General features: G+C 33.0%; 57 protein-coding genes and 1 tRNA gene (1 of these 58 only partly in view). 28 read left to right on the forward strand and 30 right to left on the reverse strand.

The genetic code is table 11. The features are described 5' to 3' along the window. Positions 1-75: 75 nt before the first annotated feature. The 3 genes from LG45_RS05315 to LG45_RS05325 all read right to left on the reverse strand — a co-directional run bounded on the left by LG45_RS05315 (position 76) and on the right by LG45_RS05325 (position 2,777). Positions 76-1,329: an aspartate kinase gene (locus LG45_RS05315; RefSeq protein WP_035125064.1), complete on the reverse strand. Its 1,254-nt coding sequence runs from the start codon at positions 1,327-1,329 to the stop codon at positions 76-78. Between the two features lie 26 nt (positions 1,330-1,355). Next, positions 1,356-1,829, reverse strand: a complete 474-nt coding sequence (locus LG45_RS05320; protein ID WP_035125077.1) for a GNAT family N-acetyltransferase — start codon at positions 1,827-1,829, stop codon at positions 1,356-1,358. 90 nt (positions 1,830-1,919) lie between these two features. Beyond that, on the reverse strand, positions 1,920-2,777 hold the full coding sequence (locus LG45_RS05325) for a M48 family metalloprotease (protein WP_035125079.1): 858 nt from the start codon (positions 2,775-2,777) through the stop codon (positions 1,920-1,922). Between the two features lie 122 nt (positions 2,778-2,899). On the opposite strand from LG45_RS05325, the gene fbp reads away from it, so the two are divergent. After that, positions 2,900-3,907 (forward strand): class 1 fructose-bisphosphatase, encoded by a 1,008-nt coding sequence (fbp, locus tag LG45_RS05330; protein WP_035125082.1) that lies wholly within the window; start codon positions 2,900-2,902, stop codon positions 3,905-3,907. Between the two features lie 52 nt (positions 3,908-3,959). Here fbp and LG45_RS05335 read toward each other — a convergent pair whose 3' ends face one another. Beyond that, positions 3,960-4,391 carry a tellurite resistance TerB family protein gene (locus LG45_RS05335; RefSeq protein WP_035125085.1) on the reverse strand — a complete coding sequence of 144 codons (432 nt, stop codon included), beginning with the start codon at positions 4,389-4,391 and terminating at the stop codon, positions 3,960-3,962. Positions 4,392-4,557: 166 nt separating this feature from the next. Here LG45_RS05335 and LG45_RS05340 point away from each other — a divergent pair, with 166 nt between their 5' ends. From LG45_RS05340 to LG45_RS05350, 3 genes are all read left to right on the forward strand, one after another. Further along, the gene (locus LG45_RS05340) at positions 4,558-5,151 is read left to right on the forward strand and encodes a HupE/UreJ family protein (protein ID WP_035125088.1); all 594 of its coding nucleotides are present in this window, start codon (positions 4,558-4,560) and stop codon (positions 5,149-5,151) included. A gap of 236 nt (positions 5,152-5,387) precedes the next feature. Continuing rightward, a complete protein-coding gene (locus LG45_RS05345) occupies positions 5,388-5,816 on the forward strand; it encodes a deoxycytidylate deaminase (protein WP_035125090.1) in 429 nt (142 codons plus the stop codon). Positions 5,817-5,900: 84 nt separating this feature from the next. Next, positions 5,901-7,475, forward strand: coding sequence for a S41 family peptidase (locus LG45_RS05350; protein ID WP_035125093.1), 1,575 nt, complete (start codon positions 5,901-5,903; stop codon positions 7,473-7,475). A 2-nt stretch (positions 7,476-7,477) separates the two neighbouring features. Here LG45_RS05350 and LG45_RS05355 read toward each other — a convergent pair whose 3' ends face one another. Genes LG45_RS05355 through LG45_RS05365 form a run of 3 tightly spaced genes read right to left on the reverse strand, consistent with a single transcriptional unit; the run spans position 7,478 to position 8,905 of the window. Then, entirely contained in the window at positions 7,478-8,086 is a 609-nt protein-coding gene (locus LG45_RS05355; protein ID WP_035125096.1) for an FAD-dependent oxidoreductase, read from the reverse strand. A 3-nt stretch (positions 8,087-8,089) separates the two neighbouring features. Next, on the reverse strand, positions 8,090-8,290 hold the full coding sequence (locus tag LG45_RS05360; protein WP_035125099.1) for a hypothetical protein: 201 nt from the start codon (positions 8,288-8,290) through the stop codon (positions 8,090-8,092). 36 nt (positions 8,291-8,326) lie between these two features. Continuing rightward, positions 8,327-8,905, reverse strand: a complete 579-nt coding sequence (locus LG45_RS05365; RefSeq protein ID WP_035125102.1) for a MarC family protein — start codon at positions 8,903-8,905, stop codon at positions 8,327-8,329. 143 nt (positions 8,906-9,048) lie between these two features. Here LG45_RS05365 and LG45_RS05370 point away from each other — a divergent pair, with 143 nt between their 5' ends. Continuing rightward, the gene (locus tag LG45_RS05370) at positions 9,049-9,621 is read left to right on the forward strand and encodes a DUF3109 family protein (RefSeq protein ID WP_035125105.1); all 573 of its coding nucleotides are present in this window, start codon (positions 9,049-9,051) and stop codon (positions 9,619-9,621) included. Between the two features lies 1 nt (position 9,622). Here the strand turns inward: LG45_RS05370 and LG45_RS05375 are convergent, their stop codons facing one another. After that, a complete protein-coding gene (locus LG45_RS05375) occupies positions 9,623-9,871 on the reverse strand; it encodes a GIY-YIG nuclease family protein (RefSeq protein ID WP_035125108.1) in 249 nt (82 codons plus the stop codon). Between the two features lie 37 nt (positions 9,872-9,908). Next, positions 9,909-9,982: transfer RNA gene (locus LG45_RS05380), tRNA-Ala, on the reverse strand. Between the two features lie 181 nt (positions 9,983-10,163). Between LG45_RS05380 and LG45_RS05385 the strand changes: the two genes are divergently transcribed. Both LG45_RS05385 and LG45_RS05390 read left to right on the forward strand, forming a co-directional pair. Further along, positions 10,164-10,613, forward strand: a complete 450-nt coding sequence (locus LG45_RS05385) for a 6-pyruvoyl trahydropterin synthase family protein (protein WP_035125110.1) — start codon at positions 10,164-10,166, stop codon at positions 10,611-10,613. Between the two features lie 360 nt (positions 10,614-10,973). Continuing rightward, positions 10,974-11,723 carry a UDP-2,3-diacylglucosamine diphosphatase gene (locus tag LG45_RS05390; RefSeq protein ID WP_035125113.1) on the forward strand — a complete coding sequence of 250 codons (750 nt, stop codon included), beginning with the start codon at positions 10,974-10,976 and terminating at the stop codon, positions 11,721-11,723. Here LG45_RS05390 and LG45_RS05395 read toward each other — a convergent pair. The 6 genes from LG45_RS05395 to LG45_RS05420 all read right to left on the reverse strand — a co-directional run bounded on the left by LG45_RS05395 (position 11,720) and on the right by LG45_RS05420 (position 17,437). After that, complete coding sequence (locus LG45_RS05395; protein WP_035125116.1) at positions 11,720-12,988, reverse strand: MFS transporter; 1,269 nt, start codon at positions 12,986-12,988, stop codon at positions 11,720-11,722. The genes LG45_RS05390 and LG45_RS05395 overlap by 4 nt on opposite strands. 70 nt (positions 12,989-13,058) lie before the next feature. After that, positions 13,059-14,750: a single-stranded-DNA-specific exonuclease RecJ gene (gene recJ, locus LG45_RS05400; RefSeq protein ID WP_035125118.1), complete on the reverse strand. Its 1,692-nt coding sequence runs from the start codon at positions 14,748-14,750 to the stop codon at positions 13,059-13,061. A 138-nt stretch (positions 14,751-14,888) separates the two neighbouring features. Then, positions 14,889-15,347, reverse strand: a complete 459-nt coding sequence (locus LG45_RS05405; RefSeq protein ID WP_035125121.1) for a hypothetical protein — start codon at positions 15,345-15,347, stop codon at positions 14,889-14,891. A gap of 70 nt (positions 15,348-15,417) precedes the next feature. After that, on the reverse strand, positions 15,418-15,759 hold the full coding sequence (locus LG45_RS05410; protein WP_240471809.1) for a HopJ type III effector protein: 342 nt from the start codon (positions 15,757-15,759) through the stop codon (positions 15,418-15,420). Position 15,760: 1 nt separating this feature from the next. After that, entirely contained in the window at positions 15,761-16,465 is a 705-nt protein-coding gene (gene rsmI / locus LG45_RS05415; RefSeq protein ID WP_035125126.1) for a 16S rRNA (cytidine(1402)-2'-O)-methyltransferase, read from the reverse strand. Then, positions 16,466-17,437 (reverse strand): hypothetical protein, encoded by a 972-nt coding sequence (locus LG45_RS05420; RefSeq protein ID WP_035125129.1) that lies wholly within the window; start codon positions 17,435-17,437, stop codon positions 16,466-16,468. 101 nt (positions 17,438-17,538) lie between these two features. On the opposite strand from LG45_RS05420, the gene LG45_RS05425 reads away from it, so the two are divergent. From LG45_RS05425 to LG45_RS05455, 7 genes are all read left to right on the forward strand, one after another. Beyond that, positions 17,539-18,165 (forward strand): thymidine kinase, encoded by a 627-nt coding sequence (locus LG45_RS05425; RefSeq protein WP_035125132.1) that lies wholly within the window; start codon positions 17,539-17,541, stop codon positions 18,163-18,165. A 6-nt stretch (positions 18,166-18,171) separates the two neighbouring features. Beyond that, a complete protein-coding gene (locus LG45_RS05430; protein ID WP_035125135.1) occupies positions 18,172-20,616 on the forward strand; it encodes a bifunctional UDP-N-acetylmuramoyl-tripeptide:D-alanyl-D-alanine ligase/alanine racemase in 2,445 nt (814 codons plus the stop codon). A gap of 51 nt (positions 20,617-20,667) precedes the next feature. Continuing rightward, a complete protein-coding gene (locus LG45_RS05435) occupies positions 20,668-22,971 on the forward strand; it encodes a DUF7619 domain-containing protein (RefSeq protein WP_035125137.1) in 2,304 nt (767 codons plus the stop codon). Positions 22,972-23,080: 109 nt separating this feature from the next. Next, positions 23,081-23,458, forward strand: coding sequence for a large conductance mechanosensitive channel protein MscL (mscL, locus tag LG45_RS05440; protein ID WP_035125139.1), 378 nt, complete (start codon positions 23,081-23,083; stop codon positions 23,456-23,458). Between the two features lie 171 nt (positions 23,459-23,629). Continuing rightward, on the forward strand, positions 23,630-24,619 hold the full coding sequence (locus LG45_RS05445; protein ID WP_035125140.1) for an aspartate-semialdehyde dehydrogenase: 990 nt from the start codon (positions 23,630-23,632) through the stop codon (positions 24,617-24,619). Positions 24,620-24,711: 92 nt separating this feature from the next. Beyond that, a complete protein-coding gene (locus tag LG45_RS05450; protein ID WP_035125424.1) occupies positions 24,712-25,062 on the forward strand; it encodes a hypothetical protein in 351 nt (116 codons plus the stop codon). Positions 25,063-25,122: 60 nt separating this feature from the next. Beyond that, positions 25,123-27,330, forward strand: coding sequence for a TonB-dependent receptor (locus tag LG45_RS05455; RefSeq protein WP_035125142.1), 2,208 nt, complete (start codon positions 25,123-25,125; stop codon positions 27,328-27,330). Between the two features lie 48 nt (positions 27,331-27,378). Here LG45_RS05455 and LG45_RS05460 read toward each other — a convergent pair whose 3' ends face one another. After that, positions 27,379-28,182 carry a TIGR00266 family protein gene (locus LG45_RS05460; RefSeq protein ID WP_035125144.1) on the reverse strand — a complete coding sequence of 268 codons (804 nt, stop codon included), beginning with the start codon at positions 28,180-28,182 and terminating at the stop codon, positions 27,379-27,381. A gap of 177 nt (positions 28,183-28,359) precedes the next feature. Here LG45_RS05460 and LG45_RS05465 point away from each other — a divergent pair, with 177 nt between their 5' ends. Further along, positions 28,360-28,734 (forward strand): DoxX family membrane protein, encoded by a 375-nt coding sequence (locus tag LG45_RS05465; protein ID WP_035125145.1) that lies wholly within the window; start codon positions 28,360-28,362, stop codon positions 28,732-28,734. 30 nt (positions 28,735-28,764) lie between these two features. Here LG45_RS05465 and mtgA read toward each other — a convergent pair whose 3' ends face one another. Both mtgA and LG45_RS05475 read right to left on the reverse strand, forming a co-directional pair. Continuing rightward, on the reverse strand, positions 28,765-29,490 hold the full coding sequence (mtgA, locus tag LG45_RS05470) for a monofunctional biosynthetic peptidoglycan transglycosylase (RefSeq protein WP_035125147.1): 726 nt from the start codon (positions 29,488-29,490) through the stop codon (positions 28,765-28,767). After that, positions 29,491-30,603: an NAD(P)/FAD-dependent oxidoreductase gene (locus LG45_RS05475; RefSeq protein WP_035125148.1), complete on the reverse strand. Its 1,113-nt coding sequence runs from the start codon at positions 30,601-30,603 to the stop codon at positions 29,491-29,493. Between the two features lie 218 nt (positions 30,604-30,821). Here LG45_RS05475 and LG45_RS05480 point away from each other — a divergent pair, with 218 nt between their 5' ends. The 4 genes from LG45_RS05480 to LG45_RS05495 all read left to right on the forward strand — a co-directional run bounded on the left by LG45_RS05480 (position 30,822) and on the right by LG45_RS05495 (position 37,983). Continuing rightward, positions 30,822-34,019 (forward strand): reprolysin-like metallopeptidase, encoded by a 3,198-nt coding sequence (locus tag LG45_RS05480; RefSeq protein ID WP_035125150.1) that lies wholly within the window; start codon positions 30,822-30,824, stop codon positions 34,017-34,019. Positions 34,020-34,107: 88 nt separating this feature from the next. Continuing rightward, positions 34,108-36,021, forward strand: a complete 1,914-nt coding sequence (locus LG45_RS05485) for a S9 family peptidase (protein ID WP_035125152.1) — start codon at positions 34,108-34,110, stop codon at positions 36,019-36,021. A gap of 184 nt (positions 36,022-36,205) precedes the next feature. Next, complete coding sequence (locus tag LG45_RS05490; protein ID WP_035125154.1) at positions 36,206-37,450, forward strand: ATP-binding protein; 1,245 nt, start codon at positions 36,206-36,208, stop codon at positions 37,448-37,450. Then, positions 37,441-37,983: a hypothetical protein gene (locus tag LG45_RS05495; protein WP_052087501.1), complete on the forward strand. Its 543-nt coding sequence runs from the start codon at positions 37,441-37,443 to the stop codon at positions 37,981-37,983. The genes LG45_RS05490 and LG45_RS05495 overlap by 10 nt, the downstream gene beginning before the upstream one ends. A 383-nt stretch (positions 37,984-38,366) precedes the next feature. Here the strand turns inward: LG45_RS05495 and LG45_RS05500 are convergent, their stop codons facing one another. Continuing rightward, complete coding sequence (locus tag LG45_RS05500; RefSeq protein ID WP_035125156.1) at positions 38,367-39,389, reverse strand: LacI family DNA-binding transcriptional regulator; 1,023 nt, start codon at positions 39,387-39,389, stop codon at positions 38,367-38,369. A 348-nt stretch (positions 39,390-39,737) separates the two neighbouring features. Here LG45_RS05500 and rplM point away from each other — a divergent pair, with 348 nt between their 5' ends. The 4 genes from rplM (at position 39,738) to tsf (ending at position 42,551) form a co-directional block, all read left to right on the forward strand. Next, the gene (rplM, locus tag LG45_RS05505; RefSeq protein ID WP_035125158.1) at positions 39,738-40,193 is read left to right on the forward strand and encodes a 50S ribosomal protein L13; all 456 of its coding nucleotides are present in this window, start codon (positions 39,738-39,740) and stop codon (positions 40,191-40,193) included. Continuing rightward, on the forward strand, positions 40,193-40,579 hold the full coding sequence (gene rpsI / locus LG45_RS05510; RefSeq protein ID WP_035125159.1) for a 30S ribosomal protein S9: 387 nt from the start codon (positions 40,193-40,195) through the stop codon (positions 40,577-40,579). Before rplM ends, rpsI begins: the two co-directional genes overlap by 1 nt. Before the next feature lie 176 nt (positions 40,580-40,755). After that, the gene (gene rpsB / locus LG45_RS05515) at positions 40,756-41,583 is read left to right on the forward strand and encodes a 30S ribosomal protein S2 (protein ID WP_035125160.1); all 828 of its coding nucleotides are present in this window, start codon (positions 40,756-40,758) and stop codon (positions 41,581-41,583) included. A 143-nt stretch (positions 41,584-41,726) separates the two neighbouring features. Further along, on the forward strand, positions 41,727-42,551 hold the full coding sequence (gene tsf / locus LG45_RS05520) for a translation elongation factor Ts (protein WP_035125162.1): 825 nt from the start codon (positions 41,727-41,729) through the stop codon (positions 42,549-42,551). A 69-nt stretch (positions 42,552-42,620) separates the two neighbouring features. On the opposite strand, the gene LG45_RS05525 is transcribed toward tsf, so the two are convergent. After that, positions 42,621-44,168 (reverse strand): AsmA family protein, encoded by a 1,548-nt coding sequence (locus LG45_RS05525; protein ID WP_035125164.1) that lies wholly within the window; start codon positions 44,166-44,168, stop codon positions 42,621-42,623. A 143-nt stretch (positions 44,169-44,311) separates the two neighbouring features. Between LG45_RS05525 and LG45_RS05530 the strand changes: the two genes are divergently transcribed. The 3 genes from LG45_RS05530 to LG45_RS05540 all read left to right on the forward strand — a co-directional run bounded on the left by LG45_RS05530 (position 44,312) and on the right by LG45_RS05540 (position 46,299). Next, entirely contained in the window at positions 44,312-44,962 is a 651-nt protein-coding gene (locus LG45_RS05530) for a queuosine precursor transporter (RefSeq protein WP_035125166.1), read from the forward strand. After that, on the forward strand, positions 44,952-45,512 hold the full coding sequence (locus LG45_RS05535) for a DNA-3-methyladenine glycosylase I (RefSeq protein WP_035125167.1): 561 nt from the start codon (positions 44,952-44,954) through the stop codon (positions 45,510-45,512). The genes LG45_RS05530 and LG45_RS05535 overlap by 11 nt, the downstream gene beginning before the upstream one ends. Before the next feature lie 67 nt (positions 45,513-45,579). Next, entirely contained in the window at positions 45,580-46,299 is a 720-nt protein-coding gene (locus tag LG45_RS05540) for a YoaK family protein (protein ID WP_035125169.1), read from the forward strand. On the opposite strand, the gene aat is transcribed toward LG45_RS05540, so the two are convergent. The 3 genes from aat to LG45_RS05555 all read right to left on the reverse strand — a co-directional run bounded on the left by aat (position 46,300) and on the right by LG45_RS05555 (position 48,326). Next, positions 46,300-46,938 carry a leucyl/phenylalanyl-tRNA--protein transferase gene (aat, locus tag LG45_RS05545; RefSeq protein WP_035125171.1) on the reverse strand — a complete coding sequence of 213 codons (639 nt, stop codon included), beginning with the start codon at positions 46,936-46,938 and terminating at the stop codon, positions 46,300-46,302. Positions 46,939-47,059: 121 nt separating this feature from the next. Continuing rightward, a complete protein-coding gene (locus tag LG45_RS05550; RefSeq protein ID WP_035125173.1) occupies positions 47,060-47,437 on the reverse strand; it encodes a DUF3127 domain-containing protein in 378 nt (125 codons plus the stop codon). Positions 47,438-47,450: 13 nt separating this feature from the next. After that, positions 47,451-48,326: a flavin reductase family protein gene (locus tag LG45_RS05555; protein WP_035125174.1), complete on the reverse strand. Its 876-nt coding sequence runs from the start codon at positions 48,324-48,326 to the stop codon at positions 47,451-47,453. A gap of 187 nt (positions 48,327-48,513) precedes the next feature. Here LG45_RS05555 and LG45_RS05560 point away from each other — a divergent pair, with 187 nt between their 5' ends. Continuing rightward, positions 48,514-49,662: a sensor histidine kinase gene (locus LG45_RS05560; protein ID WP_035125176.1), complete on the forward strand. Its 1,149-nt coding sequence runs from the start codon at positions 48,514-48,516 to the stop codon at positions 49,660-49,662. Here LG45_RS05560 and LG45_RS05565 read toward each other — a convergent pair whose 3' ends face one another. From LG45_RS05565 to greA, 3 genes are all read right to left on the reverse strand, one after another. Then, positions 49,663-50,835, reverse strand: a complete 1,173-nt coding sequence (locus LG45_RS05565; protein ID WP_035125178.1) for a transglutaminase domain-containing protein — start codon at positions 50,833-50,835, stop codon at positions 49,663-49,665. It lies immediately after the preceding gene. A gap of 70 nt (positions 50,836-50,905) precedes the next feature. Beyond that, positions 50,906-51,295, reverse strand: coding sequence for an HIT family protein (locus tag LG45_RS05570; protein WP_035125180.1), 390 nt, complete (start codon positions 51,293-51,295; stop codon positions 50,906-50,908). Positions 51,296-51,357: 62 nt separating this feature from the next. Then, positions 51,358-51,834, reverse strand: coding sequence for a transcription elongation factor GreA (gene greA / locus LG45_RS05575; protein ID WP_035125183.1), 477 nt, complete (start codon positions 51,832-51,834; stop codon positions 51,358-51,360). A 238-nt stretch (positions 51,835-52,072) separates the two neighbouring features. Here greA and LG45_RS05580 point away from each other — a divergent pair, with 238 nt between their 5' ends. Further along, complete coding sequence (locus tag LG45_RS05580) at positions 52,073-52,501, forward strand: Rieske (2Fe-2S) protein (RefSeq protein WP_035125185.1); 429 nt, start codon at positions 52,073-52,075, stop codon at positions 52,499-52,501. A gap of 55 nt (positions 52,502-52,556) precedes the next feature. On the opposite strand, the gene LG45_RS05585 is transcribed toward LG45_RS05580, so the two are convergent. The 4 genes from LG45_RS05585 to pnuC all read right to left on the reverse strand — a co-directional run. Next, positions 52,557-54,734 carry a TonB-dependent receptor gene (locus tag LG45_RS05585; protein ID WP_035125187.1) on the reverse strand — a complete coding sequence of 726 codons (2,178 nt, stop codon included), beginning with the start codon at positions 54,732-54,734 and terminating at the stop codon, positions 52,557-52,559. Positions 54,735-54,988: 254 nt separating this feature from the next. Further along, positions 54,989-55,390, reverse strand: coding sequence for an alternative ribosome rescue aminoacyl-tRNA hydrolase ArfB (gene arfB, locus LG45_RS05590; RefSeq protein ID WP_035125188.1), 402 nt, complete (start codon positions 55,388-55,390; stop codon positions 54,989-54,991). Between the two features lie 55 nt (positions 55,391-55,445). Then, on the reverse strand, positions 55,446-57,554 hold the full coding sequence (locus LG45_RS05595; RefSeq protein WP_035125190.1) for a DUF4301 family protein: 2,109 nt from the start codon (positions 57,552-57,554) through the stop codon (positions 55,446-55,448). Beyond that, positions 57,518-57,671: the final stretch of a nicotinamide riboside transporter PnuC gene (gene pnuC, locus LG45_RS05600; protein ID WP_035125192.1), read on the reverse strand. The gene runs 467 nt beyond the window's last position; the window shows 154 of its 621 coding nt (coding positions 468-621); its start codon lies off the right edge, out of view; its stop codon occupies positions 57,518-57,520. Before pnuC ends, LG45_RS05595 begins: the two co-directional genes overlap by 37 nt.

Genomic DNA, 57,671 nt, shown 5'->3' on the forward strand with positions numbered 1-57,671 from the left:
CCAAGTTGTAGGTAATTTCGATGAGATTCCTTCGGAATGACAAAATTGCGGTAAGTTTTTAGATAGTACTAATTTTTACTCCTTAGTCACAATCTGCAATGTTTCTCTAGAAATTTGTTTCAACAATACTTCTTTGTCTTTCTCTACCATTTCTGATGCTTCTTTTGTGAAGTGGCGAATTGTGTAAAGCGATACATTTTCGTTGTAAGAAACTTTGAATTTCTTTGACAAAATGGTTTTTAATTCGTTAAAATTTCCAAATTTATCTTCGATACAAATAGAAAAACTAATGGCTGTATTTTGAATCAAACTTACTTTGATTTTGTATTTATGTAATAAACCAAAAATTTCACTGATGTTTTCTTCCATGATGAAAGAGAAATCAATTGCAGAAAGCGAAATCAACAATTGGTTTTTCTTGATAATAAAACAAGAAGTTTTTGGATCTAAATCTTCGCCTTTAGAAACCGAAGTTCCTGGTAACAAAGGATTAATAAAGGATTTTACAAAAAGCGGAATTTCTTTTTTCTGTAACGGTTGTAAGGTTTTTGGGTGAATTACAGTGGCGCCATAAAACGCTAATTCGATGGCTTCACGATATGAAATTTGATTTAGAAGAATCGCGTTTTCGAAATATCTTGGATCGGCATTCATCACTCCGGGAACGTCTTTCCAAATCGTTACGCTTTCGGCACTTAAACAATAGGCAAAAATTGCAGCAGTGTAATCCGAACCTTCGCGACCTAAAGTAGTTGTAAAATTATTTTCATCAGAGCCTAAAAATCCTTGAGTAATATTCAGTGTTTTTTTCTTAACTCCTTTTGAAATCAATTTCTGAGTTTGATCCCAATCGACATTTGCATCACGGTAAGTAGCATCGGTTTTGATGAAATTTCTAACGTCTAGCCAGTTGTTTTTTAAACCTTGGTGATTGAAATAATGACTCACAATTGTGGTAGAAACAATCTCTCCAAAACTAATTACTTGGTCGTAAACAAAGTTGTAATTGGGCGATTTATTACTACGTAAAAAATATTCTAAATCGGCGAAATGACTGTTCACGGCAAAGAATACATCATGCTCTTCATCGTCAAAAAGTTCTAATAAAATTTGGTTATGGTATTTTCGAACTTCTTGCAAGGATGCATGAAATTCGTTAGATTTGTCAAAGTAGTTCTTTATAACGATTTCTAAAGCATTCGTAGTTTTTCCCATTGCAGAAATCACTACCAATACATCTTCACTACCTACTTTTTGCAAAACGTCATACACATTTTTTACACCATCGGCATCTTTTACTGATGCGCCACCAAATTTAAAGATTTTCATTATTTGTTAGTATTAAGACTTTAGTATTAAGTATTCTCTACGAAATTATTAATTCCGTTTTCATCCATTTGAGCGACTAACCAATCATTTAGGATTTTTGCACCACTTTTTTCATAAAACTCAATTGCTGGAGTATTCCAGTCGAGTACATTCCATTCAATTCTTCTTACATTGTCACGTTTTCCTTGACGGATAATTTCGCTGTAAAGCGCAAAACCTGCACCAGAACCACGTTTGTCCTCTTGTACAATTAAATCTTCTAGGTGAATTGTTCTTCCTTTCCAGGTAGAATATCGGTAATAATAAAGTGCAGTACCAATAATTTGATTGTCAACTTCTGCTACAAATGTATGAAACAAAGGTGATTCTCCAAAACCGTCACGAAGTAAATCATCAACTGTTATTACAACTGCATTTGGTTCTTTTTCGAAAATTGCTAATTCTTTTATCAGATTTAAAACTGCAGGCATGTCGGTTGGTGTACCTTTTCTTATAATCATAGTATGTAAAGTATTGTCCAAAAATACAAATTCCAAATTCTAACTGCAACATTGGAATTTGGAATTTTTATTATCTGAATTTTAATAATTTTATTTTTTCTTTTTCACCACTTTTTTCTTCACAGGAGCTTTAGTTACAGCTTTATTGTTGATTATTTTTTGAACATAAGGTTTGTATAACCCATCTTTTACAGCTCTTTTTTTAGCATTTTCAGCTCTATCTTTTGGATCAGGATGCGAACTCATCATTTGTGTTAAAAAATCGGCTGAAGTTCCGCCACTTTGAGATGCTAAAAGCGCAAATGCCGATTCTACTGCATTCACATCATAACCATGTTTTTTCATAAAATTATACGAAAAAGTATCAGCTTCTGTTTCTTGTTTTCTGCTGTGTTTGCTATCTATCATCGCGCTTCCTAATTGACCTAATTGGCTGTCAGTAAGTTTAGCAACTTTATCAGATTGAGAAGAAACAGCTCCAATTAAAGCGTCTTTTCTTAAAGCAGCTTTCATGCCGTCTTTAGTATCTTCGTTAGCTACGTGACCAATTTCGTGACCAATTACGGCAAGCAATTGATTGTCGTCCATAATGTCCATTAAACCCGAGTAAACTCTAACACTTCCGTCCGCAGTTGCAAAGGCATTGATATCTTTAGTTAAATAAACTTTGTAGTTTAATGCCAATCCGTTTTCACTTGCGTGTTTACCAAAAATCCTATTTAAACGTAATGTATAACCGTCTTTTGCTCCAGCAACAACATTAGTAGAATCCATTTTTCTAACGGCTTCTTTTGATAATTTTGCCGCATCTTCATTAGAAAATGTAAAACTTGCCACGCCACTTTGTAATGCACCAAGTGCTTTTTCTCCTAAATTTATTTGTGCATTAGAAGTAGAAAATCCAATTATTGACAAACAAAACACTATAGATTTAAACTTTAATTTCATGATTTTAATATTAAATTTAGGGACAAAGATAATGCAACTTAAATTAAAAACTTGTAGTACAAAGTACTCATTTTTTAAGAAAAAATACGATATTTGCACAAATAACTACAACGATTTCGTTAATGGAAACACGCAATACTACTTTAGGTGAATTTATCATTGAAAACCAAAATGCCTTTCAATATTCTTCGGGTGAATTATCAAGAATTATTAACTCCATTCGACTTGCTGCAAAAGTTGTTAATTACAAAGTAAATAAAGCTGGACTAGTTGATATTGTTGGTGCTGCAGGAGAACAAAATATTCAAGGTGAAGACCAACAAAAGCTTGATGTCTATGCTAATGAAGTTTTTATTCAAACCTTGATTAATAGAGAAATTGTTTGCGGAATTGCATCGGAAGAAAACGATGAATTTATTACTGTTGCAGGTTCTGACGAAAATCATAATAATAAGTACGTTGTACTAATGGATCCGTTGGATGGTTCTTCTAATATTGATGTGAATGTTTCTGTAGGAACAATTTTCTCGGTTTTTAGACGTGTTACACCAATTGGAACTCCAGTTCAAAGCGAAGATTTTCTTCAAAAAGGAGTCAATCAAGTTGCTGCTGGTTATGTAATTTATGGAACATCAACTATGTTGGTTTATACAACTGGTCATGGTGTGAATGGTTTTACATTAAATCCAGCTATCGGAACTTTTTATCTTTCACATCCAAACATGCAATTTTCTAAGGATGGAAATATTTATTCTATAAACGAAGGAAATTATGTTCATTTTCCGCAAGGTGTAAAAGATTACATCAAATATTGCCAGTTGGAAGAAGGCGATCGTCCGTATACTTCAAGGTATATTGGAAGTTTAGTTTCTGACATTCATAGAAATATGATTAAAGGCGGAATTTATATTTATCCAACAAGTTCCAAGGCACCGAATGGTAAACTTAGACTTTTATACGAATGCAATCCGATGGCTTTTATTGCAGAACAAGCAGGAGGAAAGGCATCAGATGGATTTACCCGAATTATGGAAATCGAACCAACAGAATTACACCAACGCGTTCCGTTTTTCTGCGGAAGCTACAATATGGTAGAAAAAGCAGAAGAATTTATGAAAGCTGCCAAATAAAAAAAGTCCTGAGTAATATCAGGACTTTTCATTTTTATAGTAAAACATGAAATTATTTATTCATGTGCGTCATTTCGTAAACAAATGTGTCAGAATCTACATTCAACATCAATAAAGATAACGCTTTATCAACAATGAAAGGTACATTTCCTGGAGTAAATCCAAGTGCAAGAGCAAACTTTGTCAAAATTTCTTTTTGTTTTGGCCCAAGTATGTGATCTACATAAACCATTCTAGATAAATCATACAAACGCTCTAAACGTTGTGCATGTAAATAAGGTGGATTGATAGGATATTTTAAAGGATTTTCAAGAATTTCTTCATATTCAGCAGCCGAAATTTCTAATCGTACCGCAAGTTTATCTAAAAATTCTTTTTCTTCTTTGCTCATATCACCATCTGCAATGGCAACACGAACAATAGCCGAAAAATGACCTTTATTTCTACTTTTAAATTCGCTATCAAATAAATCTGAAAATGACATAATTATATTGGTTTTATTCTGCAAAGATAATTTTATTTCTGCAAAAAAGGAAAATGTTTTCGTCGAATTTACGTTATTCTTTTAAACCAAATTCAAAATAAATTGTAAGTTTACAATCCCAAAACTATTTTAAACTATTAAGTTCTACTTTTAAAAACAAAAAACTATGTCTGAATTTTGGATTTATTTCAAAATTGGTCTTAACCATGTTTTAGATATTCACGGTTATGACCATGTATTATTTTTAATTGCATTAACCGTTCCTTACGCCTTTAAAGACTGGAGCAGAATACTAATTTTAGTTACCATTTTTACAATTGGGCACACATTAGCCTTGATGCTTTCTGTTTTTAATATCGTAACAGTTCAAGCCAATATTGTCGAATTTCTTATCCCAATAACGATTCTAATAACAGCATTTTTTAATCTGTTCACAGCCGGAAAATCATCCAAACAAGAAAGTATCACTTTTGTTGGAGCCGTAACTTTATTCTTCGGAATCATCCACGGACTTGGTTTTTCCAACTATTTTAAAGAAATTTTACCAGGAAAACCTACAGATAAACTCGTTCCGTTATTAGAATTTGCTCTTGGCATAGAAGCCGCGCAAATCATCGTTGTATTTGCCGTTTTAGTGCTATCGTTCATCGTGCAAACGCTCTTTAGGTTCAATAAACGCGATTTTACATTAGTTATGTCTGCATTCGTAATTGGCGTAGTAATTCCGTTAATAATCGATAGTCCAATCTGGAAAAGATAATTTTTATAAATTCTTTTTTTAAGGAGCGAATCAGTAGTTATATTTGTAATCCATTTTCCTGCTTTCCGTTACAATCTCGTCCAAAAAGACGAGATTTTCTCTGCAAACGAAGTTCACTGAACTCCGATGAAAATAAAAGCAAAGTGAAGTAATCAGGGCTAGATGATAAACCATTTGAAGAGAGTTCAAAATTTTTAAGAAAATACATTGTGCCTACGCGCCTTTGTAACAAAAACATGAAAGAAAAAAAACAAAATAAATACGATAAAGCTTATTTAAGAATCGCATCCGAATGGAGTAAACTTTCTTATTGCAAACGAAAACAAGTTGGCGCAATAATTGTAAGAGATAGAATGATAATCTCCGATGGTTACAACGGAACGCCATCTGGTTTTGAAAATTGCTGTGAAGATAATGAAGGTTTAACACAATGGTATGTGCTTCATGCCGAGGCAAATGCAATACTAAAAGTAGCGCGTTCTACACAATCATGTGAGAATGCAACTCTTTATATTACACTTTCACCATGCAAAGAATGTAGCAAATTAATTCATCAATCAGGAATAAAACGTGTCGTTTACAAAGAAGGTTATAAAGATATGTCGGGCATTGATTTTTTAATAAAAGCCGGAATCGAAGTAGATAAAATTGAAGATTTAGAATAAATTCCTTTATAAAAATAATAGCATATGTTTAACGTTTTAGCATTAAAAACGTTTGTACTTTTGATTAGTTATTTACACTAATAAATGAAAATAGATAAAGCATATATTCCGTTACTTTTTTTCTCGTGTGTCGCGATAGGAATTGTTATTGGTGGATTACTAAATTTCCCAACATCAACAGCTTCTTTATCTAAAAACGACTATAAATCTAAACTCAATAAACTAATTAATTTTATTGATAATGAATATGTTGACGATGTACAAACCGATTCAATAGTAGATTTAACTGTAACAAATATTTTGGCAAATTTAGATCCACATTCGGTTTATGTTCCGTCATCCGAGCAAGTTGCTGTGGCTGAAAGCATGAAAGGTGACTTCGTTGGAATTGGAGTAAATTTTTATACTTATAATGATACCATTGCAGTAATAAAACCCATCGCAAATGGTCCAGCAGAAAGAGCAGGAATTTTAGAAGGCGATCGAATTTTATATGCAGATAATTTTAAATTATTTGGTAAAGAAATTAAAAACGAAATACTTTACAGCAAATTAAAAGGCGAAAAAGATTCAGAAGTTACACTTACAATCTACAGAAAATCTGAAAAAAGGAGGTTTAAAATAAAAGTAAGACGTGATGTTATTCCGATAAAAAGTGTTGATGTTGCTATCATGTTAAACAAAAATACGGGTTACATTAAAATAAATCGTTTTGCCGAAACTACAGGTCAAGAATTTAGAAAAGCTTTATCTAATCTAAAAATAGAAGGTGTAAATTCACTGATTATTGACTTACGAGAAAACGGTGGCGGATTTATGGAAATGGCTGTAGAAGTAGCCGACGAATTACTAAAAGATAAAGAACTTATTGTCTTCACAAAAAACAAAAAAGGTAATATTGATAAAACATTTGCTACCCAAAAAGGTGATTTCGAAACCGGAAAAGTTGCTATTTTAATCGATGAAAATTCGGCTTCTGCAAGTGAGATTTTAGCAGGAGCAATTCAAGATAACGATAGAGGTTTAGTTTTTGGACGACGCTCTTTTGGGAAAGGATTGGTACAACGCGAAATGAATTTTGACGACGGTTCGGCAGTACGTTTAACCATCGCAAGATATTACACGCCAAGCGGAAGATCAATTCAAAAACCTTACGTGAAAGGCGATTCGGAAGAATATTATCAAGAATCAGAAGATCGTTTTGAAAGTGGAGAGTTATATGAAAAAGATAAAATAAAAATTGCCGATTCGTTAAAATTCAAAACCAAAAAAGGAAGAACTGTTTATGGCGGTGGCGGAATTACACCAGATATTTTCGTTCCACTAGAAGTTGCGCATGGCGAAGAAAGTTTAGAATATATTTTGCAAACAGGTATTGTTGGTCAATTTGTTTTTGAGCAACTAGACAAAAACAGAGATCAGTATAAAGGAATGAGTTTTTTGCATTTCCTAACTAAAATAGACAGTGATTTGTATGTGAATTCATTCGAAAAATTTCTGGCAAAATCAGGTTTAGAAATGAGTTTGACCAAAAACAAAGCTCTTGTAAGTCGCTACATAACAGCAGAATTTTCTCGACAATTATTTGGTGAAGACGAATACTATCAAATTGTTTTGAAAGAAGATAAAATGATAAAAAAAGTTTTAGAAAAACAGTAAATTTATTTTCTAATCGAATCATGAGCTTGACTCGAAATTCCATTATTCCAAAGCGTTAAGATATCTGTTGCAACTGCAGCGCCACTTCCGGCAGCAATTGCAAGCTGACTTCTGTGTCCAGCAAGAGTTCCAATTACATAAATTCCGTCGGTAACTTTGTGGTCATCATTCTTTAATTGAATGCGTTGTTTTTCGGCGATGGCTTTTTTGTGTGGTTCAACAAAGTGCATCAAACCTTCAATGGCAAACATATTCGAAGAGCCAATTCCAACAACAATGTTTTTAGTTTGGTACGAATTTTTATTTGTTACAACAATAAATTTTGGAAATTCACCTTCAATTTTTAGAACTTTCTCTTGTTCAATTTGTGCAACATGAGGATATAAATTGTGAAGTTGTTCAATGCTTTCTGTCAATAACTCTGAACCTAGTTTTCCTGCTGGAATTCCGTATGCATTATTGAATAAAGCGTCTTGAAGCGATGAGGTTTTTTGGTGTGTAATGATTCCGATTTTTTTATCTTGAGCAAATAATTTGTTCTTAGCCGAACCTAAAATCAGTGCACAAGAAACTCCAGAAACACCGCCGCCAATAATTAAAACGTCAAACATTTACTATTGATTTTTTAATTTATCTTCAATTTTTTTAGACATTTTGAAGATCAAAAGAATAAATACTGCACAGAATGCAGCAGCTATTCCAACTAAAGCAACAACGCTTTCACCTTCAAATGGATGATTGTAATCCAATAATGTGAAATTGAAAATAATTAATCCAATAGCTAGGAAAATTAATATGGTAGTGAAAATTTTCATTATAAGTAATTTGAAACAAAAATAGTAAAAATTGGTTTAAACAAACAATCCTTTAACATTAGCTGCAAATAATTTAACAGCAATCGCTAATAGCACAACACCAAAGGTTTTTCTAATTACCCCAAGTCCGTTTTGACCTAACATTTTTTCAATTTTAGAAGACGATTTCAAAACAATGTAAACCAAAATTATATTTAAAATTATGGCAATTATAATATTTACAGCTGCAAATTGTGATCGGAGTGATAGTAACGTAGTCATCGTTCCAGCACCTGCAATTAAAGGAAACGCAAGCGGTACTATCGAAGCCGAACTTGCTTCTTCTTCCTTATAAATTCTAATTCCGAGAATCATTTCTAAAGCAAGAAAAAATAGCACAAACGAACCTGCTACTGCAAATGAGTTTACGTCAATTCCAATCAATTTCAATAATTCTTCTCCTACAAAAAGGAAGACTATCATTATAATTCCAGCAGTAACCGATGCTTTTTCCGATTCAATATGACCGAATTTTTGTCGCAAATCAACCACAATCGGAATAGTTCCAACGATATCAATTACGGCAAAAAGTACCATACTTATTGTAGCTATTTCTTTAATATCCATTCCAAACATAACGCTTTCAAATTTTTTGCAAAGGTATTATATTAAAAAAGGTATAATTCTAAAGAATACGTTAATTTTCAGATAATTAAAGGTTACTATAAAAACATAAAAATCCGTTGTATCTTTGCACTCAATTTTAGTCTTATAAAAAAATGTTTCAGTTAGGAAAAACCATAGTTTCAGAAGATATATTAGAAAAAGATTTCGTTTGCAATCTTTCGGCTTGTCACGGCGCATGTTGTGTTGATGGCGATGCTGGCGCGCCTTTGAGCGAAGAAGAAACTAAAATTCTAGAAGAAATTTATCCTAAAGTAAAACCATTTTTAAGAAAAGAAGGCATTGAAGCCATCGAACGTTTAGGAACTTGGGTGAAAGGAACCGATCAAGATCTTGAAACGCCTTTAATAGACAATAAAGATTGTGCTTACGTAATTTTTGACGGAAAAACCGCACTTTGCGGAATCGAACAAGCCTATAATCAAGGAATTATTTCTTGGAAAAAACCGGTTTCGTGTCATTTATACCCAATTCGTGTAAAAGATTTTACCGAGTTTGCAGCAGTAAATTATGATAAATGGGATATTTGTGACGATGCTTGTTCACTTGGAAAAGAACTTCAAGTGCCTGTTTATAAATTCGTCAAAGAAGCCTTAATTAGAAAATTTGGCGAAGACTGGTATATGGAATTAGAAAAAGTAGCTGAGGACTTAAAAAGTGGGAAGTAATTTATTCTTGATTATTTATTAATTTTTCAATATAAATTCTACTCTTCATTTTTTTAATTTTCATTTCTCGTTGGTAGGCTTCACTTCTGGTATTATATTCTTCGGAATATTTTAATTCCCAATCTTTAGCAGTTTTTGTAAATTTACTTCTACTATTTAAATGATCTTCAAGTCTTTTTTCAATATCTTGACAAGATCCTACATAATATTTATTAAGTGATTTTGAGAATATTATATAAATATAAAACATAATTATAAATAAAAAACACCCAAATTTGAGTGTTTTGTGGAGAATACCGGAGTCGAACCGGTTACCTCTTGCCTGCCAGGCAAGCGCTCTAGCCAAATGAGCTAATCCCCCAAGTTTATTATTGAATTGGTCGCCTTCCCGATTTTTCATCGGGACGCTCTAGCCAAATGAGCTAATCCCCCAATTTTTTTTCAAAAGTACAATTATTATTTAAAAATCTTCAAAAAAATTACTTTGTTTCTACATCGTCTTTTACTCCTTAATTTTTATTAATTTTGCTTAAAATTATATCATGAGTAAAATCAGAATTACAAAGCAGTTTTCATTTGAAACAGGTCATGCACTTTATGGCTACGACGGAAAATGTAAAAATGTTCACGGACACAGTTATAAACTATCGGTAACCGTTATCGGAACGCCAATTACAGACAATTCCAATGTGAAATTCGGAATGGTAATCGATTTTACAGATTTAAAGAAAATTGTCCGCGAAGAAATTGTAGATCTATTCGATCACGCCACGGTTTTCAATAAAAACACACCACATGTAGAGTTGGCTCAAGAATTAAAAAATCGTGGGCATCATGTTATTTTAGTCGATTATCAACCAACTAGCGAAAATATGGTAATTGATTTTGCCAAGAAAATCCAAGATAGATTACCCAACGATATTCAATTACATTCCTTAAAATTGCAAGAAACTGAAAGCTCTTTTGCCGAATGGTATGCTTCTGATAATTAAAATTTTTAGTAGCGAATGGCTCGGGATATTTCAGTAAATGTCTTTCCGGCTTTTGTTACAATACAAGCAGAAAAAGCTTGTATTTTCTCGACAATCCGGGCTATCTATTGATGTGTGTTGAATATTTATAAACTTTTGGGCAATCATTTTTTGAGAAGTATAAATTAAGAATTCCATCCATTTTTGTCATTTTGATCCCGAAGTTTCGGGCGAGAAATCACATAAGTTACTAGCGAAATGCGACTTCTAGTTACTCGAAATGACAAAATATAAAAGTTAGGACAATCAAAAATCTATTTTCTTTACTCTATATTGTATTCTCTTTTTTCTCTCTTCCCAAAAAATCACTATTTTTACCAAATGTCAAACAAAAAAATCTATTTCGCTTCCGACCAACATTTTGGTGCTCCAACTCCAGAAGCTAGTTTTCCGCGTGAGCAAAAATTTGTGGCTTGGCTTGATGAAGTGAAAAAAGATGCCGAAGCCATTTTTCTTCTTGGTGATTTATTCGATTTTTGGTTCGAATATAAAACGGTTGTTCCAAAAGGATTTGTTAGAGTTTTAGGGAAATTAGCCGAAATTAGAGATAGCGGAATTCCAATTTATTTCTTCGTAGGAAACCACGATTTATGGATGAACGATTATTTCGAAAAAGAATTGAATATTCCAGTCTATCACGACAACAAAGAATTCACTTTCAATAATAAAACCTTCTTAATTGGTCATGGCGACGGAAAAGGTCCAGGCGATAAAGGTTATAAACGCATGAAAAAGGTGTTCACCAACCCATTGTCAAAATGGATTTTTCGTTGGTTGCATCCCGATATTGGTGTGAAATTAGCGCAATATCTTTCTGTAAAAAACAAATTAATTTCCGGTGCCGAAGATGTAAAATATTTAGGAGAAGACAATGAATGGTTAGTACAATATTCTAAGCGAAAATTAGAAACTAAGCATTACAATTACTTAGTTTTTGGACACAGACATTTACCTATGATTCTTGAAGTTGGTGAAAATGCGCATTACGTAAATCTCGGTGATTGGATTGGTTATTTTACGTATGGTGTTTTTGATGGAGAGAAATTGGAGTTAAAAACTTATTCCAATTAATCACCATTCTCCAACGCTTCAACGTCTTTTTCTAAATCTAATTTTCTAAAATTAGGTAGCGCAATTGCAGTTGTTGTAACGGTTACTAAAGTCATAATTCCGCCGAAAACTACTGCGTTTACAACGCCCATAAGTTTGGCTGTAACACCACTTTCAAAAGCACCAAGCTCATTAGAAGAACCCACAAAAATAGAATTTACTGACGAAACGCGACCGCGCATGTGATCGGGTGTGTGCAATTGTAAAATGGTATTTCGTATTACAACCGAAACGCCATCAACAATTCCGCTGAGGAATAATGCAAGTACAGATAGCCAAAAATATTCTGATAATCCGAAGACAATCATGCAAATTCCGAAGAGAAATATTGCGGTTAATAATTTTATTCCAGCTTTTTTATTCAACGAAATGTAAGCTGACAAAACCATGGTGATGATTGCTCCAACGGCTGGCGCGGCACGTAAAATACCGAAACCTTCGGAACCAACTTTTAGAATATCTTGTGCAAATATTGGAAGTAAAGCCATCGCGCCACCAAATAAAACGGCAAACATGTCTAAAGATAATGCACCCAAAATGGTTTTATTTTTGAAAACAAATTTGACGCCTTCTTTCAAACTTTGAAATATAGGTTCGCCAATTTTTGGGTTCAAAATAGGTTTTGCTGCAATTTGAGTTAGTAGAATTAACGCCATTAATGAAAATCCAAAAACCAAACACATCGACCAATGAACTCCCATAAAACTGATTGAAAATCCGGCTAAAGCTGGGCCAAACATCGCGCCCATTTGCCACACAGAACTACTCCAAGTAGAAGCATTTGGATATACTTTTTTAGGAACGATTAACGATAAAAGTGAGAAAACGGTTGGACCAATAAACGAACGAACTAATCCGCCAAGGAAAACCAAAGCGTAGATAATATATAAGGTTGTGTTTAAGGAAAGATGCGTAGTTATGGACGGAACGGTAATCAAAAATAATCCTAAACTAACTACCGAAAATCCTAAAATGCATTTTATTAAAAGACTTTTTTTCTCGCTTTGATCTACAATATGACCTGCAAATAACGCCATTGAAACAGCCGGAATAATTTCCATCAAACCAATAATTCCTAATGAAAGCGGATCTTTTGTCAAGCTATAAACTTCCCATTCGATAATTACAAACTGCATTGACCAAGCAAAAACCATTGCAAATCGCATCAATAAAAAGAAATTGAATTCCTTAAATCGTAATGCTGCATACGGATCATTTTTTTTCATAAAACTTATTTAGAAGTCCTTTTGTTAGCGACTGCAAAAGTAAATAAAAATTATGGCATCAATTTTAGATTTAACTTTTCAAATCTTTTAGGCGAAGTTGCACAGTTACATTTCCGTTAAATTCATTTTCATCAATACAATAAACGGCGTCGAATGGTTTTTGATTGCTAACTAAATCTAATTTTTTTCCTAATCCAAAACCAATCGCTCCAAAACCTTCAGAGTTATTCTGTTTTATAAATAATTTCAAATGTTCGTCGTCTTTTCCTAAAGGTTTTGCATAACCAGTGTCTTTTATATTTTTAGACATGAAAGTAGGCGTCATATTTTGCGGACCAAAAGGTTCAAATTGGCTCAATATTCGAATTAATTTCGGATTGATATCGTTAAAATCAATTTCGGTATCAACTGAAATTTCTGGAATTAATAAATCGGGAGGAATGGTTTTTTGAACTTCTGCTTCAAAGGCATTTTTAAAATTTTGATAGTTTTTTTCTTTCAAAGTCATTCCGGCAGCATACATGTGTCCGCCAAATTGTTCTAGATGTTCAGCACAAGCTTCAAGCGCATTATAAACATCAAAATCTTTTACAGAACGCGCCGATGCTGCTAATTTATCGCCACTTTTTGTGAAAACAATCGTTGGTCTATAATAGGTTTCGGTTAATCGTGACGCTACAATTCCGATGACACCTTTGTGCCAACTTTCATGATAAACAACGGTTGTGAATTTCTCCTTTTCGTTATTTTCTTCAATTTGCGAAAGCGCTTCAATTGTTATTTGTTTGTCTAAATCTTTTCGGTCGGCATTGTGTTGCTCAATTTCGGAAGCAAAAATTTCGGCTTGTTCCAGATTGAATTCGGTTAATAAAGCTACTGCTTCGTTTCCGTGTTTTATTCTTCCTGCAGCATTAATTCTTGGTGCAATAATGAAAACAACATCAGTTATCGTAAGTACTTTTTTCTTAACATTTTGAACCAAAGCTTTTATTCCAGGTCTTGGATTAGAGTTTATAACTTCCAATCCGAATTTGGCTAAAACTCGATTTTCACCAGTCATCGGAACAATATCTGCGGCAATAGCTGTGGCAACCAAATCTAAATATTGAATCAAATCGTCTATCGTTTGGTTTCGATTTTCTGCTAAAGCTTGAATTAGTTTGAAACCAACGCCACAACCACAAAGTTCATCATAAGGATAAAAACAATCGGAACGTTTTGGGTCTAAAACTGCAACAGCATTGGGTAATTCGTCGCCTGGACGATGGTGATCACAAATAATAAAATCGATTTTTTTGGCATTTGCGTAAGCGACATGATCAATGGATTTTATTCCACAATCAAGTGCAATAATTAACGAAATTCCGTTGTCGTCGGCGTAGTCAATTCCTTTATAGGAAATTCCGTAACCTTCGTCATATCTATCTGGAATATAAGTAGCAACATTTGGATAAAAACTTTTTAAATACGAGGAAACTAAGGAAACAGCGGTTGTTCCGTCAACATCATAATCGCCAAAAACTAGAATATTTTCTCCGTTTTCAATAGCTTTTTCAATACGAGAAACGGCTTTGTCCATATCTTTCATTAGATACGGATTGTGTAAATCGGATAAACTCGGTCTGAAAAATGTTCGCGCTTGTTCGTAGGTTTCAACACCGCGCTGAATTAATAAAGTTGCAATGGTTTCATCGACTTGAAGTTCGTTTTGTAGTTTTTGAACTTGTTCTTTTTCTGGCTTTGATTTTAATGTCCAACGCATAGTTTAATTACGAATTAAAAATTATGAATTATGATTTTTTGGCTTGTATGCTTTGTAAATGTATGAAAATATTTATTAGTATTGAATTTTTTTTGAACGCGGATGACACAGATTTAACGGATTAACGCAGATTTTAATTTATTTATCTTCAACTTTCATTGCGGTAAATCTATGAATTCGAATTCCGTGATAAGTCTCTCTTAAACGCAAAATATTAATTCGCATCATTTTTTTAAAAACACTATCATTCAAATTTTTGTTGTCATCATCTTTTAAAAACTTTAATGGGATTCCAAAAACTTTAGCAACAGAATCTCTGAATTTTAATGCTTTCTTATGATTTGAAAAGTCTAATTTTTTTAATTTTTCATCTATACTGACTGAAATTTTATACAGACTATCATATCTTTTTCTTTCTAAACTATCATTCTTAATGTCATAATAATATTTATAATAAATACTATTTAAAGTATTCTCTTCTCTGATAATACTCTCTTCTAGTTTATCATACAAATATTTATAGCTATCATCTTCCTCTTTCGTCTCACAAGAAAAAATGATTACGGATACTAATAAAATGATGAAATATTTTTTCATGATTATTATGTAAAGAATTTAAGAATCAACTAAATAACAAGTTTTGCTTTTGGATTATTTCTATATTCGCTTAAAACTTCGACTCCAAAGCATTACTTTCAAAAGAAATCCCATCCCATCCAAAAATCATAAAATTTCTAATGTTTTGATGGTCATTTCCGTTTGGATTTTTTAAAACATCGTCGTAATAATAACTTCCAAAAAGAGCTAAAGTTTGGTCTTTTTCTAACTGATGTATTTTTGCAAATGCGAAAATTTTACAAGAACCATTATTTTCACCAGCATTGTTAATTTGATTTCCGTTTTTGAAAGTGGTTGGCGTGAAATTGTAATTGGATTCTATTACTTCAATTGTTTCTTGAAAAGTAAGTATTTCTGGATTTACCTTTACTTTATTTAGGAAGTTTTCCATGTTATTCATCGTCGTCTTTTCTTTTTTCTTTCACCGATATTTTCCCGCCTACAACCGCTACAATTTCGCCTTTTGGTGGCTTAGCTTCAAAGTGTTTTAAAACTTCTTCGGCTGTTCCGCGAATGGTTTCTTCGTGTAGTTTAGATAATTCTCTTGAGATCGAAACTGATCGTTCGGCTCCGAAATATTGTACAAATTCGGCTAGTGTTTTTACTAATTTATGAGGTGAAACGTAAAAAATCATCGTCCGATTTTCTTCGGCTAACGCTAAATAACGTGTTTGTCTTCCTTTTTTTTCGGGTAGAAATCCTTCAAAAACAAATTTATCATTGGGTAAACCACTATTTACCAATGCTGGAACAAAAGCAGTTGCGCCTGGTAAACAATCGACTTCAATATTGTTTTCAACACAAGCGCGTGTTAGTAAAAATCCAGGATCAGAAATGGCTGGCGTTCCGGCATCACTGATTAACGCAATGGTTTCGCCTGCTTTTAATCGGGAAATTAAATTTTCTACAGTTTTGTGTTCGTTATGCATGTGGTGACTGTGCATGTGTGTAGAAATCTCAAAATGTTTGAGTAATTTTCCACTCGTGCGCGTGTCTTCGGCAAGAATTAAATCGGCTTCTTTTAGAACGCGAATGGCTCTAAAAGTCATGTCTTCTAGGTTGCCAATTGGCGTTGGAACAATATAAAGTTTTGACATTTATTTAAACTTACGTTCTACTAATTCCATGAAACGCTCTTCAAAATCGTCTTGACCTTTCCAATTGTTATAGTCGGGTTTGACCATTTCGTTAATGAAATTTTTAGCATCAGAATACGTGTCAAATGTATTTAATTGCGATAAAACACGATTGAAATCTTCACTACTTCCGTTGAATAAATATTTTACAAAACCTACGCGGTCGTTCAATCCGATATTGATTCCTTGTGCTAATTTTTCGTTTAAAATTGAGACTTTTTCATCAACAACAACTTCGGCTTTTTCTTCAACAATTTCCTTTTTCGGAACCGATGCAGTTACATCATTTGGTTTTACAAAAACTGGTTCGCTATAATTATGACCTAATAAATCTTCAAATGAAATTTGATTTTGTTTCGCTTTTGGTTCTTCTGCCCTTGGTTCTTCAACTTCACCTTCTTCTTCTGAAGCTAATTCGAATATTGGTTCAAAATCTAAATCGTCTTTTGCTTCAATTACAGGAACTTCATCTTCAATTTCATCTTCTTCATCAACTGTAATTTCCCCAACAATAACTGGTTCTTCTACTTCTTCGGCAACTGGTTCATCGGCAACAGCTTCTTCTTGAACTTCTGATTCTTCTTCTGCAGCTACAATTTCTTGCTCTTCAACTTGTTCAACTTCGGCTACAATTTCTTCCTTTTCTTCAGCAACAATTGGTTCAACAACCTTGTCCATCTGAACTTGTTTCAGATTCTCCTCTTCAACTTCAGGAGTTTTTGTCTCCAACGAAGCAACAAGTTTTTCTTCTAAATCTTCTTTAGCAACAGTCGCTTTTACTTGGTCGTAATTATCACCATAAAACTTTAAAATAGCTAAGGTTTCATATAATTTTTGAGTTTCTAGATACAATTGATCTACTTCCGATTTATTTTTTAGCTTTAAAACTCGGTGTGCAATGCTGATTAATTCGGCTTCCAATCTTTTTTTCATAACTTTTGAAATTATAGTGACTAGCTTATGTTGTTTTATTATAAATTTGTTTTTTACAAAGTAATAAAAACAATTCCTTTTTTAAGGTCTAAAAATACAAAATGTTTCTCGAAAATACAGTAAATCACAAAGAACAATTTGGTTGGATAGAAGTTATCTGCGGTTCCATGTTCTCGGGAAAAACCGAAGAGCTAATCCGAAGGTTAAGAAGAGCCCAATTTGCCAAGCAAAAAGTGGAGATTTTTAAACCTGCCATCGATACTAGATATGATGAAGAAATGGTAGTTTCTCACAATAAAAACGAAATTCGTTCAACGCCAGTTCCTGCTGCTGCAAATATTGCAATTCTGGCGCAAGGATGTGATGTCGTTGGCATTGACGAAGCACAGTTTTTTGACGACGAAATTGTGAAAATCTGTAACGATTTGGCTAATTCGGGAGTTCGAGTAATTGTTGCTGGTTTGGATATGGATTTTAAAGGAAATCCTTTTGGACCAATGCCAGCGTTAATGGCAACTGCCGAATATGTAACTAAAGTTCACGCCGTTTGTACAAGAACAGGAAATTTAGCCAATTACAGTTTTAGAAAAACAGACAACGATAAGTTGGTTATGCTTGGTGAAAACGAAGAATACGAACCATTGAGTCGCGCGGCTTATTACAACGCCATGCGTGAGAATTTAGAGGTGAAAGACGCCGAACATTTATCGGAAGAGAAGAAAAAATAATTTATTTTGACACTTTCCATACGAAATATCATCCCAATCATTAAAGCCCAATTCGTTGGAACTAATGAAATAGCCATCATCGATTCGGTTTCTATCGACAGTCGATCGTTGCAAAATAGCGACAGTACTTTATTTTTTGCAATTGTTGGACCCAATCACGACGGACATTTATACATTGCCGAACTTATAGAAAACGGCGTTTTAAATTTTGTTGTAAACTACATTCCAAAAGAGTTTGATGGCAAAGCCAATTTTTTAATCGTTGAAAATACGCTCGATGCATTGCAGACTTTTGCCGCAGTTTATAGAAGTAATTTTGATTTTCCAATTATCGGAATTACTGGTAGTAACGGAAAAACAATTATAAAAGAATGGCTCAATTTTTTATTAAGTCCTGATTATAATATTATTCGTTCGCCCAAAAGTTATAACTCACAAGTTGGCGTTCCACTTTCGGTTTTGGGAATTAATGAAAAGCACAATCTCGGAATTTTTGAAGCTGGAATTTCCTTGAAAAACGAAATGGAGCATCTTCAAAGAATCATTCAGCCTACCATCGGAATTTTATCTAATATTGGTTCGGCACACGATGAAGGATTTCATGATGTTGGCGAAAAAATCAAAGAAAAATTAAAACTTTTTACTTCGGTTGAGGTTTTAATTATGAATAAAAATAAAACTATTGAGGCGTTTTTAAATCCAAAAATCAATACTTTTTCTTGGAGTTCAGATGATGGTAAAGCCGATGTTTTTATAATTGCTAAAGAAACATCCGATAAAACCGAACTCAAAATCACTTACAAGAAACTTTGTTTTACTATAACAATTCCGTTTAACGATCAAGCTTCGATAGAAAATGCGATTCATTGTTTGATGGTTTTGCTGTATTTCAATTACAATCAGGAAGTGATTCAAGAGCGAATGTTGCTGTTGTTTCCAGTTGAAATGCGATTAAAAGTTAAAAACGGAAGCAACAATACAACAATTATCGACGACAGTTATAGTTCTGATTTTCAGTCATTAAAAATCGCTTTAGATTTTCTGGAAAGCCAAAAACAATATAAAAAGAAGACCTTAATTTTATCCGATATTTTTCAATCGGGTTTGGTTTTGGAGGAATTATATTCTAAAGTTTCGCAGTTAATTGTATCCAATAAAATCCATCGGGTAATTGCTATTGGTGAAACCATTTCGAGTTTTAAAAATAAGTTTCCCAACTGTTTAGCATTCGATTCTACTCAAAAATTTATTGATGCCATTGATACTATTTCATTTGAAAACGAAACCATTTTAATAAAAGGAGCAAGGCATTTTCACTTTGAAGAAATCGTAGCAACATTAGAAGAGAAAACACACGAAACGGTTTTAGAAATTAACCTGAATGCGATAAGTCATAACCTGAATTTCTTTAAATCTAAGTTGAAACCCGAAACCAAATTGATGGTCATGGTAAAAGCGTTTGGCTATGGAAATGGCGGATTTGAAGTAGCAAAATTGCTTTCGCATCACAAAGTAGATTATCTAGGTGTGGCTTTCGCCGATGAAGGAATTTCGTTAAAAAACGCTGGAATCGATTTGCCAATTATGGTTTTGAATCCAGAGAATACTAGTTTTTCTGCTATAATTCAGCATCAATTAGAACCCGAAATTTATTCGATAAAAGGATTGAACGCTTTTCTAAAAATTGCCGAAAGTAAAAAATTACAGCATTTTCCAATTCATATCAAGTTAGATACAGGAATGCACCGATTAGGATTTGAAGAAGAAACCATTGATGAATTAATTACAAAACTCAAAGGCACTAAATTGGTGGAAGTGAAAAGTATTCTGTCTCATTTGGCAACCAGTGACGATATGAAATTTGTAGATTTTACGCTTTCGCAGATAAAATTATTCGAAAAACTATCTTCCAAATTGATGGAAGAATTACAAATAAACCCAATTCGTCATATTTTAAATACTTCAGGAATTTCCAATTTTCCTCAAGCGCAATACGATATGGTGCGTTTAGGAATAGGACTTTACGGAATTTCTAACGATGATGACGAGCAAAAATCGCTACAAAACGTAGGAACGTTGAAATCGATTATTTCTCAAATTAGAACGATTGATGAAGGCGAAAGTGTAGGTTACGGCAGACGATTTATGGCGGCAAAAACTACCAAAGTAGCCACAATTCCAATAGGTTATGCCGACGGAATTTCTAGACATTGGGGGAATGGCGTTGGATATGTAGTTATAAAAAACAAAAAAGCGCCCATTTTAGGGAGCGTTTGCATGGACATGTTGATGGTGGATATCACCGAAATTGATTGCAAAGAAGGAAGTGAAGTAATCATTTTTGGAGAAAACCCAACGGTAAATTTCATGGCAAAACAACTGGGCACAATTCCTTATGAAATAATGACAAGTATCTCGCAACGAGTGAAAAGAGTGTTTTATCGAGAATAATTTTTTTCTTACAAAACATTATTTATATTTGATTTTTAATTACTTACCTCTATGAAAAAACTGTACTTTTCTTTATTGACTTTGTTGTTATGTTTTGTTGCTAATGCGCAGATTGTTAATATTCCTGACCCTGTATTTAAGGCGAAGTTGTTGAGTGCTACATATAGTAATGGAATTGCTTCATCCGACACTCCATATTATAATCCTCTAAACAATACTTGGTCTGGAACATCAAGTACTGTTATTGATACAAATAATGATGGAGAAATACAACTGTCTGAAGCATCAGTAATTAAAATGCTTTTAATTTCAAATAGTTCTATCACAAATCTTACAGGTATAGAATCATTTCAAAATTTAGTTTACTTTAAATGTGATCATAACTTAATAACGAATTTAAATATTTCTAATTCGTTAAATTTAAGATATTTGGAGTGTAATTATAATCAATTATCAAATTTGAATGTAGCTAATCTTTCGAATTTGATGTTTTTATATTGCAATTATAATGAATTACCTTCGTTAGATGTTTCAGATTTAACAAGTCTAGAGCGATTAGAGTGTAAGGACAATTTATTAGTTAGCTTAGATTTTTCGGGTATATCAAATGTGAAATATTTATTTTGTCCTTTTAATCCAATGACAAGTTTAAATGTGTCTAGTTTAGTGCTTTTGAATTATTTACATTGTGGCTCAATGAATTTGCAAAATATTAATTTGCAAAATTCAATAAATCTGGACTATTTACAAATTGACTATAATAATTTGACTTCTTTAGATATTTCAAATTGTACAAATTTAGCAACTTTGCATGCTAATAGTAATGAATTGATTTCACTGAACATAAAAAATAACAATATGTTCTATTATAATAACACATTCAGTATTCACAACAATCCAACCCTGCAATATGTTTGTGTAGATGAATCAGAATTAACGCAAATTCAGGGTTTTATGAATCAATATCCTAATTGTCAAGTAAACAGCTATTGTAGTTTTACGCCAGGTGGAACTTTTTACAACATTCAAGGAAATACTTATTATGACTTTAATACTAATGGATGCGATATAAATGACACAGTATATTCAAATTTAAAATTGAATATAACTGATGGAACAAATTCTGGAGTTATAATCAGCAATTCATCAGGAAATTATTCAATTCCACTATCAGCAGGTACATATACTCTTACACCTCAATTTGAGAACCCTTCATATTATTCAATTTCTCCAATAAGCTCAACTATTACAGTTCCTGGAACTGTAAATCCAATTACGCAAAATTTTTGCATTACTGCAAATGGTGTCCATTCTGATTTGGAAACTTATATTTTACCATTAAACGCTGCACGACCTGGTTTTGATGCTTCATATATAATAAAATACAAGAATAAGGGAAACCAAGTTGAAAATGCCACTCTAGTCTTTAATTATGATGATAATGTTTTGGATTTGGTTTCGGCATCAAATTTTCCTGTACAAAGCACTGGTAGTTTAAGTTGGAATTTAGGATCATTAAATCCTTTTCAACAAGGAGGATTTTTAGTTACTTTAAATTTGAATAGTCCAATGGAAACTCCAGCCTTAAATTCAGGGAATATTTTAAATTACACATCAGTAATAAACAGTTCAAATATAGATGAAATTCCAATTGATAATAATCATACCTTAAATCAAACGGTTGTAAATTCCTATGATCCAAATGATAAAACGTGTTTAGAAGGAACAACGATTAACCCGAGTATGATTGGTGAATATGTTCATTATCAAATTCGATTTGAAAATACAGGAACTTTTCCAGCAGAAAATATTGTTGTTAAAGACATGATTGACACCACAAAATTTGACATTACAACATTACAAATAACCGATGCATCGCACAGTTGTGTTACAAGAATTACAAATCCTAATAAAGTAGAATTCATTTTTGAAGACATTAATTTGCCATTTGATGATGCAACAAATGATGGTTATGTAGTTTTCAAAATTAAAACCAAGTCCACTTTGGTTGTTGGAAATACCATCAGTAATTTGGCTAATATCTATTTTGATTATAATTTTCCAATTGTTACTAATACGGCAACTAGTACTTTTCAAGTATTAGCAACTAATGAATTTGATTCAAATAATGCACTAACTTTATATCCAATTCCGGTAAAAGACAATTTGAATTTTTCATTTAAAAATAACGAAATCACTTCGTCAATTAGTATTTACAACTTGCTTGGGCAATTAATTCAAACAGTTACAAATCCGAGTAACTCTATTGATGTTTCCAATTTACAGTCAGGAAGTTACTTAATTAAAGTGTCGACAGATAAAGGAATCAGCAGTGGAAAATTTGTAAAGGAATAAATTTAAATTAAAGAAACTTATTTTCTATGGTTTCATTAATTATTATGTTAAAATTTTATATATATTTGATATTCAAAACAAATTTATATAACCTTAAAACAGATTAATTATGGGAATGATGTCAGAATTTAAAGAGTTTATTGCTAAAGGTAATGCCATGGATTTAGCAGTTGGAGTTATTATTGGAGCCGCTTTTGGAGCCATAGTAAATTCATTAGTGGCAGATGTAATTACACCTGCATTATTAAATCCAGCATTGAAAGCAGCACAAGTAGAAAATCTAGCTGAATTAAAAACAGAAGGCGGAATCCTTTATGGGAAATTCCTTGCCGCTGTAATTAGTTTTCTAGTAATTGCTTTTGTGATTTTTATTATGGTAAAAGGAATCAACAGCATGAAGAAAAAAGAAGAAGCTGCACCAGCTGCTCCTACAGGACCAACTCAAGAAGAATTGCTTACACAAATTAGAGATTTGTTAAAAAAATAATACACCGTTACATTATATATTCTAACTAAACCGCTACTTAATTGAGGCGGTTTTTCTGTTTTTGCGAGAAACGAAGCAATCTTTTTTATTTTAAAAATAAAGCTCAACCAATTGATTTTCTCTCTACTTTTGTACTTCAAAAATTTTATCAATTATTAATAAAGTATAAGTATGAAAGTTGCTGTTGTAGGCGCAACCGGTATGGTTGGCGAAGTGATGCTTCAAGTATTGGCGGAAAGAAATTTTCCTGTAACCGAATTAATTCCTGTTGCCTCAGAGAAATCTGTTGGTAAGGAAATTGAATTTAAGGGTAAGAAGTACAAGGTAGTTGGTTTACAAACAGCAGTTGACATGAAAGCAGATGTTGCTTTATTTTCGGCTGGCGGAGAAACTTCTCTCGAATGGGCTCCAAAATTTGCAGCAGCAGGAACAACCGTAATCGACAACTCATCCGCTTGGAGAATGGATCCAACTAAAAAGTTAATCGTTCCAGAAATCAACGCATCCGAATTAACAAAAGAAGATAAAATCATTGCAAATCCAAACTGTTCTACCATTCAGATGGTTATGGTTTTAAATCCGTTACACAAAAAATATAACATTAAGCGCGTTATCGTTTCAACATATCAATCGATTACTGGAACTGGTGTAAAAGCCGTTCAGCAATTGGAAAATGAATATGCTGGAGTTCAAGGCGAAATGGCGTACAAATACCCAATTCACCGAAATGCAATTCCACAATGTGATAGTTTTGAAGAAAACGGTTACACAAAAGAAGAAATGAAATTGGTTCGTGAAACTCAGAAAATCCTTAGTGATAAAACAATCGCTGTTACAGCAACGGCAATTAGAATTCCGGTTGTTGGCGGACACAGTGAAGCGGTTAATATTGAGTTTTCTAACGATTTTGATATGAATGAAGTTCGTTCTATTTTACATCATACCGATGGAGTTGTAGTTCAAGATAACAATGATACTTACACGTATCCGATGCCATTGTTTGCTCAAGGTAAAGACGATGTTTTTGTAGGTAGAATTCGCCGAGATGAAAGTCAGCCAAACTCACTAAACATGTGGATTGTTGCCGATAATTTAAGAAAAGGTGCCGCTACAAATACCATCCAAATTGCAGAATATTTAGTGGCTAACAAATTGGTGTAGTCATTTATAAATTATAAATCGTTTGAAATAACAGTTCTTAAAAATTGTTAATTCAAACGATTTTTTATTTTGAGTTGTTTACATTTGCGGTAATGAAAAGAAAATTCGCTTTAGGAAGTTTTTTGTTCGGATTGATAGTATTCTTCGCAATACTACTTCAATCGGTGCACTCTTTTCATCACTTAGAAGAAGCATTTTCTACTAAAGAATGTCATCACGATTATTCTGAAAATACTTCTCAAATCACACACAGTCATCATTTTGACCATTGTTTTGCTTGTGAATTTACTTTTAGTAATTCCATAAAAACAGAATTTTTATCCTTCAACTTCAAGAAAGTCGAAATTTCTTCTTCGTATTCTTTTGCGAAGTCAAGAGAAATTACGCAATTTTTCTGCGGAAGTCTTTTTGCTCTTCGAGCACCACCAAAAGTTATTGTTTAAATCAAAAATCCATCTGAACTAACTTCAGATTATTTATTTTTTAACAATAAATCATTTTAAATGAAACAATTTTTAGTAGCCCTAATTTTAGGGTTTTCGATGTTTGCCAGCGCGCAAAATAAAATCATTGGAACAATTACAGACAATCAAAATAAACCACTTTCACGAGTAACAATCTCAATACCCGAAGTTCATAAAGAAGCCATTTCTGATGAAAACGGTAATTATAATTTATCTAATTTACCATCAGGAAAATTTAAAATAGTATTCTCCTTTGTAGGTTTTGCAACGCAATCGCAAGATGTAGTAATTAATCAAAAAGAAACCACAATTTCTGTTCAACTAGTAGAAGATTTTCATCAAATGGATGAGGTGATAATCTCTACAGCTTTCAATAAATTACAATCTCAAAACGTAATGAAAGTCGAGCATCAATCGATGAAATCATTGCAACAAAAAGGCACTTCAACCTTAATCGAGGGTTTGGCAACTATTCCTGGAGTTTCGCAAGTTTCTACTGGAACTTCTATTGGAAAACCTGTAATTCGTGGATTAAGCGGCAATCGAGTTTTGGTGTATTCGCAAGGCGTTCGATTGGAAAATCAACAATTTGGCGAAGAACACGGATTGGGATTGAACGATGCTGGCGTAGAAAGTGTTGAGGTTATCAAAGGTCCGGCTTCATTACTTTATGGTTCCGATGCTATTGGTGGCGTTTTGTATTTTAACCCAGAAAAATTCGGAAAGCCAAATACTTCTGAATTGAATTTTAATCAAAAATATTTCACAAATACTAAAGGTACCAATTCATCTCTTGGCTATAAATTATCAGGTGATGATTTGAAATTTTCGGCTCGAATAAGCAACAATAAACACGCCGATTATAAAATTGCTGATGGCGATAGAGTGACAAATACCCGATACGAAGAACTTGATTTCAAAACAGGTTTGGGCTATTCTGATTCTAATTTTTCAACAACTTTCAGATACAATTATAACGAATTAGATTTAGGAATTCCAGAAGAAGGAATAGCAGAACAAACAACGTCGAAACATCCCGATTTTCCAAAGCAAGGTGTTTTTAGTCATATTTTGAGTTTGAATAATAGTATTTATTTTAAGAATTCTAAGTTGGATGCCGATGTTGGTTACATCATCAACGATAGAAGTGAATTTGAAGACAGCGATGTTGCCATTTTGCAAATGAAATTAAAAACACTCAACTATAACGTAAAGTATTATTTACCAAAATTCGGAAAATTCGAAGCTATTATTGGAACGCAAGGAATGCATCAAACTAATGAAAATTCGGGCGAGGAGTTATTAATTCCAGATGCAACTACCAATGATTATGGTGTTTTTGGAACTGTAAACTATGAATGGAATAAAAACGTAATTCAAGCCGGAATTAGATACGACAACCGAAATGTAACATCTATTTCTAACGGAATTATTGGTGAAGAAGGTTATTTTGAAGCTATCGATAAAAAATTTGAAAGTTTCAATTCGTCACTAGGTTTTAAAACCAATTTGAAAGAAAATATAATTCTGAGAGTGAATTTAGCCTCGGGTTTTAGAGCTCCAAATTTGGCCGAATTAACTTCAAATGGTGTTCATGAAGGAAGTAATCGCTATGAAATTGGGAATTCAAATTTAGAAAACGAACAGAATTTTCAAACCGATTTGAATTTGGAATATAGAAATCCACACTTCGAATTGTTTGTAAACGGATTTTACAACCACATCAATAATTATATTTTTATTTCACCAAACGGAAACGTAATTGATGGGAATGATGTTTACGATTATGTTCAAGATAACGCAGCACTATTTGGTGGAGAAGCTGGAATTCATTTTCATCCGCATCCATTTGATTGGTTGCACATTACAAGTAGTTTTGAAAGTGTAACCGGTAAAAAATCGAATGGTGATAATTTGCCTTTAATTCCGGCAAACAAGTGGAATAATTCTTTGAAAACCGAATTCAAATCGGCTAAATATTTCAAAGATGGTTTTGCTGTTTTGAATGTAGAATATACGTTGAACCAGAATAATCCAAGTGAATTTGAAACAAAATCGAATGATTATACTTTGATTAACTTAGGTTTTGGAGGAAAAGTTACTTTCGGGAAAACGGCATTTGATGTAAATTTAAATGCCAACAATTTATTCGATAAAAAATATACATCCCATTTATCAAGATTAAAAACAGATGGAATTCCAAACATTGGAAGAAATATCGTTTTAGGGATTAACTTTAATATTTAAATTTTAAACCTGACAGATTTTTTTATGTCTGTCAGGTTTTATTTTTTTTTAAAATTTATTGTCGCCGTCTAATAATCGTCCAATACCGCCAAGCAAACTTCCTTCATCGCGAGAATTTCCTCCACTTTTTGGCGCTGACTCAATAATTCTATCAGCTAATCTGCTAAATGGTAACGATTGAATGTAAACCGTTCCTGGTCCGCGAAGTGTGGCATAAAACATTCCTTCGCCACCAAAAATGGTATTTTTAATTCCGCCAATAAATTCAATATCATAATCTACATCTTGTGTAAAACCTACAATACAACCGGTATCTACTTTCAAAATTTCACCCGAAGCCAATTCTCTTTTTGCCAAAGTTCCACCCGAATGTACAAATGCCATTCCGTCGCCTTCAAGTTTTTGCATAATGAAACCTTCGCCACCAAAAAGTCCGCGACCTAGTTTTTTAGAAAATTCAATTCCAACAGAAACACCTTTTGCCGCACACAGAAATGCATCTTTTTGACAAACAAATTTTCCTTGAAACTGACGCAAATCGATAGGTAGAATTTTTCCAGGATAAGGAGAAGCAAAACATACTTTACTTTTGCTATTATTCTGATTTAAATAAGCGGTCATGAAAAGACTTTCACCAGTTAAGACTCTTTTACCAGCAGAAAGAAGTTGTCCAAAAATACCGCTTTGCTGTTGGGTTGAACCATCGCCGAAAATAGTTTCCATTTTAATTCCGTTGTCCATCATCATGAAACTTCCAGCCTCGGCAACTACAATTTCTTGCGGATCAAGTTCGATTTCAACGTACTGCATTTCTTCTCCAAATATTTGGTAATCTATTTCATGAGCTTGCATAATAAGTGGTTTTAATGGTTTATTTCTATTAGATGATGATTTGATAAAAAAGTTACATTTATACTATTTTAAAATTTATTCACAATCAATAGTGTAAAAAATTACATGTAAATATAAGTATAATATAAAAAATTAATTATATTTTTACCATATTACTAATTAATAAAAGAAATATTTATGAATTCAATGTTTACTAAAATTGTTAGAATTGTGTTAGGAATTATGCTTGTTTTATTTGGTGCAAATAAGTTTTTTGGTTTTATTCCACTTCCAGAGTTACCAGAAAAAGCAGCAAGTTTCATGACATCTCTTGGAGCTACTGGATATGTTTTAAAAACAGTTGGAGTTTTAGAAATTTTAATAGGAGCGATGCTGTTATTAAAAAAATGGGTGGCATTTGCACTTACATTATTAGTTCCAATATCAATTAACATTTTGTTGTTTCACATATTTCTTGATGTATCAGGAATTGGAGGTGCGCTGTTAATTACAGTTTTAAACGGAATTTTAATCTATAAACATTGGCCACAATATAAATCGTTGTTTCAATAAATTAAAAATCCCGAAAATATCGGGATTTTTTTAATATTCTATTTTGCCAATATGTCGCATTACTCGAACTATTTTTCCTTTTCGCCTCTCTATATAAGAGCTAGAATTGGTGGCTTTATATTTTCTAGGATTTGGCAAAATTGCTGCAATTCCTGCGGCTTCTCGTGTGCTTAAATCAATTGCTTTTTTTGCATACCAATAACGTGCAGCTTCTTCTGCGCCATAAACGCCATTGCCCATTTCGATTGAGTTTAAGTACACTTCCATAATTCGTTCTTTACCCCAAATTAATTCTATTAAAACTGTAAAATAAGCTTCAAGACCTTTTCTAATGTAACTTCTACCTTGCCAAAGAAAAACGTTTTTGGCAGTTTGTTGCGATATAGTACTTCCGCCTTTAAGTTTTTTGCCGCGATTATTATTTTTGAATGCTTTTTGCATAGCTAAAAAATCAAAACCGTTGTGTTTTAAGAAATTTCCATCTTCGCTTGCGATTACTGCTTTTTGAAGATTGGGTGAAATTTCATCCAAGGAAACCCAATCGTGACTTAAAATGGCGTCTTTACCATCCAGTTTATTTTCTACAACTCTAGTAAACATCAATGGTGTAAACGGAACTGGAACCCATTTATAGATAATAACCAATGCTATTGATAGTCCGAAAAACCAAAGCATCGATTTCCAGATGATTGTTTTTAGCTTTTGAAAAAAAGTTTTGTTATTAGTAGTCTTTGGTTTGTTTTTCCTTGTTGCCATCTATAGTAATTCTGCTAATTCTTGTCCGATTAAACTTCCTATTGCAACACCCATTCCGCCAAGACGAACACCACAATATACATTTTCTGATAATTGTGAAACTATAGGATTTTTGCTATTTCCCATGCCCATAATGCCGCTCCAACGATGCGCAATTTTAAAATCTTGATTTGGTAAAATTACATTTTTTAATAAGTCTTCCAATCTATTCTGAATTAAATCGGTTTGTGATAAACTCGTTGTGGTTTCACCTTCAAAATCTAAATTTCGTCCGCCGCCAAGTAGAATTCGATCTTCAAAATTTCTAAAATAATAATAACCTTTGTCTAAATGAAAAGTGCCTTTTATATCTAAATTCGGAATTGGTTCAGTAATTAAGACTTGCGCTCTTGCCGGTTTTACTGCGTTGTTAGTAATTTGTGAGGCAAATCCGTTTGTGGCAAAAAGCAATTTTTTAGTTTCAAATGAATACTCGTTAACCACAACTTCAACACTATTGTTTTTATCAGAATAAGTTGAAACTTCGGCTTGATTTAAAATTAGTATATCTTCAGAAATTGCTTCTTTCATCAAAGCTTGCATCATATTTCCAGTGTCAATCTGTCCTTCAAATTGATTAAAAATGGAGTATTCTTTAATGTTTTCAAACGCAAATCGATCGACTTCTTTTGCAAAAACATCGGTTTTAAAAAACGGTTTAAGAATATCATTAATAAAAGGTAATTTCTGTAAACATTCGTTGTAAGTGCTTTCGTCTTCCTTTAAAAATAATTCATAACCGCCATAAGGTTTAAAATCTATTACAGAATCGCCAAGTCGTTTTCGCAACAATTGCAAACCATTCCAACGCTTTTGGATCAAATTTAGAACTTCTTCTTCAGAGTGTGTTTTTAAGTCATCTATAATTTCTGATAAACTTCCAAAACAAGTAAACCCTGCATTTTTTGTGCTTGCTCCTTGTGGTAAAATTCCTTTTTCAAGAATTAAAATTTTGCTATTCGGAAATCGTTCGCGTAAGTTTAGGGCACAATGTAAACCAACGATTCCGCTTCCAACAATAGTGAAATCAACATTGCTAAACCAATTTTTTATTTCCCAATAACTTAAGTTCATTGTCAATCAAAATTTTTATAAAAATAGTATTTTTTATTTTTTAGTGCCGAATTATTTTTGCAAAACACATAAGTTTAAAGATTTTTGTTAAAAATTGACGATACACTAAAATTGAAGTATGTTTTTCATCGATTTGTTAATATCTTTTTTTAATCGTTGCAAAAACAATAAAAAAAGTTGATAATTTCGAATTCTATTTTTAACCAAAACTATACATTATGAAGAAGAAATTACTATCGATTGCTTTGATAGCATTATCGAGTATTGCGTATGCGCAAGAAAGAAGTTCTTTCTGGAAACCATCAACTAAAAGCAACAAACCCATGCTTGAAAGTAGAATGCAACTACCAGAAAAAAACCTTTTCGATTTAGACTCAAATGCATTAATGACTGCTCTTTTAGACGCGCCAGCAAGAAGCGCAAGTGCAAAATTATCTGCTGTTATCTTGTCTTTACCAAATGCAGAAGGACAAATGGAGCGTTTTAGAGTTTATGAAAATTCTATTATGGATCCAGTTTTAGCGGCACAATATCCTAATATTAAATCCTATATCGGAATTGGAATTGATAATCCAACTTCTACAGCTTATTTTAGTTCGTCACCTTTAGGATTTAAGTCTATGGTTTTAAAAGCTGATGAACAAGCAGTTTTTATTGAACCTTATTCACAAGATTTAACAACTTATTCAGTTTATAGAAAAGCTGATAAAAAAATTGCGTTTACACCTTTTGAGTGTGGTGTTATTGATGATGTTACAACTACTATTAATCCATCTGCTCTTCGTCCAAATGCTGATGATGCTACTTTGCGTACATTTCGTTTAGCACTGTCTGTTACCGGAGAATATACTACCTATTTTGGTGGAACAAAAGCGCTAGCTCTTGCGGCAATAAACAATTCAATGACTCGTGTTAACGGAGTTTTTGAAAAAGATTTTGCTGTTAGAATGGTACTTATTGCTAATAATGATGCTGTTATCTATACAAATGCTTCAACAGATCCTTACTCACCAGCAGCAAGTTTATCCAATTGGAATTCTCAATTACAATCTACATTAACGTCTGTAATTGGTGAGGCAAATTATGATGTTGGACATTTATTTGGTGCTTCTGGCGGTGGTGGAAATGCTGGATGTATTGGTTGTGTTTGTGTAAACGGATCTAAAGGAAGCGCTTACACATCTCCTAATAATGGTATTCCATCAGGAGATACTTTTGATATTGATTATGTAGCTCATGAATTTGGACATCAATTTGGTGCCAACCATACTTTTACAACTGGAAATGAAGGAACTGGTGTTCACATGGAGCCAGGTTCTGGATCTACAATTATGGGTTATGCTGGAATTACTAGTTTAGACGTTCAGCCTAATTCGGATGCTTATTTTCATGCTGTAAGTATTCAACAAGTAACTAATAACGTTAAAACTAAGACTTGTCAAACAAATACAGCTACTGGAAATTCAATTCCAACTGCGAATGCAGGTCTAGATTATACAGTTCCAAAAAGCACACCTTATATGTTAACTGGAACAGGAACTGATGCTAATGGAGACGCTTTGACTTACAACTGGGAACAGTTTAATAATCAAACAAATACGACTGCACCAAATGCAACAAAGACAACTGGTGTAAACTTTAGATCATATGTTTCTTCTACATCTCCAACTCGATATTTCCCTAGAATGCAATCGGTTTTAGCTGGTGCAACTACTACAGCTGGAACTGAACTTACTGTTGAAGCATTATCATCTGTAGCAAGAACTTTGAATTTTAGATTAACAGTTCGTGATAACAGAGCTGGTGGCTCTGGAAATAATTCTGATGATATGGTAGTAACAGTTAACGCAACTGCTGGACCATTTACAGTAAGTGCACCAAATACTGCGGTTTCTTATGCTGGTGGAAGTACACAAACGGTAACTTGGGCTGTTGCAGGAACAACTGCTAACGGTGTTAATTGTGCCAATGTAGATATTTTAATTTCTACAAATGGAGGTACAACTTGGTCAACATTACTAGCTGCAACTCCAAACGACGGAACTCAAGCAGTTACAATTCCAAACACTCCAGGAACAACTAATAGAATCATGGTAAAAGGAACTAATCATATTTTCTTTGATGTTTCTAATACTAATTTCACAATTACTGCTGGTTCTACAGATACTGTTGCTCCAACTGCTCCAACATTGGCAGCTTCTGGAACAACTCAAACTACAACAAACTTATCTTGGTCTGGTGCTACCGATAACGTTGGTGTAACTGGTTATGATGTATTAAGAAATGGAACTGTAATTGGATCAACTACTACAGCTACTACTTTTGCAGTTACAGATTTAACAGCTTCTACAGCTTACACATTTAATGTAAGAGCAAAAGATGCTGCAGGAAATAGTTCTGTAAATAGTAATACGGTAAACGTTACAACATTAGCTCCAGCTTCAGACACAACTGCTCCAACGGCTCCAACATTATCAGCTTCTGGGACAACACAAACTACTACCAACTTATCTTGGTCTGGTGCTACAGATAACGTAGGTGTAACCGGTTATGATGTAGTAAGAAACGGAGTTGTAATTGGTTCTACAACTACAGCTACAACTTTTGCAGTTACTGGTTTAACTGCTTCAACAACATATACTTTTAATGTAAGAGCAAAGGATGCTGCTGGAAATGTTTCTGTAAACAGCAATACCGTTTCGGTGACAACATCTGCGGTGTCAACAGTTACTTATTGTACTGCTTCTGCAAATAATACTAACGACGAAAGAATTGGTAGAGTACAACTTGGTACAATAAATAATCCATCAACTGGCGCTGCAGGTTACGAAGATTTCACTTCAATTTCTACCAACTTAGTTAGAGGTACATCAAACACTATTACAATTACTCCAACATGGACAGGTACTGTTTACAGTGAAGCCTACAGAGTTTACATTGATTATAACAAAGACGGTGATTTTACAGATGCTGGCGAAAGTGTATATTCTCGCGCTAGAACTACTGTAACTCCGGTTTCAGGTTCATTTACAGTTCCTGCTGCGGCAGCACTTGGTTCAACTAGAATGAGAGTTATTATGAGATATAATACAACTCCAACTACGCCATGTGGAACATTTGATTATGGTCAAGTGGAAGATTACACAGTAAACATTACTTCTACAGCAAGAGAAGAAGTAACTACTAATCAAGTTTCTTTCAACTTATACCCAAATCCTGTAAAAGGTGATGTAGTAAATATTTCTAATCTTGAAGTAGATTCGACTTATACAATTTACAACATGATTGGACAAGAATTAGGTAAAGGCAGCATCGAAAACGAAAGTATTTATGTTGGTTCATTGTCAGCAGGAACGTATTTAATTGAAGTTTCTAACGCAAATGGTTCATCATCTAAACGTTTTATTAAACAATAATTTTTAGTCAGTTAATTTTTAAAAGCCGTTGCGTTTATCGTGACGGCTTTTTTTATTACTTTTAACGAATCAAAAAATTCAGAATAAAATGAGGAAAATATTTTTTATAATCGTTAGTACAATGAGTATAGCAGCATCGGCGCAACAAATTTTATCTCCAGAAACACTCTGGAAATTAGGTAGAGTTTCTGTTTTAGGAATTTCTAAAGACAAAAAATCTATAGTATATAAGGTTTCAACACCTTCAATAGAAGAGAACAAATCGAATTCTAAATTCTATACCATTCCTGTTACTGGCGGAAAAGCTACTGAAGTTCAAGAAACCAAAGGTTTAATTGCTGATAAAAATATTTCTCCTAATGGTAACTACATGTTGTCTTCGCAAGAAGTAAAAGTAAACAAGGTTTTAGGTAAAGATATTTATCCAAATCTTGATAAATCAAATGCTCAAGTTTACAACGGATTAGATTATCGTCATTGGGATACTTGGAACGATGGAACGGTAAACCACGTTTTTTATGGCGGAATTCCAGCAGATAATGTACGTTTGGCTGCACCAATTGACATTATGAAAGACGAACCTTTTGATTCACCTCAAAAACCTTTTGGTGGTGACGAAGATTATATTTGGTCGCCCGATTCCAAAAACATCATTTATGTTTCTAAAAAGAAATTCGGAACTGATTACGCTATTTCAACAAACACCGATTTGTACGAATACAATCTAGAAACTAAAACCACTAAAAATTTAACCGAAGCTAATAAAGGCTACGATACCAATCCGCAGTTTTCTCCAACCGGAAATTTAACTTGGTTGCAAATGAAACGCGACGGATATGAAGCCGATAAAAACGACATCATCGTTCGTTTTAAAGGTATGGATATGAATCTTACTGCCAATTGGGATGGAAGTGTAGAGAGTTTCAACTGGAGTGCCGATGGTAAAAAAGTATATTTCACAGCAGCAGTTGATGGAACCAAGCAAGTATTTGAAGTGAATTTCCCTGGTTTAACTAGAATTGCTGTGATTGTAAATCAAGTTACCAAAGGTGATTTTGATGTTTCTGATATCATTGGATTTTCGGGTGATAACTTAATCGTAACTAGAAACGATATGAATCATGCGGCTGAGGTGTATTCGTATAATTTGAAGAAAAAAACTTGGTTGCAATTGACCAAAGTGAATGACGAAACTTACAGCAAATTGGCTTTGCCTAAATACGAAAGAAGATATGTGACTACAACCGACGGAAAGAAAATGTTGGTTTGGGTTATTCTTCCTCCAAATTTTGATAAAACTAAAAAATACCCAACCCTTTTGTATTGCCAAGGCGGACCACAATCTCCGTTGACGCAAAGTTATTCTTTTAGATGGAATTTCTCTTTGATGGCTTCACAAGGTTATGTAATTGTAGCGCCAAACCGTCGTGGAATGTACGGTCACGGACAAGAATGGAACGAACAAATCTCTAAAGATTGGGGCGGACAAGTAATGGACGATTACCTATCGGCGATTGATGATGTTTCTAAAGAAAGCTATGTTGATAAGGCCAGACTTGGTGCTGTTGGTGCTAGTTATGGTGGTTATTCTGTGTTTTATTTAGCCGGAATTCACAACAACCGATTTAAAACATTCATCTCACATTGTGGTGTTTTCAATCTAGAAAGTATGTACGGCACAACCGAAGAAGTGTTCTTTAACAATTGGGATCATGGTGGCGCGTATTGGGAAAAAGACAATGCAGCAGCACAAAAAGCCTACACCAAATTCAACCCAATTACTATGGTTGACAAATGGAACACACCAATATTAATAATTCAAGGAGGAAAAGACTACCGTGTGCCAATTGGACAAGGACAAGAAGCTTTTCAAGCAGCACAATTGCGCGGTGTAAAAAGTAGATTTCTATTGTTTCCAGACGAAAACCATTGGGTACTTAAACCACAAAACGCCCAAGTATGGCAAAGTGAGTTTTTTAAATGGTTGAAGGAGACGTTGTAAGGAGTTTTTAATTATTTTTGAAAATAAATAAAACAGACATTTGTCAGATATATAAACTCAAAATTGGTAGATATATCTGATTTTATTAGACATTTATGCAAAGTTATAGCCAATGCAAAAAAGAATCCGAGTCAATTAGGATAAGATTTTTACAATGATTAAATTCGCAAAATAATAATGTGAAATGAGCAAAATTAGAATTAAGAATTTCGGGCCGATAAAAGAAGGCTATCTTGAAAACGATGGTTGGATAGATATAAAGAAAGTTACAGTATTTATTGGGAATCAAGGTTCCGGTAAAAGCACTGTTGCTAAACTTATATCAACATTGAGTTGGATTGAGAAATCATTATACAGAGAAAACTCTACCAAAAGCGAAGTAAAAAGAAAACCAAAATTTCAAAATTATTATTGTGACTACCAAAATTTAAAAAATTATTTTCAACAAAATTCTGAAATTGAATATGTTGGTGATGCATTCACTATGCATTATAAAGATGGAAGGCTAAATATTCAAGATAATAGAAGTAGTAGAGATGATTATGCGGTACCGAAAATAATGTATGTTCCTGCAGAAAGAAATTTTGTAAGTGCAGTATCGCAACCTGATAAATTAAAATATTTACCAAAACCGTTGTACACATTTTTGGATGAGTTTGAAAGGTCTAAACAAGAATTATCCGAATCTATATCATTACCTATAAACAATTTGAAATTTCATTATGATAAGAAAAAATCAGAATCTAAAATTATTGGCAATAGTCACGAACTTTTACTTTCAGAAGGATCAAGTGGTTTACAGTCATTAATTCCATTATATCTTGTTTCTAAAAACTTGGCTGAAGGAATAAATAGCATTTCAGATAATTCTAAAAACAAAGCAAGTCTTGATGAAATGAAAATTCTTCGTCAAAGAGTTATTAAGGTTCTTACTAATCCTAAACTTACAGAAGAACTTCGCCTTTCAGCTATTGATATTTTATCATCACTTACAAAAAATGATTGTTTCCTCAACATTGTTGAAGAACCTGAACAAAATCTTTTTCCAACATCTCAATGGTCTATTCTTAAAAGCTTGTTGAATTTCAACAATATGGAAGAAGACAACAAATTGATTATGACAACACATAGTCCATACATTATAAACTATTTAACTTTAGCCATTAAAGCCAATTTTGTTTATAAAAAAATGATTGAAACAGTTAACAATATTGAATTATCTAAAAAAATAAATGATATTGTTCCATCAAATTCAAGAGTTAATTCAACAGATGTTGTTATATATGAACTTGATGAAATAAGCGGCAAAATTAAAAGATTAAAAGATTACGAAGGATTACCTTCTGATGAGAACTATCTCAACGAGAAAATGGCTGAAAATAATGAAATGTTTTCAAAATTATTAGATATTGAAGATTTATGCCGATAGACTTTCTAAATACTCCGTGTACCAAAGCTAATGGAAATTGCAAAATTGTTGGAGTTACTTGTAAAAGCTCAACTACAAATACAACTTTTGGACTTTGTGACAAAACACCACCACCAAGTTTACCTGCGTACATTGATACTGCCAATACTGCCGATTGGATTGCTGAGGTAAAGAATGTTAATTCAAAAACTATTTTTTTTAAGGCTATAGATGCATGTGTAGATATTTTCAGACCTTCGGGAGAAATGGAAAGCAGATGTGATGGAGTTCTTATAGATGGAAATATTTTAACTTTTGTAGAATTAAAAGATAGAGCTTCAGGTGGTTGGGTTTCTAAAGGCAGAAAGCAATTAACTATAACAATTAATAATTTTATAGCTAATGATCCTAATTCTGCTAATTTTAATATGGTTGAAGCATATGTCTGCAATAAGCAACGACCGTTGGCTGTAACAAGTATTAACACAGAAAGTCAGCAATTTAAGAATGAGACTGGACTAACTCTAAAAGTCAATCGAACTATTAATATATAAATGCACCAGATAGCGCGGATTTGCAATCCGTGCCCACAATCTAAATAAACCGTACTCATAAATCCTACAAAACCTGAAACCCAAACTTTCAGGTTTTTTTATTTCTAAAACCGTGGTCAACCACGTCATACAACGTGGTCAACCACGTTCCGAACTCCGTTTACCACGTTGGTACACGTGGTAGAGCACGTCCTCAAGGCCATTTACCACGTTGGTGGACGTGGTCAACCACGTTCCGAACTCCGTTTACCACGTTATATGACGTGGTCAACCACGTCCGCAACGTCATCTACCACGTCTGGTAACGTGGTAAACGCACTTCCAGACGTGGTCAACCACGGTTTTTGTAAACTTAAAATGTTTTTAGATTGGTATTGACTAATTTATAATTTCTTAGTCGATTCTCTTTGACGCAATTCCGTTTTTACAATGGTAGTTTTATGATTGTAAACTTCCTCTTTGCTTTCTAATTTGTCAATCAGCATTTTGGTTGCCACTTCACCAATTTCTGGTCCGTGTTGGCTCACTGTAGATAAACTTGGCGTATATCTTCTCGACCAAACTCCGTCTGCAAAACCTATAACCGAAAGTTCTTCAGGAATTTTAAGTCCTTTTTTAATTCCCATTTTCATTGCCATCACCGAGGCGTGTTCATCAAGAGCAAACACAGCATCAACTTTATTTTTATCAAAGAAATTAGCCGAGGTAGTATCAAAATCTTCAGCCGTTTCAGATAAAACAACCAAGTTTTGGTCAATTTTAATTCCGTTATTTTCTAATGCTTTATAAAATCCTGTAGCTCTTAATTTCCCAACACTCAAATTATCAATTGACGAGAATAAGGCAATTTTTTTACAACCTGTTTTAATCAAATGCTCAGTAGCATTCACCGCCGAATCCAAATCGTCAACAATAACTTTATCACAATTTACTTCATCAGCAATTCTATCAAACATCACAATTGGCGTGCCTTCGTTTATAATCGATTTAAAATGATCAAACTGTTGCAACTTTTGCGCTTCCTCAGAAATAGATAAAATAAATCCGTCAATAGTACCGTTGCTCAACATTTCCAGCGCACTAATTTCTTTTTCTAACGATTCGTTAGAGATACACGTAATTACTTTATATCCTTTTTCATCGGCCACCTTTTCAATTCCGGTAAAAACCTTAGCAAAAAACTGATTTAAAATATTAGGAATAATTACACCAATCGTCTTTGTAGAACGGTTTTTCAAGTTCAATCCAATAACGTTGGGTTTATAATTCTTAAGCTTGGCATATTCTTGCACACGAATTTTAGTTGGCTCACTAATCTCCGGACTGTCATTCAATGCTTTAGAAACAGTAGAAACAGAAACTCCAAGTTCCTTTGCTATTTGCTTTAATGTGGCTTTCGATTTCATTTTACATATATATAAGGTGTAAAAATAAGAAAAAAACAACACAAAAAGAATTACTACGCGTCAATGTCATCATTCCAATAATTAGGAGCGAATCGTTCGGGCATTTTAGCAATCCATTTTCCCGCTTTCCATTGCAATCTCTTCACGTTTTTACAACGAGAAGAGATTTTCATTGCAATCGGGGCTAATTAGTAACCGTCTTACCCAAAAGCATACTATCTAGAAGACTATTAGTCAAAAAATTACATTAAAATAAAATAAAACAAAAATGCTATTTGCATATATAATAAATAATTGTACTTTTGCACTCCCTTAATTGGGAATGGAATGTTTAATTAAAATAATATTATGGACGCATTAAGCTACAAAACAGTTTCTGCCAACAAAGCTACAGTTGAAAAACAGTGGATTGTTGTAGACGCTGAAGGTCATAACTTAGGTCGTTTTGCTTCAAAAGTCGCGATGCTTTTAAGAGGTAAATACAAGCCAAGTTACTCACCGCACGTTGACTGTGGAGATAACGTAATTGTTATCAACGCAGAGAAAATTAACCTTACAGGTAACAAGTTGGATGACAAAACGTACATCAGACACACAGGTTATCCAGGAGGACAAAGAAGTTTAACTGCTAAAGTTATGCAACAAAAAAACCCTGCATTATTAGTAGAAAAAGCTGTAAAAGGAATGTTACCTAAAAACAAATTAGGAGCACAATTATTCCGCAACTTAGATGTAAATGTTGGTATTGAGCACAAACATGGCGCTCAACAACCAAAAACCGTTAACCTTAACGACTTAAAGTAATGGGAGTTATTCACAAAATCGGTAGAAGAAAATGTGCTGTTGCACGTGTTTATGTTACTGAAGGTACAGGAAAAATCACTGTAAACAAAAAAGAATTTGCAACTTACTTCCCAACAGCTACTTTACAGTACAAAGTATTACAACCAATGTCTATGACAGAAAATGTAACCAACTTTGACGTAAAAGTAAATGTATATGGTGGTGGTTCAACAGGACAAGCAGAAGCTGTAAGAATGGCATTAGCACGCGTAATGTGTGAAGTTGATGCAGAAAACAGAGCTATCCTTAAACCAGAAGGATTACTAACAAGAGATCCAAGAATGGTAGAACGTAAAAAATTCGGTCAGAAAAAAGCGAGAAAGAGATTCCAATTCTCGAAACGTTAATATTCGATATTTATCAGAATATTTTTTCAGATACATTTTTACAATTAAAATAGAATTTAAAACAAAGTTGTCGATATTCCTTGTAAAAAGGGAATTAGTTTAGCATCTAAATTTTCAAGACATATCGAAAGTGACTACTTGAAAATTGCTAATCACGGAACGTAAACTATTACACAATGGCAAACAAAATTGACGTTAAAGAATTATTAGAAGCAGGTGTACACTTTGGACACATGACTCGTAAATGGGACCCAAACATGGCTCCATACATTTATATGGAACGTAATGGTATTCATATCATTAACCTATATAAAACTGCTGCAAAAATTGAAGAAGCTAACGAAGCTATGAAAAAAATTGCAGCATCTGGTAGAAAAATACTTTTCGTAGCTACCAAAAAACAAGCTAAAGACATCGTTGCTGAAAAAGCAGCTGCATGTAACATGCCATACATCACAGAAAGATGGCCTGGTGGTATGTTAACAAACTTCGTTACTATCCGTAAAGCTGTTAAAAAAATGGCGACTATTGATAGAATGAAAAAAGACGGTACTTTCATGACACTTTCTAAAAAAGAAAGACTTCAAGTAGATCGTTTACGTGCAAAATTAGACAAGAACTTAGGTTCTATCGCTGATATGTCAAGATTACCTGCTGCATTATTCGTAGTAGATATCAAAGCTGAACACATCGCAATAAAAGAAGCACAAAAATTAAACATTCCAGTTTTTGCAATGGTTGATACAAACTCTGACCCACGTGAGGTAGATTATGTAATTCCATCAAATGATGATGCTTCTAAATCAATTGACAAAATTTTAACTTTAGTAACTGACGCTGTAAAAGACGGATTAGCTAACAGAACTTCTGAAAAAGAAGGTGATGAAGCTACAGAAGTTGAAACTGCTGAAGTTGTTGAAGCTGTTGCTCCAGAAGCTGCTGTTGTTGAAGAAACTCCAGTTGCAGAAGTTGAAGCTACAGAAGAAACTAAATCTGAAGAATAAATAAAATAGATTCCAATTTTATAAATTCCAAATTCCAAAAAAAATCGATAACTCAATGTTGATGATTTTTTAAAATTGGAATTTGGGATTTAGAAATTGGAATTTTTACTTTTAAATTTTTTAATCTTAAAATAAGAAACAAAATGGCAACAATTACTGCTGCAGACGTAAATAAATTAAGAACAATCACAGGTGCAGGAATGATGGACTGCAAAAAAGCATTAGTAGAAGCTGATGGAGATTTTGATTTAGCAATTGAAAACCTTAGAAAAAAAGGTCAAAAAGTTGCTGCTAACAGATCTGACAGAGAATCTACAGAAGGTGCAGCTATTGCAGTTGTAAACGCTGATAAAACATCTGGTGTTGTAATCACATTAAATTGCGAAACTGACTTCGTTGGAAAAAATGAAGGTTTCGTAAAATTAGCTACTGATTTAGCTAACCAAGCATTAAACTTTGACACTAAAGAAGAATTTTTAGCGTCTGATTTTAACGGAATCACTGTTGCTGATAAATTAATTGAGCAAACTGGTGTTATCGGAGAAAAAATTGAAGTGGCTTCTTTTGAAAGATTATCTGGAACTTTCGTTGGATCTTACATCCACGCTGGTAACAAAATCGCTACTTTAGTTGCTCTTTCTGCTAACGTTGACGGTGCTGAAGAAGCTTCAAGAAACGTTGCAATGCAAGCTGCCGCAATGAACCCAATCGCTCTTAATGAGGAAGGTGTTGATGCTGCAATCATTGAAAAAGAAATTGAAATCGCTAAAGATCAATTACGTGCTGAAGGAAAACCAGAAGCTATGTTAGAAAACATTTCTAAAGGTAAAATTCAACGTTTTTACAAAGACAACACTTTAGTAAACCAAGATTATATTAAAGACGGTTCTATGAGCGTTGCTAACTACATTAAATCTGTTGATGCTAATTTAGTTGTAACTGGATTTAAAAGAGTTGCTTTAGGATAATTAATATCAGATTTTAGATATTAAATTTTAAATATAAACCTCGTTTCTTAATTGAAGCGAGGTTTTTTCTTAAATAAGAACCTTCTGCAATCCTTCTGCAATACTTCTCCACAAGAAATTATAAAACGATTTTTCTGGTATTCTCTCCAGTTCAACATCGACATTTTTTAATTTTTCATCGGTGTCTTTTTTCACAAACACTTTTGCAATAAAAGTTGCCAATTTATTTTTCTTCTTACGATTGTCTTTCTTTAATATCTTAAATTCAAGATCGTCATATTCTACAGCAAATTTTCCAGAAACTTGTTTGTCATTTCCGGTAAAATCAAAATGCATTAAATCAATAACACCTTCGGTTTCAATATTCATGTAAGGTTTTGTAAATGCTACAATCTTCTCTACATCAAACTTTTGCAAACTACCTTTTATGTTAAACCCATCATTTTGATCCATAATGTTAAACTTCCAATTTACATTTAATGGTGAGTTATTCATGAAATTACAACTGATATTAATTTTAACATCGGGTAATTTATTCTTTTTAAATCCACTATTTATTGAGGTTGCATTCAAGTTAAAATTATTAAACCTTAATTTTCCCGGACCTAAATCAAATGATTTTTCTTCTTCATATTCAACTATTGAATTACGAATTTTAAGCGTATCAACTTTTAAATCAAACTTCAAGTCGCGTAATAATTTATTGTAAAGATGTTTTTTTGATAGATCATCCTTTGGTTCAAGCGAACGATAAATATTGGCTTTCACGCGATTTAAATCGACTGCATTGCAATGAAAGAAAAAGTCCTCTTCCTTAAAACCCCAATCCATTTTAGAAACTGAAATAGTTTTACAAAGGATGGTATTCAAATCTTTCTCTTTTGAAATTTTGGACACAAATTGACGTCGAGAATACGTGGGAATCATTTGAAATTCATCAATATGAATATCAGAATTAGTGATTTTCACTTTGTTAGTTTTTATATTATAAAACTCATTTGGGTGAAAATGCATACTATCGCAACTAACAGAATAATTTTTGAATTGAAACGGAATTTTATCCTCTAAAGTCGATTTAGTAACCACAATTCCGTCAAGTTGTACATTAATATTCTGAACATTTAACATTGGAATTTTAGAATCGACATCGTACATTTTGAAATTAGCATTTACTAACGCAACTTCACCAACAGAAATAATTTTATCGAATGGACCGACAACCGATTCCCGAACATTTTCATTCTTTTCTTTCTTGTATAAAACCACATTTGATTTCTCTATAGAAATACTTTTTGCTTTAATTTTATCATTAAAAAGCACATCCCAAACTTTGAACTTAGTAACTTTTATCTTTTTGATTTCTGCATAAATTCCGGCCTTGTTTAAAGTATCTTTTACAGCTTTTCTTGGAATTATCACAATATCATTTGCCACAATACTACTGTTCCAGATTGAAACATTTATCGATTTGTAGGTAACAAAATAAGCCGAATCATTTTTATTACTAATAATTTTTGAAATCGGATATTTAATCCAAATATTGAGTACAATATTTAAAATGATACCAAATACCAGCAATGAGCAAAGCCCAATTAAGATTTTAAAATACCATTTCATAGCTTTGATTTAGTTATGTTTTATAAATTTAAGGATTAATAAATGAGAAAAATTATTTTTATGATTTAATTAAAATAAAAAATCATCAATTAATAAAGCCAATAGTTAAAAAATGTAACTTTGAATTTAGCTAACTTAAAATTATGTTTCAAAGAAGAAAAGATATTGTTTATGTAATTCTAGCCGGAATTTTTATAACCAATGCCATTGTTGCCGAACTTACCGGCGGAAAACTAATCGATGTTTTTGGAGTTCCAATGAGTATCGGAATTCTGCCTTGGCCAATTGTTTTTATCACAACCGATTTAATCAACGAATATTTTGGTGAGAAAGGCGTTAAGAAACTTTCGCTAATTACAGCCGGATTAATTGCATATACTTTCATCATTTTGTTTTTTGCAATCAAAATTCCGTCAACAGGAATTAGTTCGGTTTCTACAGAGCAATTTACGGCAGTTTTTGGTCAGAGCCAGTTGATAATTATTGGAAGTATTGCTGCCTTTTTAGTTTCGCAATTGATAGATGTTACCATTTTTCATTTTGTAAAAAATAGAACTGGCAACAAGATGATTTGGCTTAGAAGTACTGGTTCTACAGTGATTTCACAATTATTTGATAGTTTTATCGTTCTCGGAATAGCCTTTTATTTACCTGGAATTATGGATACAAAAACCTATATTATTTCAGGATTTACCGGATATTCGGTAAAATTGGTAATTGCAATTTTAATGACTCCAATGATTTACTTAGGTCATTATTTAATAGAAAAATATTTAGCAAAAGATGGAAACTAAACTACGTTGTGCTTGGTGCGAAAAAGATGATTTATACAGAGATTACCATGATAATGAATGGGGAAAACCAGTTTATGACGACGATAAATTATTTGAATTTTTAATTCTGGAAACCTTTCAAGCAGGATTAAGTTGGTACACGATTTTGAAAAAGAGAGAAAATTTTAGAAAAGCTTTTGATAATTTCGATTATAAAAAAGTGGCTTACTATGACGAAGAAAAAGTGGAAGAATTACTTCAAGATGCCGGAATTATTCGAAACAATTTGAAAGTAAAAGGAACAATTTCTAATGCAATTGCTTTCATGGAAGTACAAAAGGAATTTGGCAGTTTCTCTAAATACATTTGGAATTTCACAGACGGAAAACCCATAGAAAATAACAGAAAATCGTTAAGAGAAGTTCCATCAACAACACCACTTTCGGATGCCATTAGCAAAGATTTAAAAAAACGCGGATTCAAATTTGTAGGTTCAACTGTAGTTTACGCTCACATGCAAGCAACAGGAATGGTTAACGATCATGTGATTGATTGTTGGACGCAGAAGTAATAAATTAAAACAAAATCAACATTTATTCTTCTTCAAATTCACTATCTTTATTACAAACTAAGAAACCATGTTTCGTCATAAAGGCAATCGCAGAACTTTCACACACAACTTACGTTTAGCATCTACATTATCGTTTATTGCTGGAATTGTAAATATTGCTGGAGTTTTATCTGTCGCAACTTTAACCACAAATGTTACAGGACATTTTGCTTTTTTTGCCGAAGAAATTGCGCTCAAAAATTATTCTAAAGCCATCACAATTCTAATTTATATTTTCTTTTTTCTCTTTGGAGCATTCACATCCAATTTTCTTGTGGAAATTGCATCCTTAAAAAAACCGCGAATTGCGCATGCTTTTCCAATGATTTTAGAAGTTTTAATTTTAGTTTTTGTTGGAGTATCACAAAATTTCAATCCCAATTATATAGCTTATTTACTATTGTTTGCTATGGGATTGCAGAATGCTTTGGTAACCAATATTTCACAATCGGTTGTAAGAACAACGCATTTAACTGGATTATTTACCGATTTAGGAATCGAACTTTCTCAGCTATTTTTCTACAAAAAGGAAGTAGAATTAAAACGATTGACAAGGAATATTTCATTACGTTTATCAATCATTATTTTTTTCTTTATAGGATGCGTTTTGGGCGGATTATTATACGAAACTTACAAGTTAAAAATTCTTCTTCTTGCAGCTGCAACCTTATTAATTGCGCTCTTTTTTGACAATATTGTAGTGTATTATCACCTAACAAAAAGAAAAATAAAGTCTAATTTACACTAATCACTCCGATTTCAAAATCCGAATAAAAGCACTTCTGGAAATTTCAAAGGCACCTAATTTTTCTAAGTGGTCGTTGTGAATTTGACAATCCAACAATTTGTAATTTCGAAGTTTTAAGTATTCCACCAATTTTACAAAAGCCACTTTACTCGCATTGGGAACTTTAGAAAACATACTTTCTCCACAAAAGACATGGCCCAAATCTACGCCATACAATCCGCCTACTAGTTCGTTATTTTGCCAAACTTCAAATGAGATTGCTTTTCCTAATTGATGTAATTCGGTGTACGATTTGATAATATCATCTGTAATCCAAGTGCCATCTTGACCTTTGCGTTCCATCTTTTGGCAATTTTCAATAACTGATTTGAAATCTTTGTTAATTGTAACTTCAAAAATGTTCCTGTTTAAAATATTTCGCATGCTTTTAGAAACTTTATAATCATGCGGATACACAACCATTCGCTCACTTGGCGACCACCAAAGTATAGGTTCTTCAGCATCAAACCACGGAAAAATACCATTTCGGTATGCTAATAGCAATCGCTCTACCGACAAATCACCACCGACCGCAAGAATTCCTTCATACGAAGCTTCTTCTACTGGAGGAAAATAAAGTTCTTTGGATAGGAAATACATTTTTAAATAGTAATTTCAAAAATCAATGTCAATTTCAAAAATCAATTATAATTTCAATGAAAAAGTCAGAAATTTAAGTACAACTCAAACTTCTGACTTCCATCTTCAGACTTCTAACTTTTTAAAAAGGTAAATCGTCGTGTTCTTCTTCTTTAAAGTTGGTTGCTGGAGCAAATGCTTCTGCTGCTGGCATTGGAGGCATTTGTTGCGCTGCTGGAGCTTCTGCTTGCAGTTTTTCAATTCTCCATCCTTTAATCGAATTAAAATATTTAGTTTCTCCTTGTGGATTCACCCATTCTCTTCCGCCTAAATTAATTGAAACTTTTACAGCATCACCAACCGATACATTATTTAATAAATCGCTTTTATCTTGAACGAATTCAATCATGATACTTTGCGGATACTGCTCATCTGTAGTTACAACTAACTCTCTTTTTTTAAATGTTGGGCTTACTTGTTGTTCAGCACCAACTACTTTTACTTTTCCTGAAACTTCCATAATAATTCTAAATTTATTGTTTTGCTAAAAGCACCTTCCAAGCGGTTAGCACCTCATTTTTATCTAAATATTCCTTGGCCAATTGGTGTTTTTTTACTTCATCATCAGCACTCAAAACACCTTTCACACCAAAATTCTGTTTTACAAATATAGTAATTTCTTCTTCGGTTGGCAATGCTTCAACATTTCCTAATTTGCCCAAATCATTTCCGTTAAAAACAGCACTTTCTTTCACAAATTCCGGAATCGAATCTACTCCTATTCCTAAAGTTGCCAATGGTTTTTCTACTTCAAACAGTCCTTCTTTTGCTCTAGAATACCAATTGGCTCCCAATCTTGAAACTAAATCAATTTTTATTGGATCAATCATTCCGTCAGCATCGAGAATTTCTTCATTAATGTGCATCTTTAAAACCTCACAAATAATCAAATTTCCAGCGCCTCCTTCCGTTCCAAGCGGAATTATCTCATTCACTTTGCACTCAAATTGCACCGGACTTTCAGCCACGCGATACGGTTTTACCAGCTCAGACGGAATTGGTGTCAAACCCGATTTTAAAAATTCATTCACACCATCAGGATATTCGGTACTCGACAACGACATTTGTTGCACAATCTCAAAATTCACCATATTAATTACAACCTGGCGCGTCTCTTCACAATTAATCAACGTATGTTTTATCGTATTATTTCTAACTCGTCGCGCAGGTGAAAAAACCAAAATTGGCGGATTCGAACTAAAAATATTAAAGAAACTAAACGGCGATAAATTGGGCTCTCCATTTTTATCCATCGTGCTAGCAAACGCAATTGGTCGCGGCGCAATCGCACTTTGCAAATAACCTTGTAATTTTACCGGTGAAACTTCTTTTGGATCAATTGTGAACATAGATAATGAATTTGCACAAAGATAATTTTTTTGAGCGAATGGCCAGTGAATTTTTGTTAACCATTTTCCTGCTGCCTTTCCAAAATCCCGATAAAAAATCGGGAGTTTTTCCCTTGCATCAGGGCTAAAGAGTAATCCATTCTTGCATAATCACGTTTTTTTACTACTTTTAAACAAAAATTCATAAATGCAATTTTCCGAAAGAAGAAACACAACGCGCTGGATTATCATCATCACCTCATTTGTGATTGTTTCCTTAATTCTTTGGAATACTTACACTTTTTTTCAAATCTTCAAACACGAAGAACGTACTAAAATGGAACTTTGGGCAAAAGCTCAAAAAAACATTACAACAGCAAATTTAGATACCGAGATTGAACTTCCGTCTTTTATTCTTGAAAACAACAAAAACATCCCCTTAATTTTAACCGATTCAAAAGGAAAAATTATAAGCACCTTAAATATTGATGAAATTGAAAAGGATTCTGTTAAATTAAAAAGGTTTCTTGATGAAATTAAAAACCAAAATAAACCTATTAAAGTTCAGTATGACTCTAACAGTTATAATATTGTTTACTACGGAAACTCATCTCTTTTAAACAAGTTAAAATATTATCCAGTTGCTTTATTACTAATCATTTTCTTGTTTGGCGCAGTAGTTTACAACTTCTACAAAAGCACGAAAATGGCAACCCAAAACAAACTTTGGGCAGGAATGGCAAAGGAAACGGCTCATCAAATTGGAACTCCATTATCGTCATTAATTGGTTGGCTCGAAATAATGAAAGCCGATAATGTTGACGAAACTACGGTTTCTGAAATTGAAAAAGACATCAATAGATTGCAAACCATAACCGAACGATTTTCTAAAATTGGCTCCGAACCAGTTCTAGAAACTTTAGATATTGTAGAAGAAACCTTGAACTCTTTTGATTACTTAAAATCACGTTTTTCTAATCAAGTTGAATTCGAATTTACGGCTCCAAAAACTCCGATTTTAGTTTCTATAAATCCGGCATTACACAGCTGGACGATTGAAAATTTAATGAAAAATGCTATTGATGCTATGAAAGGTCGAGGCAAACTAAAACTAGCCATAGAAAACGAAACCAACTCAATAAAAATAAACGTTTCCGACTCAGGAAAAGGAATTCCGAAAAACCAATACAAACGAGTTTTCGAACCAGGATTTACAACCAAAAGACGTGGTTGGGGTTTAGGTTTATCACTAACGAAGAGAATCGTTGAAGAATACCACAACGGTAAAATAAAAGTTGCCCAATCTGAAATTGGAAAAGGAACAACGATGCAGATTATTTATAAAAAAGTGAAATAATTAACGTCCGAATTTCCCAGTCAAAACAGACTTTTTAAACATCGATTTTCGTTGGCTTTCACTTTTTGTTAAATACTCTTTCACAAAAGCATTATGTTCTTCGGCTTGCTTTACGGTTTCAATTATAGATTTTTTTAATCCGCTTATGCTTGCTAAATTCTCTTTTCCAACCGAGCCAATTTTGTAAATATCATTCTGGCATTGCTTCAATTTATTCAACGGATTTTCAATCATCAATTTGATTTCTTCATCGGGTAATTTTGGCTTGAATTTGTTATTTCTGTAGTAAATAAAATTATTCAAATCGGCTACAGCTTGATTAAAATCGGCTACAATTTGGTTTAGTTTGTCAACACTTTTGTTTTGTCGAACTATGGTGAACTCTTGTTTTTTATTTGCTAAATAACCCGCAATTAATTCGTTAATTACTTTATTTTTCTCAATTCGTTGTGCTGTATCAAATGCTTTTTCATCTTCTGGTAACTTTTCATACTTAGCAATTTCTGTAGCAAAATCATAGTTGGAAATCAATCGTTCTTCTGATAATTTTCCTTCATAAAATTCACTATTGGTGTACGGATTACTTAAAAATTGCCACATATAATCAAACGGCATGTGTGATTGAATCATTTTTGAAGGTGCACCTTTGTAGTAAGAATTATTAAATTTCTTGACAAATTTCTCGCCATTTACATAACCTGAAGCCCAGGTTGGATCAAACAAAAACCATTTTCCATCTACTTTAGATCCGCACCATGCGTGAGAAATTAGCGCTACTTTTCCGTTTTGTTTTGTATAACCACCAATAATGTAGGTTTTGATTCCGAGTTTATTTGCAATTTCATTAAAAACCTCGGCGTAATGAATGCAAACTCCTTTTCTATTTTTTAGTGCATTTGCAATTTTCTCTTGTGGCGAATAGATAAAATTGGGTTCGTTCATATTCACAACATCATAACTAATATTGGATGCTGTCCAGAAAAAAGCAGCTCTAATTTTATCCGATTCCGAAGTGAAATTGGCATTGATATAATCTGAAATATCCGAAGTGGAATTGGTTTTATCGGTAGGAATTTGGGCCATTTTTGCATCAACAGCACTAAATTCATTCGGAATTTGAGCCATCGAAAACTGAACGAAAAACACAATTACTATTTGAAGAATACTTTTCATAATTTTTTAAATTAAAAAACCTGTTAGGCCAAAACGTAACAGGTGATTTTATATAAAACGATAATTGTTATTATAAATTGCTTTGGATTGCTTTCGCCAAATCTTCAAATTCTTCTTTTGTTAAAGAGACTTTATTTTGAAAACGCATTTCGTCCATTTCATTAAGCGGAATTAAATGAACGTGCGCATGCGGCACTTCAAGACCAACGACAGCCATTCCAATTCTTTTGCACGCAACGGTTTTTTCTAAAGCAACGGCAATTTTTTTAGAAAAAGCCATCAAACCTAAATACAAATCATCTTCAATATCAAAAATCTTATTGATTTCCTGCTTCGGAATGCACAAAGTATGACCTTTCGTATTCGGATTTACATCAAGAAACGCTAAGAAATTTTCGTCTTCGGCAATTTTATAACATGGAATTTCTCCGTTTATTATTTTGGTGAAAATACTGCTCATTTCTTTTAGTTTAAAAGTTTAAGGGTTTAAAAGTTTATGAGATTGTCGTTACTCGAAAGAACTTAATCGCGAGAAATTTCTAGAATTTCAAATTTCAAAGTTCCGTTTGGAACCGTGATTTCGGCTATTTCTCCTACAGATTTTCCTAACAAACCTTTTCCAATTGGAGAAGTTACCGATATTTTTCCGCTTTTCAAGTCGGCTTCACTTTCGGCAACTAACGTGTAAGTTAATTCCATTCCGTTGGTTTGATTTTTGATTTTTACATTTGATAAAACCAAAACTTTCGATAAATCTAGGTGACTTTCGTCAATTAATCTTGCATTAGAATACACTTCTTCTAGTTTTGCAATTCGCATTTCTAGCATTCCTTGTGCTTCTTTGGCTGCGTCATATTCTGCATTTTCAGATAAATCTCCTTTATCTCTAGCTTCTGCAATATCTGCCGATGCTTTTGGACGCATCACGCTTTTTAAATGGTCTAATTCTTCTTTTAATTTTTTAAGTCCTTCTGCTGTGTAATACGATATGTTACTCATAATTTCATTTCTTTATTCGTAACTTTTTAAGTAAATAAAAAGTTGTTATTTTTATATTAAAATCTAATAAAATAGCTATTTTGTCGTTACTATAAAATAGAAAAAATCCCATCAAGACGGGATTTCTTTTTTCAAAGATATAGTTGTTGATTATTAAATGCTTAATTTTGCTTAATAATGTTCTACAAAGTTAGACAAATTATATTTGTTTGTACTAAATTTTAAGATAATTTTTTTTATGAGAAAACTACTTTTTTTATTCCTTATTACTTTGGTTTTGGGTTGTGATGACTCGAATTTTAATAACCGAAATCCGTATTTGCCAAATTACCAATTTTCATTTGATATCAATACTAATTTACCTTCTTATAGTAATCTCCAATTTCCGAGTAATCATATAAAAATCTACCCAAGTAATGGCCCGTCAAGCGGCGTTATTGTTTTTAATACTGGAAGTACTTACAATGCTTTTGATGGCGGTTGCCCAAACCATGATTTAAGTGGTTGCTCAATTCTAACAGTAAACGGAATCGAAGCCGATTGCAATTGTGATTTTCACGAAAACATATCCTATAATTTATTTACAGGACAAGCTCCAGGCGAACAATATCCTTTAAAACAATACCGTGTTGAAGTTATAGGTACCAACATTAGAGTTTACAATTAAAAAAAAGCCAAGTCGGATAATTTCTAACTTGGCTATTTTAATTGAATATAAAAACTTAAAACTTTAAAGTCATACCAGCAAGAAAATTAATTCCTGCTTGTGGAAAATAGTAAATATAACCACCGCCATAATCTGCTCCATTCGAAACAATTTTTTCATCAAATATATTATTTACCGTTCCCGAAAATGCAATCGATTTAAATACTTTTTTCATAGGTAACTCATAATAAAAATTGAAATCGGTTTGCGTGTAAGAATCTAATTTCGAAGCTGAATCATCAACATTAGACATGTACTGTTCGTCTACAAATTTTGTCATCAAACTTATTTGAAGATTTTTTAAAGGCACATAAACGATTCTATTTGCCGCGATAACATTTGGTGAAAACGCAATATTTGTTGTTCCTAATTCCTCCAAAGTAGTTCCGTTATCGAACACAAAATCCATATTTTTATTATTACTCACTGTAATATTTGGCATCAAACTCCATTTTTCTAAAACTTTGAAAACTGCGTCAAGTTCAACTCCAAGTCTATAACTTTTACCAACATTGGTACGAATTGGATTTCCAACATCGTCAAGTGCGCCAGTTAACACCAATTGGTCTTTGTAAAGCATATAATATCCGTTCAGATTTACTTGCGTTTTCGAACTAACATAACGCCAGCCTAATTCGAAATCATTTAGTTTTTCTGGTTTAACATTTCCGCCTTCGTAATCACTTCTATTTGGTTCACGATTAGCTCTTGCATAAGACAAATAAAAATTATTTTTAGTATTCAAAGTATACGTTAAACCAGCTTTTGGATTGAAAAAATGGAAGGAATCATCTACTAAATCGGCTTGAACTCCATTGGCTTTGTAATTCACATTTCTGTATTGTAAATCGCCAAAAAGATTGATACGTTTAGTAATTTGATAATTAACTTTTGCAAAAATATTTCCATCGGTTTTATCGGCAAAATCATTGTAATACTTATCTCCAAGTTCGCTAGTAGATGCAAATCTTGACCAAATTACTTTGCCAAAATGGTCGCCTTCGTATTTATTCCATCCGCCACCAAAAATAAAATCGATCTTATCTTTTTTATAATTAGCAGAAAATGTTGTTCCATAAAAGTCGTTATCTAACCATTTTTGGCGCACTAAATCGGTTGTATTAATCGTAGTTCCATCGATAACAATTGGTGTCAAACCATATTCTTCAAAATCGGCATCTTCCTTGTAATTTTCATAATAGCCACTTCCTTTGGTGTAGTGGATGGCAAGGTTTGTATTCCAGTTTTCAGACAGTTTTTCGTTCCAATGCAATTGGTAATGATCTTGTTGGTAATTGTCGGTTTCATTTTCATAGAAACGAGTGTTTCCAAATTCATCAGTATAAATTCCAGCCGAATTGAACGTTGGATTTGAACTTAAAGTTGCTGCATCGATTCCGTTCCAAGATTGATATGTTTTTTCGGTTCCGCCAAATGCTAAAGCCTTGATTAATGTATTTTTTCCAACATAAGTTCCTTGAAGAAAATATGATTTTAAATCGGACGAAGCTCGGTCAACATAACCATCGGAACGCAAATTAGAAACACGACCTGCCAATTCGAAATGGTCGTTCATTAAACCAGTACTGAATTTTACTGTGTGTTTTCTAGAATTAAAACTTCCAAACGAGTTAGCAATTTCGCCTGAAGCTTTATCAGAATAAGAATCGGTTAACATGTTTAAACTTGCGCCAAAAGCTCCAGAACCATTGGTTGAAGTTCCAACGCCTCGCTGTAATTGCAGGCTTTCTACTGATGAAGCAAAGTCGGGCATATTCACCCAAAACGTTCCGTGACTTTCGGAATCGTTGTATGGAATTCCGTTTATGGTAACGTTTACACGCGTTGCATCGCTTCCGCGGACGCGAATTCCGGTGTAGCCAAATCCGTTTCCTGCATCGGAAGTAGTTACAACCGAAGGCATAAAATTCATTAAAATTGGAATATCCTGACCTAAATTTCGGGTTGCGATTTCCTTTTTGCTTAAATTAGTAAAAGTTACAGGTGTTTTTTTGTTAACACGAATTGCCGACACTAAAACCTCATCGAGTTTAGTAACTTTGGTAGTGTCGTTTTCTACTTCTTGACCGAAAGAAAAGAGAGAAAAAAGAATAAAGAAAATAGAGAATAGACTTTTGTGTCTAAATTTTTGCGTCTTAGTAAAAACGCGACATGCTTTGAATAAAATTTCCATTCGTAAAATAAATTATACGAATAAAAAGAGGTAATTATTCTTGGTTAAAATAAAAAAATTGTGTTTCCTGTGACAAAGTTCAGCGTGCACTCTGTTTTGTCACTTTTCCCTAAACAGCATTACCTGTTCTAGGTTCATTGGGTATAATCTCAGCTCGTTATTTAGAGCACCCCTTTTTGAGACGGTGCAAAGGTAAGTCAATAAAAATGACAATTGCAATATCAAAATTCAAATTTTTGCTCAAAACTTGAATTTTACAAATCGGGTTTTTTACGATTTTGTTTTATTTCAGAATTGGAAGCTTTGTTTTTTAATCGCTTTTCGATTACTGATCTTGGGATTTTTGTTGGTTTCCTAGCTTTCGGAATTATCAATGCTTTCGTAATAATTTCGAGAAAACGTTTCGTGACAATTTCTTTATTTTTCAACTGACTTCGGTCTTCATCACAGTTTAAAATTAGTATGTTTTCTATTGTTAATTTAGACTTTAATTTATTAGAAACTAACTCTTTTTCTTCTTCAGACAAAGATTGTGACGCGTTTAAATCGAATGTCAAAACCACCTTAGACGAAACTTTATTCACGTTTTGTCCGCCAGCGCCAGAACTTCTCACGGCTTTAAAAGTCAATTCTGTTATGATTTTTTCTTTATCCATAATTTGCCGCAAAGGCACTAAGTTTTTTCTAAATTGATTATTATATATAAAAAATTTAATCTGGTGATTGATGTGCTGGTTTTAGCAAGTCGTTCACCGTTTTTACCGGATTGAAAGTTATTAAAGGTACTTCTACAAAAATGGTGAGCCACTTTGCCATTGCGCCATTCCAAAGTCCCGGTAACTCATATGCTATTAATGCTTTACCGTTCTTGTTTCTTTCTACAATAAATCCTGTGTTTTTATCAACAAATTGAGTTAAATCAAATTTTTGACCTTGGTAATTTTTGGTTCCACAAACTAAATCAACGGGATTAAAATGAGTAGCACTTTCTAATATTTTTTTCTGATCCGATTCAACTTGTGATGTTTCAATTATTTGAAGAAAAGTGGCGCCTTTTTTATCTCTCACCCAAAAAGGTCCACCACCAGGTTCACCCTCATTTTTCACCATTCCGCATACACGAATTGGTCTATTTAAAACATTTTGCAAATAATCTACTTTGCTCTCTTTTGTGTATTTTGAAAAATCATCAGAAACAGAAATATTTAATTTACTGACTAAAAAGTTTACAATTTCATTCAGATTTTCATTGGAGACTGATTCGTTATCCAATAATTTTAAATAATTAAAAATCGTTTCTTGAAATTGAATTAAAATTCCTGCTAAAGCTTTTTTATATAATGCTATAATTTCGATATGATTCTGAATGACATTATCAATATTTTTGATGAAAACTATATCTGCATTCAGGTTGTTTAAATTTTCAATTAAAGCGCCGTGTCCACCAGGACGAAAGATTAATTTATCGTCTTCATCTCTAAAAGGATTTCCCTTTAAGTCAACAGCCACAACATCTGTAGCCTTATCTTGATAGGAATATTTTATATTGATTGAGATGTTAAAATGCTTTTCAATTGAAGATTTTACTTGATTTATAACCTGTTCAAAATTAATTTGATGCTCTTCCGAAACGGTAAAATGCAAATTAGATTTATTATTTGAAACCGCATATATTGCACATTCAATTAAGTGTTCTTCAATTGCAGTTGCCGTATGTGTTTGGTATTTATGAAAAGGTAAAACACCTTTGGGTTTATTAGCAAAATCAAAATGTTTAGAGGAAAGCATTGTTTTTATGAAAGCGTAATTTTTAGCATCATTACTACTCGTCTCATAATCGGAAAAACTATTTTTAGCTACTTCTAACACTTCATTGTAAAACGGAAATTTTTCTTTTGCAACTAGAAATACAGGAAGATTTTTATCTTTTTTCCTGTTAATGTAAGCATTTATGGTTTCGCTATTGTATTTAAAATCATTTAGAAATTCGTTTAGAAATTTAAACATTCTACTTGCTGCACCCGAAGCTGGAACAAATTTTTTAAGTTTTAAATTTTTACTTTTTTCTTCAAAATAATTAGCGTGATATATAGCTTCATCTGTCGAAATTGCGGTTATGCCGTCATTTATTTTAGCAGCTCTTTCAAGGTGTATTTTTGGCAAACCATTTTTTAAAATTGCAAATTGATTTTCTAGTGTTTCAAGATTTATTTTACGATTATATATTTCGATAAAATCATAAGAGTTAAATCCGAGTTTTTTAGCTTTCTCTAAATCTTTGATAATTTTTATGGCTTTTTCGAACCGCTCTTCTTTATTTCCCGATAATTTTATATACGGTTTTTTGTAATCAATTAATGCTTTTTCAAAAATGGCTAAAGTGGTTTCTCTGTCTTCTTTCTTATCTCTCAAATCATCCTTTTCCCAAGGAACATCGATATCGGTGAGGAAAAATAAATCGTATTTGTGTTTCTTTGCAGCTTTCTCAAGAATTGGGTCACAAGAATTGTAATAAATATCTGAAAAAACTTTAGTGACCATCAAGTTAGTATCACAGAAAAGAAATTTGTTAGCTTGATGAAGTGCTTCATTTTCAAGTTTTGTTTGTCCGATAGCAATTGGAAACAAATCGTTTTGAGTACAGATTTCTTGTTTGGAATTCCATTTATCTTGTAAATAATCGCGTGCAAACTCCGGAATCCAAATTGTGTTGAACTCCTCTGCAAGCTGCTTTGCTAATGTAGTTTTTCCAGTAGATTCTGGTCCGTACAATGCAACTTTTATTATCTCTGATTGTAACTGTTTAAGGTTTTCTTCCATTCTAAATAGCCAAAAATGGCAATTATTGTAAAAATTAAATATTGAATACTCGTAAACGAATATCCTTTAACAAAATACATTGGTATAGAAATAATATCACCAATTATCCAAAAAATC

The sequence above is a fragment of the Flavobacterium aquatile LMG 4008 = ATCC 11947 genome, from assembly GCF_000757385.1.
In the GTDB taxonomy this organism is placed as follows: Bacteria; Bacteroidota; Bacteroidia; order Flavobacteriales; family Flavobacteriaceae; genus Flavobacterium; species Flavobacterium aquatile.

What these genes read in the sequence shown, in the direction of transcription:
- LG45_RS05315 (WP_035125064.1), bottom strand. Translation starts at nt 1,329, where the DNA reads ATGAAAATCTTTAAATTTGGTGGCGCATCAGTAAAAGATGCCGATGGT.
- LG45_RS05320 (WP_035125077.1), bottom strand. Translation starts at nt 1,829, where the DNA reads ATGATTATAAGAAAAGGTACACCAACCGACATGCCTGCAGTTTTAAAT.
- LG45_RS05325 (WP_035125079.1), bottom strand. Translation starts at nt 2,777, where the DNA reads ATGAAATTAAAGTTTAAATCTATAGTGTTTTGTTTGTCAATAATTGGA.
- fbp (WP_035125082.1), top strand. Translation starts at nt 2,900, where the DNA reads ATGGAAACACGCAATACTACTTTAGGTGAATTTATCATTGAAAACCAA.
- LG45_RS05335 (WP_035125085.1), bottom strand. Translation starts at nt 4,391, where the DNA reads ATGTCATTTTCAGATTTATTTGATAGCGAATTTAAAAGTAGAAATAAA.
- LG45_RS05340 (WP_035125088.1), top strand. Translation starts at nt 4,558, where the DNA reads ATGTCTGAATTTTGGATTTATTTCAAAATTGGTCTTAACCATGTTTTA.
- LG45_RS05345 (WP_035125090.1), top strand. Translation starts at nt 5,388, where the DNA reads ATGAAAGAAAAAAAACAAAATAAATACGATAAAGCTTATTTAAGAATC.
- LG45_RS05350 (WP_035125093.1), top strand. Translation starts at nt 5,901, where the DNA reads ATGAAAATAGATAAAGCATATATTCCGTTACTTTTTTTCTCGTGTGTC.
- LG45_RS05355 (WP_035125096.1), bottom strand. Translation starts at nt 8,086, where the DNA reads ATGTTTGACGTTTTAATTATTGGCGGCGGTGTTTCTGGAGTTTCTTGT.
- LG45_RS05360 (WP_035125099.1), bottom strand. Translation starts at nt 8,290, where the DNA reads ATGAAAATTTTCACTACCATATTAATTTTCCTAGCTATTGGATTAATT.
- LG45_RS05365 (WP_035125102.1), bottom strand. Translation starts at nt 8,905, where the DNA reads ATGTTTGGAATGGATATTAAAGAAATAGCTACAATAAGTATGGTACTT.
- LG45_RS05370 (WP_035125105.1), top strand. Translation starts at nt 9,049, where the DNA reads ATGTTTCAGTTAGGAAAAACCATAGTTTCAGAAGATATATTAGAAAAA.
- LG45_RS05375 (WP_035125108.1), bottom strand. Translation starts at nt 9,871, where the DNA reads ATGTTTTATATTTATATAATATTCTCAAAATCACTTAATAAATATTAT.
- LG45_RS05385 (WP_035125110.1), top strand. Translation starts at nt 10,164, where the DNA reads ATGAGTAAAATCAGAATTACAAAGCAGTTTTCATTTGAAACAGGTCAT.
- LG45_RS05390 (WP_035125113.1), top strand. Translation starts at nt 10,974, where the DNA reads ATGTCAAACAAAAAAATCTATTTCGCTTCCGACCAACATTTTGGTGCT.
- LG45_RS05395 (WP_035125116.1), bottom strand. Translation starts at nt 12,988, where the DNA reads ATGAAAAAAAATGATCCGTATGCAGCATTACGATTTAAGGAATTCAAT.
- recJ (WP_035125118.1), bottom strand. Translation starts at nt 14,750, where the DNA reads ATGCGTTGGACATTAAAATCAAAGCCAGAAAAAGAACAAGTTCAAAAA.
- LG45_RS05405 (WP_035125121.1), bottom strand. Translation starts at nt 15,347, where the DNA reads ATGAAAAAATATTTCATCATTTTATTAGTATCCGTAATCATTTTTTCT.
- LG45_RS05410 (WP_240471809.1), bottom strand. Translation starts at nt 15,759, where the DNA reads ATGGAAAACTTCCTAAATAAAGTAAAGGTAAATCCAGAAATACTTACT.
- rsmI (WP_035125126.1), bottom strand. Translation starts at nt 16,465, where the DNA reads ATGTCAAAACTTTATATTGTTCCAACGCCAATTGGCAACCTAGAAGAC.
- LG45_RS05420 (WP_035125129.1), bottom strand. Translation starts at nt 17,437, where the DNA reads ATGAAAAAAAGATTGGAAGCCGAATTAATCAGCATTGCACACCGAGTT.
- LG45_RS05425 (WP_035125132.1), top strand. Translation starts at nt 17,539, where the DNA reads ATGTTTCTCGAAAATACAGTAAATCACAAAGAACAATTTGGTTGGATA.
- LG45_RS05435 (WP_035125137.1), top strand. Translation starts at nt 20,668, where the DNA reads ATGAAAAAACTGTACTTTTCTTTATTGACTTTGTTGTTATGTTTTGTT.
- mscL (WP_035125139.1), top strand. Translation starts at nt 23,081, where the DNA reads ATGGGAATGATGTCAGAATTTAAAGAGTTTATTGCTAAAGGTAATGCC.
- LG45_RS05445 (WP_035125140.1), top strand. Translation starts at nt 23,630, where the DNA reads ATGAAAGTTGCTGTTGTAGGCGCAACCGGTATGGTTGGCGAAGTGATG.
- LG45_RS05450 (WP_035125424.1), top strand. Translation starts at nt 24,712, where the DNA reads ATGAAAAGAAAATTCGCTTTAGGAAGTTTTTTGTTCGGATTGATAGTA.
- LG45_RS05455 (WP_035125142.1), top strand. Translation starts at nt 25,123, where the DNA reads ATGAAACAATTTTTAGTAGCCCTAATTTTAGGGTTTTCGATGTTTGCC.
- LG45_RS05460 (WP_035125144.1), bottom strand. Translation starts at nt 28,182, where the DNA reads ATGCAAGCTCATGAAATAGATTACCAAATATTTGGAGAAGAAATGCAG.
- LG45_RS05465 (WP_035125145.1), top strand. Translation starts at nt 28,360, where the DNA reads ATGAATTCAATGTTTACTAAAATTGTTAGAATTGTGTTAGGAATTATG.
- mtgA (WP_035125147.1), bottom strand. Translation starts at nt 29,490, where the DNA reads ATGGCAACAAGGAAAAACAAACCAAAGACTACTAATAACAAAACTTTT.
- LG45_RS05475 (WP_035125148.1), bottom strand. Translation starts at nt 30,603, where the DNA reads ATGAACTTAAGTTATTGGGAAATAAAAAATTGGTTTAGCAATGTTGAT.
- LG45_RS05480 (WP_035125150.1), top strand. Translation starts at nt 30,822, where the DNA reads ATGAAGAAGAAATTACTATCGATTGCTTTGATAGCATTATCGAGTATT.
- LG45_RS05485 (WP_035125152.1), top strand. Translation starts at nt 34,108, where the DNA reads ATGAGGAAAATATTTTTTATAATCGTTAGTACAATGAGTATAGCAGCA.
- LG45_RS05490 (WP_035125154.1), top strand. Translation starts at nt 36,206, where the DNA reads ATGAGCAAAATTAGAATTAAGAATTTCGGGCCGATAAAAGAAGGCTAT.
- LG45_RS05495 (WP_052087501.1), top strand. Translation starts at nt 37,441, where the DNA reads ATGCCGATAGACTTTCTAAATACTCCGTGTACCAAAGCTAATGGAAAT.
- LG45_RS05500 (WP_035125156.1), bottom strand. Translation starts at nt 39,389, where the DNA reads ATGAAATCGAAAGCCACATTAAAGCAAATAGCAAAGGAACTTGGAGTT.
- rplM (WP_035125158.1), top strand. Translation starts at nt 39,738, where the DNA reads ATGGACGCATTAAGCTACAAAACAGTTTCTGCCAACAAAGCTACAGTT.
- rpsI (WP_035125159.1), top strand. Translation starts at nt 40,193, where the DNA reads ATGGGAGTTATTCACAAAATCGGTAGAAGAAAATGTGCTGTTGCACGT.
- rpsB (WP_035125160.1), top strand. Translation starts at nt 40,756, where the DNA reads ATGGCAAACAAAATTGACGTTAAAGAATTATTAGAAGCAGGTGTACAC.
- tsf (WP_035125162.1), top strand. Translation starts at nt 41,727, where the DNA reads ATGGCAACAATTACTGCTGCAGACGTAAATAAATTAAGAACAATCACA.
- LG45_RS05525 (WP_035125164.1), bottom strand. Translation starts at nt 44,168, where the DNA reads ATGAAATGGTATTTTAAAATCTTAATTGGGCTTTGCTCATTGCTGGTA.
- LG45_RS05530 (WP_035125166.1), top strand. Translation starts at nt 44,312, where the DNA reads ATGTTTCAAAGAAGAAAAGATATTGTTTATGTAATTCTAGCCGGAATT.
- LG45_RS05535 (WP_035125167.1), top strand. Translation starts at nt 44,952, where the DNA reads ATGGAAACTAAACTACGTTGTGCTTGGTGCGAAAAAGATGATTTATAC.
- LG45_RS05540 (WP_035125169.1), top strand. Translation starts at nt 45,580, where the DNA reads ATGTTTCGTCATAAAGGCAATCGCAGAACTTTCACACACAACTTACGT.
- aat (WP_035125171.1), bottom strand. Translation starts at nt 46,938, where the DNA reads ATGTATTTCCTATCCAAAGAACTTTATTTTCCTCCAGTAGAAGAAGCT.
- LG45_RS05550 (WP_035125173.1), bottom strand. Translation starts at nt 47,437, where the DNA reads ATGGAAGTTTCAGGAAAAGTAAAAGTAGTTGGTGCTGAACAACAAGTA.
- LG45_RS05555 (WP_035125174.1), bottom strand. Translation starts at nt 48,326, where the DNA reads ATGTTCACAATTGATCCAAAAGAAGTTTCACCGGTAAAATTACAAGGT.
- LG45_RS05560 (WP_035125176.1), top strand. Translation starts at nt 48,514, where the DNA reads ATGCAATTTTCCGAAAGAAGAAACACAACGCGCTGGATTATCATCATC.
- LG45_RS05565 (WP_035125178.1), bottom strand. Translation starts at nt 50,835, where the DNA reads ATGAAAAGTATTCTTCAAATAGTAATTGTGTTTTTCGTTCAGTTTTCG.
- LG45_RS05570 (WP_035125180.1), bottom strand. Translation starts at nt 51,295, where the DNA reads ATGAGCAGTATTTTCACCAAAATAATAAACGGAGAAATTCCATGTTAT.
- greA (WP_035125183.1), bottom strand. Translation starts at nt 51,834, where the DNA reads ATGAGTAACATATCGTATTACACAGCAGAAGGACTTAAAAAATTAAAA.
- LG45_RS05580 (WP_035125185.1), top strand. Translation starts at nt 52,073, where the DNA reads ATGAGAAAACTACTTTTTTTATTCCTTATTACTTTGGTTTTGGGTTGT.
- LG45_RS05585 (WP_035125187.1), bottom strand. Translation starts at nt 54,734, where the DNA reads ATGGAAATTTTATTCAAAGCATGTCGCGTTTTTACTAAGACGCAAAAA.
- arfB (WP_035125188.1), bottom strand. Translation starts at nt 55,390, where the DNA reads ATGGATAAAGAAAAAATCATAACAGAATTGACTTTTAAAGCCGTGAGA.
- LG45_RS05595 (WP_035125190.1), bottom strand. Translation starts at nt 57,554, where the DNA reads ATGGAAGAAAACCTTAAACAGTTACAATCAGAGATAATAAAAGTTGCA.